We start from the raw sequence: 57,671 nt of genomic DNA on the forward strand, positions 1-57,671 counted from the left end.
CAGACATCGTGCTTCCTTTGTCGGTAATGTTAAGGAATATTTCGCCAACAGCATCCTAAAATAAACATATTTTTATGAATTGTCTTAGTATGTTTAGCTACCGTTAGTCCCCGTAAAGACTAGTTCGAATTGCTGCCACCTAGCCTCCATCACATTAGGCTCATTGCTGATAGGCTGGTGTAAAAAGGCGATGTCTATCCATGTTTTTGCTCTGCTGAAAGAGCGAAAAAGTCCTTCGCCCATGCCAACGATTTCTCCATACAAATACACTACAGGAATTTTACTTCCCGTCTGCGATCTACCAACAGTCTGATGTAGCTAGTACAAACAGGTTTAAGGGGTGTAAATATGACCAAAATAGCCAGGGCAACTCTAGCAATACAAATTGTTTTCCCAAACAGCGTCCAGAAAGGGCGCTCGCTCATACCGATCGATAAAGTCCAAGATATGAATAGCACTAAGAAAAGATACAGCCCTTGCTCTGACTGGTTCCCTGCCTAGAGCCAGGGAACCCATTCTGGGAGGGCTGCCGCCTCCAGTAGCTTGACAAGAGGCAGAAGCCCACTTTAAATACATTCCCAGCCTCCAGGCTGGGAACAAGACGACACAAGCCTTTGGGCTTTTCTTAGCGCCATTCGTCCAAGCAAGATATAAAGTGTATTTGTATCTTTACACAAAATGTTACAAAAAATAATATTATATTTAAATCGCTCAGTATTTAAGCCAAAGCCTTTTATTTAGCGAGCAAAGCCAATAAAACTAATGTAGCTTTATCGCTTAAATTTTTAGAAAGTACATATTCATACGGAAAAGTGCAAAATATAACTATAATTATCAAAATAAAATCTTTACAACTGTCTATTATTAAATTGCTTGAAATCATTTATACATCTTTTCTCGATTTCAGTATCTAGCTTTTGAATAAGGTGACAGGCAAGGTAAACCAGAATGTAGTACCCTCACCGACAGTACTTTCCACGTTGATAGTGCCTTTGTGAGCTTCCACAATTTGAAGGCATAAGTAGAGACCTAACTTATCTATGTGATTCCGTCCACGTCCTTGAATAAAGCTGTTAAAAAGGTTTTTATTGTCTAAAGGTGTAATTCCCAAGCCATTGTATCGCACTGATATTTTTACTTTCTCAACTCCAAATAATGCTACCTCAAGGGTAATTTCTTGGTCTGGATTATTGACTTTTACAGCATTATCAAGTAATGTCTGCACAACTTGTTGAATCTCAAGAGCATCACCATACACAATCGGCAGAAAAGAAGCAATTTTATATCTAATTGGATATTTTTGTTTCCGAGTCGCATTGCTGCGGATAATGGTTTCGGTAAAAATGTTTTTCCAGTTAATAATTTCGGACTTCGAGCTTTTAGAAACTTCGGTTTTGTAGCGAGATACATTTAACAGAGCTTCGACAAACTTCAACAGGTCTTCGTTAGCTTGGCGGCAATCTTCTAGCACATCTCTCCAAGTGTCGCTCACAGAACCAAAAGCTCCACCTAGCATCGCATACAGAGTGCCACGAGTAGCTAGTAAAGGAGTACGTAGATCGTGGGAAAGGGCAGAAATTAGGTATTCAATCTTTTTGTTTTCATTACTAGTTATACGTTCTAGTTTATATAAATTACGCTTTAACTCCATTTGAGTCATGACTTGGCGACTCAACGCTTGCAATGCTTCCAGTTGTTCTGAGTTCATCTGTCGTGGTACATGGTCTATCACACAGAGTGTTCCTAAAGCATATCCTTCCGGTGTTATTAGCGGCGCACCAGCATAAAACCGAATATAAGGGTCGGAAGTTACTAATGGGTTGGTAGCAAAACGCTGATCGAGTAGTGTATCTGAAATAATCAAGGTGTCATGGGGCTGCAAAATCGCGTGGGCACAGAATGCCAGATCGCGGGAGGTTGATTCACTGTCTAATCCGACTTTCGATTTGAACCACTGACGGGACTCATCAATTAAGCTGATTAAAGCTATGGGAGTACGACAAATTTGTGCCGCTAAACGGGTGAGATCATCGAAGGCAGTTTCACAAATAGTGTCTAAAATCTGATATTGGCGCAGGGCTTGGAGCCTGAGGGTTTCATTCTCAGTTAATATAATTTCATTCATTAGAAGAGTCTGAAGCATGATCTGCGTATAGAATAAAGATAAATCCTAAGATTTACTTTTGTCATCTTTCTATCGCAATAAATCTACTATTCTTAGCATATTGCCAAGGATTTATGCTGTAGGAAGTAAATATTAGAAATCACATACAACTAGGTGGATAGCTGAGTGGATAATTTTATTTCACCCTAGAGGATGCTGTTTGCATTGATGCAATCTTAAGCACTGTTTGTGATAAACCCTCAGCACTCAGGTTTAATAGGGTTTTATCTTGTTCACGAGTCAGAAATATCCTTAAATGAGTGTCCATATCTCAGTTAGCTCGGTAGATGCATTCTCCCTATTTATTTATCTTTGCATGGTTTGGTTTTTTGGTGCTGACTTACTTAGTATAAAACTGAGAGTGTACTTGGGCGATCGCAAAAGCCTACCTAGACTTTGTAATTCTGCAACTAGTTCCCAACTTTAGAGGATTTTTAATGGCCAATTATATAGAAATCTCTGGATACTTTGGCAAATCAGTAGGAAAGCGACAAGCCTTGACAACTTTACTCATTTCTAGCTCTAGCTACTAATCTAGCTTTCTGGGTCTTAGCCTTAACAGTTCTTCAGTTATTAATTTACCAGGAGCGGCGTCAAACGCCAATGTTAAGCTTAATGCCACAAGTTGTATTAGCTCCAACTGATGATACTAAATATTTAACCTTAGTAAGCCAACCATTGTTATATAGGTAAGTTATAATACCCAAGCGGATAACTTGGTGGATAACTATATATTTGTCTAGGACAGTATCTATAGATAGTGTTGCTATTTGAGCTTTCAAGGGATGCTATAGGGGTAAAGATACTTAACTACTTAGTAAAACGCTCAGTATATTTTGGACGTAAAAATACAAGCTTAATTAGCCAAGATTTTTACATAGTATAAAGTTACAAAAACCGTGGGGAGATATACGGGGATTCATAGAAGTCATGCATAAACCTGTTTTGACTATTTTTTACCAGTTTAATCCTTGGCACTCTACCATTGGAGGAATACAGACACTCATAAATACATTTATTAAATACGCTCCGAGTGAATTTGAGGTGCGACTAGTAGGGACAGGAAGCGATCGCACTCAAACAATCGGTAAGTGGCAAGAAGCAGAATTAGCAGGTAGAGAAATTAGTTTTTTACCGCTATTTACCTTGGAAAATGATAACTTCAGAAGTTTGATACCAACAACCCTCAAATACACGGCTGCACTTGTTGGCCGTTCCTTTGAATCAGACTTTATGCACTTTTACAGGCTGGAGCCAACCTTAGCAACTATTCATTGGCAGGGCGAGAAAACACTGTTTATTCAAAACGATATCCAGAAGCAAATTGCCGCGAATGACGATAAAAATGCAATTCTTTGGCGAAGATTTCCAAAAGCATATTTTGCTTTAGAACGCTTGTTAGTAGGCCAATTTCACCAAGTTTTCTCGTGCAATACTAATTCATTAGAACTTTATCGACAGCGTTATCCCAGTTTGCAAGATCGTCTGTTGTACCTAAAAAATACTTTTGATGAGGAGGTTTTCTACCCATTGCCTTTGGCAGAACGTGAGCAGGGTAGACTTGAGCTAGCAACGCATCTGGGTTTGTCAGAGGACACACGTTTCGTCCTGTTTGCTGGACGTCTGCATCCCCAAAAAGATCCCTTACTACTAATACGTTCAATCGCAGCTTTGAACGAACCGAAAATTCACCTGCTAATAGCGGGTGATGGTGAGTTAGCAAATTTGGTACGTTCTGAAATTGGTCAACTTGGTCTATCTGGGCAAATAACTATGTTGGGTGCGCTCCAGCAATCGGAACTTGCCAATTTACACCGCATCTGTAACGCTTTAGTGCTGACTAGCGCTTTTGAAGGTTTACCTTTTGTCGTTTTGGAAGCGCTTGCCTGCGGAACACCAATAGTAACAACAAACTCTGGGGATACCCCACAACTGCTTTCTGTTGATAGTGGATTAGTTTGTGAACAACGTACACCAACTGCCATAGCAGATGGTTTACGCAAGGTAGTACTGCATCCAGAAAATTACCCAAGTACGTCCTGCGTGCGGGCAGCACAGCCTTATGCCGCTCGTACTGTTGTGAGGGATGTTTACAGCGATATGTTTACTCGCTGGGAGAAGCGAAATCTATCAGTTGTTAGCTAATTGGATGAAGTAGCAGTTAAATCCAACACAAAGACTGATTGAAGAAAAGCAGTGATACTGATTTGAACCCATAAAACGAGCGTCTGGATGTATTCAGTATCAGTTTTTATACCTTTTTTGAGCATAAATTTTAACTATGAAAATTGCTGTGATTGGTGCAAAAGGTCTACCTCCCAAGCAGGGCGGAATTGAGCATTATTGTGCAGAAGTTTATCCCCGTATGGTTGCACAGGGACACTCTGTAGATTTATTTGCCCGCTCTTCCTACACTCATAGTTCTTGGCTTGAAAGTTATGACTTTCAGGGCGTTCGAGTTATATCTGTGCCCAGTGTGGATTTTAGAGGGATAGATGCTTTGGTCACCTCTGCACTGGCAGCGATCGCTGCCAGTGGCAAAAGCTATGATATAGTTCATTTCCACGCTCTCGGTCCATCTCTATTTACTTGCTTACCAAGAATTAGCAATGCAAAAATTGTAGTTACCTGCCAGGGGCTAGACTGGCAACGTGCAAAGTGGGGCAATTTTTCTACTCGCTTAATTCACACCGGGGAGAAGGCCGCAGTACGTTTTGCCCACGGAATGATTGTGGTATCAGAAGCACTACAAAAGTACTTTTGGCAAACTTACGGTAAGGAGACAGTCTACATACCTAATGCTCCCGCCAGCTACGGTGAATCAGACCCAAACTTTACCTACGGTAAGCAACTAGGTCTTCAGCAGGGGCGCTATGTTGTGTTTTTGGGCAGACTGGTACCGGAAAAGCGTCCCGATTTGCTCGTTGATGCTTTCTCAGCTTTGAAAGCAACTGGATGGAAACTTGTTCTGGCTGGAGGTGTGAGTGATACTAAATCTTTCACATCCAACCTATTAGAAAAGGTTGCAAATAATCGAGATATCGTATTCGCTGGTGAACTCCGAGGAACTCGTCTTTGGGAGATCGTTCGAGGAGCAGGGTTATTTGTCCTTCCTTCTGATTTAGAAGGGCTACCCCTCGCCATGTTAGAAGCGATGCAAGAAGGTATACCGGTTCTAGCAAGCGACATTCCACCCCACCAGCAATTGATTAATGGGGGACGGGGAATGCTTTTTGAATGTGGAAATTTAGACTCTTGTATTAATTCCTTAGACTGGGCGATTCATCACCCCCAACAATTAGCAGCAATGGCTAAAAATGCACAAAAGTATGTACAGATAAATTACAATTGGGATCGGATTACTGCTGACAACTTGAGACTGTATGGAGAAATTTCTGGCTTACCTTGTGAATTCACTAAAACTCCAAAAGAAGAGTTCTCAGTGAGACAAAGCTAAAAGGTAAAGCACTTTATTAATGGCTACAAGCCATAGCTAAATCACACGAAGGGAATAAACCGAGTATTATGGCAGTAAGTAAACAGCAGTTTAGTGTTTTTCATAGCAATTTATAGAGGAATTCCTGAACAGACGATTTAGCAAAAACCAAAATTCCAAAAAATGATGATTTTGTAGTTGTCTTTAAATAATGGGAATCCCTTAATGTCTGATTTTACAGTAATCCATAATTCTCGTTCCCATTCAACCTGGATGCAAAAAAGCTGGAAACTCTATTTACCAATATGGCTACTAGCTAATGTGATTATATGGAGTGGCGCTTTACTTTATCTCAAAAAAACACTTCCTATTTACTCTAGTGAGTGGAAGATTATTCTCCCTGGAACTAAGTCATCTACAAACATCACTTTACCGGGAATCGGGGAAGCATCTTCTTCCAGCGATTCTCCTTATAGCAGCCAGTCTTCAGACCCCAGACAAAACTATAAATATTTAGCTGAAACTAATGAAGTCTTACAAGCTGCGGCTAATTATCTCAATATGTCTGTAGAAAAGTTCGGTAAACCTCAGATCAAAATCCTCGATAATACCAACCTGATGCAGATCGAGATCAAAGGAGATACACCGGAACAATCTCACAAAAAAGCGTTAGCCCTTAACAGAGCTTTGGAAGAAAAATTAGATCAACTCAGAAAGGAAGAAATTACTCAACAAAACCGTCGGTTACAAACTGTCGTCAGTGGGGCTGAACAAAAATTGCAAGTAGCGCAAAAACGCCTCTCAAACTACAAAGCTCAATCAGGCTTGAATGCAACTGAGCAACTGCGTGATGTATCAGTCAACCTTGAAGGTTTGCGGCGGCAACGATCTGAGACTTTAGCGCAACTAGAACAAGTAAGTGCTCGATTCAGGCAATTGTCAGCTAGTTTAGCCTTATCTTCTCAAGAAGCTGTAGATGCTTTAGTGCTGCAATCAAATCCCTCATGTCAACAGTATTTAGCTCAGTACAGCAAAGCTAGTACAGAGTTAGCGAGTCTAAGCGCTAAATATTTGCCAACCCATCCGGCAGTAATTACCAAGCAGATGGAAAAGGATGCAACTAGTACAGCACTAATTCAAAAAGCTCAGTCGCTGTTGGGTCGGCCCGTCTCTCAAGCAACCATAGAACAATTAACTCTCAGTGGGGGTAACTCATCTAGCTCATCCTCAGAGCGAGCAGCTCTCTTCCAAGAATTAATATCACTCCAAGGACAACAGAAAGGGTTTCAAGCTCAAGCACATGAGTTAGGGAAACAGACTACTGAACTAGAATCAAGGCTCGCAAACCTATCCCAGAAAGAATCACAACTGGACAGCCTACAACGAAATGTCCGCATAGGAGAAGCTGTTTTTTCATCAACTTTAACTAGGCTTGATCTAAGCAATTCCAATATCTCTGCTTCCTATCCGCCAATGTCCGTATTCTCTAACCCTAGCCTGCCAGAAGAACCCAGTTCACCTAAGAGAAAATTTGTATTGCTTGGTACATTTCTTGGTTCTTTTTTCTTAACAACAGGAATAGGATCGCTATGGTTTGTCAGCAGTAAAAGTCGGAAAGTTAAATCAGAAGTCTGAAATCATCTGTACCCTTTATTTTAGCCGCTATTTCTTAAATCACCCGTGAGCAGAATTTCCATCAAGCCACAAAACCTTCCAGAATCTCTAGTTTGGTATTCCATTATTGGCACTTATCCAATTTATTTGTTAGGCGCACAGTATGTTTGTGCAACTTTCTTAGCATCTTTCTTAACATTTTATCTCATTAGAAAGTGGTGGAATCAATCTGAAAAGACACCTCTAGCCGAAAAAATTACTATCTCTCCATCAGCTTGGGTATGGATTATTGCCATGCTGGTTATAGAAGTAGCTTTAATTGTCGGGCACTTAAATTTTGATTTAGAAATAAGTCAAATCCTAAAATCATCATTTATGTGGTATAGAAATTGGGGACTTTTAGCATTATTTCCTCTAATAGGTCACATCAATATACGTTCCAAAATAATTTATCGATCCGTCTGTATCTTCTGCTTCCAAAGCTTAATTATAGTGATTATCTGTACCATAGCTGAGTTATTAAGAATTCCGATTTTTTCTTATGTTTCGCCTCTCAAAGCCTTTGGGGGAGTAATTGATAGTTATAGAGTCTATTTATTCTATGTTTTTGATGAGAATGAACCACGCTTGCAATTATTTGCCCCCTGGCCTCCTGCTTTAGGCTTTGTAGCTAATATTTACTTCTGTCTTGTTCAGCAGGAACTTAACAAAAAGTGGCGATGGTTGGGAATGGTTGGCGCTGTTGCTATGGTTTTTGGCTCAGTATCTAGGTCAGCTATGGTGTGTCTACCATCGGTTATAGTATTGACGTGGATATTAACAAATTTTGCCCGACCTTGGGTACATATATTGGCAGGGTTTGTTAGTACTTTAATAGGAATATTTTCATCAACGTTGATTAGTTATCTAGATAGTTTCAACGATCAGTTTAATAAAGCTCGCTCTGGTTCTTCGGAAATACGGGCTAGATTACGGCGTATGGCACAAGACGCTTGGTGGAATGAGGCTCCAATATGGGGGCATGGACGCATGGAGGCAAGGGGATCGGCATTCTTGGCATACAAACCCATTGGTTCTCACCACGCATGGTTTGGAATTTTGTATGCTCAAGGATTAGTTGGCTGTATCGCTTTAGCAGTAGCTTTCTTATGGAGTTTTATTGATTTGTTGATTAAAGCTCAAACTAACGAACAGGCGAAAGTCGGATTAAGTATCCTTTTAATTATGTTCTTCTTCACTTTTGCCGAAAATATAGAGACTTTAGCTTATATCTGTTGGCCTGGTTTATTGATATTGGGAATCGCATTTAAAAAAGAGTTTATACTACAACAAGATAAATCAGATTCTAGAAAATACGAACCATGTTAACTAATACCTCAAAAATTAAACTCTATCTATTTCACATTTTGTACAATAAATTGTTTTAAATATTACTAAGTTCTTTTTTAGGAGTTAAAAATGCCAAAAGTTTCTGTGCTTATTCCAGCCTATAATGCTATGAATTATCTTCCTGAAACTCTGGAAAATGTTCTTAGCCAGACCTTTAGTGATTTTGAAGTGATAGTTGTTAATGATGGTAGTTCGGATGAAACTGAGCAATGGATTTCTCAGATAAAAGACCCACGAGTTAAACTGATTTCTCAGAAAAATCAAGGTTTAGCAGGAGCGCGCAATACCGGAATCATTAATGCTCAAGGGGAGTATATAGCATTTTTAGATGCTGATGACCTGTGGGAGCCAACCAAGCTAGAAAAACAATTGCGTGTTCTTGAAGAAAATCCAGAAGTTGCCCTGGTATACACCTGGGTTGCATTCATTGATGAGACAGGTAAACCTACCGGCAGGATATTTAAAAATCAGGCTGAGGGTGATGTTTGGAAAAAGCTGAGTGAACACAACATTGTTGAGTCTGGTAGTGTAGGAATGGTTCGTCGCTCCTGCTTTGAGACTGTCGGGCTGTTTGATTGCAACTTAGGCTCATATCTTGAAGATTGGGATATGTGGCTACGTATGGCATCTCGCTATCCTTTCAAGGTGGTGAAGGAACCTTTGGTTTACTATCGGCAATCCTCAAGTAGTGCATCCAGAAATTGGGAAGCAATGGCACGAAGTTTTGAGATCGTGATCGAAAAAGCTTTCTCTGCTGCACCATCGGAGTTGCAGTATTTGAAAAACCGAAGCTATGGTTCTGCTAATCTCTGTTTAGCTTGGAAAGCTTTACAAAGCCGCGCTCAAGATTGGGAAAGTGCAGCTAGTTTTCGTGCAAAAGCTTTGGCTTACTACCCTTGGCTTTGCTTTTCACAAGAATTTGTGCGGTTGAGTATTGCAATTACTCTATTGCGGCAATTTGGGCCTGATGGTTACCAAATATTTTTATCCTATGTTTATACTCTGCGTCAGCGCATAGTTGCGATCGCACGTTGAACCATCATCTCAGCAGTAATTATTGATAGTGAGAATATGCCCAAAATTTCTGTGATTATTCCTGCTTATAATGCCGAAAGAACTATAGCAGAAACAATCCAATCTGTTCAGAAACAAAGTTTCCTTGATTTTGAATTAATTGTAATTAATGACGGCTCAAAAGACAGGACTGTAGAAATAGTTCAAAGTATCAAAGATGAGCGATTGCAGATTTTTTCCTATGAAAATGGCGGGCTTCCAGTAGCTCGTAATCGCGGTATCTCTCATGCCACAGGTGAATTTATTGCCTTTCTTGATGCTGATGATTTGTGGACAGCCGATAAGCTGGAACGACAATTGATGGCCTTGGAACAGAATCCAGAAGCAGGAGTTGCTTATAGCTGGACTTGTTTTATGGATGTGGATGAACAAGGAAAACCTTTATCGTTTCTGCCATCACCTCGATATGCTTTTGCAGGTAATGTTTATGAAAAGTTGTTAGTTAGCGATTTTATTCATAATGGCTCAAATACTCTGATACGTAGGCAAACGCTGGAATCGACTGGAGGTTTTGATCCTGCTTGCCCTGGTTGTGCAGACTGGGACTACTGGCTGCGGCTATCAACCCGTTGGTATTTTGTTGTGATACCTAAGCACCAAATACTTTATCGTCGAACACCTGGAGCAATGTCATCTAACATTGAAAAGATGAAGGAAGATGCCCTCATCGCAATGAAAAAGGCATATCAAGCAGCTCCTCCAGAACTTCAATACCTCAAAAAGTATACAATAGTGAATTTCCATATATATTTTGCTGGTCTGTATTTGCAACATCGTAGTCATAGCAGTGGCGTTAGGCAAGCTCAGCAACACATATGGTCAGCAATTCGCCTCAACCCTAAAGTTTTACTAGATAAAACAACTCAAAAATTAGTCATCAAGCTGCTTTTGAAACTAATTCTCCCAACTAAAGTTGCTAATTACTTGTTGCAGTTGATGAAAAAGCCTCTGACTCTAAGCGATCCGAGGTTAGAAGCATGAACAAGTACTCTGGTTTACAGCTGACTGTGCAACACGATAGGGAATCATTTTCTTTGAGTCAATCCTCTGAGCCAACGATCGCCTTACTGCACTGTTATGATTTAATCGATGATTTTTTAGATAGTATCAACATTTCTTTCGAGACTTTCTGTAAGGAGTTTGTCGGTAGCTGGATGTTTGGCTACATCAATGCTCTCAAACAAGTTGGTGTCCGGACGGTACTATTTTGCATTTCTGCTCGTGTCGAGCAACCATCGCGTTTTACTCATGTGCCGACTGGTGCTTCGATTTGCGTGCTGCCTCCTTCTGGAATTTATCATACCTATCGTGCTGTACGACGTAATTCACTGAATGTTTATGGAGCTAGAGAGGCACAATCTTTTAAAGACATTCAGGATAACAGTACAATCCGCCGTTCCCTGCTTACACCCGTTAAGGATTTGGCCAAGAGTCTGGGAACCTATCTATCTACACCTCTAGGTTTGTTAGCTCGTGAACTGCGGCGTGAGAACTGTCAGGCAATTTTATGTCAAGAGTATGAGTATGCCCGCTTCGACAGTTGCGTGCTACTGGGAAAAATGATGCGTCTACCAGTATTTGCGACTTTCCAGGGAAGCGATCGCACCCAAAGCTTTCTGGAAGCTCTTCCTCGACAGTTGGCGTTTCGTGCTTGCACAGGTGCGATCGTGGCAACGCAAACTGAGATTGGGCGAATTCAATCTCGTTATGAGATAAAGTCTAGTAAAATAGCCCGTATTTTCAACCCTGTAGACATAGTAGCTTGGCAAGCGAGCGATCGCACTGAGGCACGAGCAGCACTCGGAATTCCCGGCAACGCCAAAGTGGTTGTATGGCATGGACGAATTGAGATAGAGCGCAAAGGATTAGATATTTTGTTGGAGGCTTGGCAGCAAATCTGTGGTGAACGTCCCGATCAAGACTTGCGTCTGCTACTAGTGGGAACGGGCAGTGATGCCGAGCAATTTCGCCAGCGCATTGCCACCATGCAGTTAAAGGGCGTGTCATGGCTCAACGAATTTGTGAGCGATCGCAATGTTATTCAGCAATACCTATCAGCAGCTAACGTTTATACTTTACCTTCCAGACAAGAAGGCTTTCCCGTAGCACCAATTGAAGCAATGGCCTGTGAACTGCCTGTCGTAGCTGCTGATGCTCCTGGTGTATCCGACATTCTTGACGGGGGCGAAGTTTCCGGTGGAATAGTTGTGCCACGGGAAGATTCGACAGCACTGGCGCTAGCCCTTGGTCGGATTTTGGATGATGAAGCTTGGGGGCGTGAGTTGGGCAAGCGTGCTAGATGTCGAGTAGAGAGTTGCTTTTCGCCTGAGACTGTTGGTAAGCAACTGCGTGATGTTCTGCTGACTCAGAGCTTGCAGAACAAAGATGTAATTGTAATTTAGCCGTATTCTGATGCTAATAAATAAGCTCAAACAGATATCATCCGATCACTTTATTCGCAATGTTGGCTGGCTGGCAGGAGCAGAGTTAGTAAATCGTATCTTCCGCTTAGGAACAACAGTTACTCTAGCTCGTATATTCAGCCCCCAAGACTACGGGCTGATGGCAATCATTTATACCATTTTTGACTTTGCAACCGTTCTCACCCTCAGAGGTGGAATTGGAGCAAAGATTGTTCAAGCTGATGAACAAGATGTCAAGACTCTATGCAATACATCCTATTGGTTGAACTGGATACTTTGTGGGTCAATTTTTATTATTCAGTGTATTGCTGCCTTTCCAATTGCTCAATTTTACGGAAATAATCAGTTAATTCTTCCTATCTGTACCCAGGCTTTAGTCTACTTAATGTTTCCGATTTTTATGGTTCATTTGGCAATGATTGAACGAGAAAATCGGTTAAAAACAATAGCATTATGCAATGCTACACAGTCAATACTCAGCAATATCATTATTGTAATTCTAGTAATTTTAGGTTTGAGGGTATGGGCAATAGTTTGGTCTATGGTTCTGACAACTCCAGTCTGGATTGTCATCAGCTGGATAAATCATTCTTGGCGACCTCCAAAATCCTTTAAGTTAGAGCGATGGCAGGAGATTCTCAATTTTGGCAAAAATCTACTCGGTGCTGAGTTTTTGGGTAAACTAAGGGGAAACTTAGATTACTTAATTATCGGCAGATTTCTGGGTGTCGACGCATTAGGAATATACTATTTTGCCTTCAATGCTGGATTAGGAATAACTATGAATGTTATCAATACATTTATGGTGGCTTTATTTCCCCATATTTGTGCTTTTCGTGCAGATTACATCCAGTTAAAAAAGAGCTATTTTAGCAGTCTGAAAAAAGTTTCATTAGTTGTAATACCTTTGATTCTTTTACAATCTCTTTTGGCTCCAGTTTATGTTCCAATCATATTTGGTCAAAAGTGGATAACAGCAGTCCCAATTTTAATCATGGTCTGTCTTTCGGTTTTACCTCGAACCTATAACTGGGCTTCTTCTATATTACTAAATGCTGTAGATAAAACTCATATTACGCTTTATCTAGACTTAATATTTACCACAATATTTGCAGTTTCCATACTCATAGCAGTTAATTGGGGAATATTTTGGGTAGCCGCAGCAGTTTTGATTTCTCATTTACTAATATTACCTGCTTTTACGATTTGGACTTACCGATATGTATTTAATAAATACGGAACTTCTGCTACTTTTATGGAGAATTAATAGTTAAATACCAATTTAATAGACTGCGTAATCGGAAATTATGAGAGCCATATCCAAGTCTTTTTATTAACTTTCTCTTGTCTAATTCATGCAACAAAGCTATGGCGAACAATATTTTGGTTACTGGCACAGCGGGTTTTATCGGTCGCTATGTTGTGCGGCATTTTTCAGAATTAGGTTGGTCGGTGATTGGTATTGATAGTTCTCAGTCTGAGAACGCACCCCTGGCGAGTTTGGCAGCTTACTATACAGTAAAATTGCCCGATCCACTGTTGAGTGAGATTATGCAAAAGCACCGCCCTGATGTGTGTATTCACTGTGCGGGTCGTGCTGCACCAAGCTTATCCATGTCGGAGCCAACGCCTGATTTCTATGCTAATACTGTTGTCACTTATGAAGTTTTGAATGCTCTCCGTTTAGCCGTACCGGGTTGTCGGTTCATTTACCTTTCCAGTGCAGCAGTTTATGGGAATCCGGGGTTACTTCCAATCAGCGAAACTCAAATTCCAGCGCCGCTTTCTCCCTATGGCTTTCACAAGTTACAAGGTGAGATGCTATGCAAGGAATTTTCACAGATATATGGGTTGCCAACTGCTAGTGTGAGAATATTTTCAGCTTATGGCCCAGGGCTGCGTCGTCAGGTTTTATGGGATATTTGCCAGAAAATAATAAGTGCAAGAACATTGGTTCTTCAGGGTACAGGATATGAAAGCCGTGACTTTGTTCATGCTCTAGACATTGCTAAGGCCTTTAGAGTGATTGCTTGTGATGCGCCGATGCAAGGTGAGGTTTATAACCTAGCTAGCGGGCAAGAGGTAACAATTAGAGAACTTGTCACCTTAATTTCAAACTCTCTAGAGTCTAATTGCATACCTCAGTTTGATGGCGTAGTTCCCTCTGGAACACCGTTGAATTGGAAGGCAGATATCTCAAAGCTAGAAGAATTGGGATTTACCACTTCTGTTGCATTGGAACGTGGTGTTAAAACGTTTGCAAATTGGTGTCTTGCAGAGTTAGTGGGTGTATGACAGAGATTGCTTATTTCCCCATAACTACAAATACATAGATATAGCAGTTGACAGGGCAGTTAGGACATTGAGGATTCATGTAAGTCTTAATAATTAAGCATCCTCTCTCTGAATTCTGACTTCGGCTATAGATTATTTCTGAACTAGGAACCTAAATTTTATGAACCAGGCAAGAAAGAAAATACTATTTCATCTACCAGTACCACTTACGCCTTTACATTATGGTTCTCAGCGCAGGGTGTTAGGTATACTGAAATATTTTAATAATCGAAAAGATTCTATAAGTGTAGATGTTGTTGCAGCCAATCAGTTTAGAGACACATGGGTTAATCCAAGATGGGGCGCAGAACAAACACAAGAAGCTTTAAAATTTGTAGATAATGTATTCGTATACGAAGGCAGATACAATTTGTACGATCAGTTATCGAGTCGCAGCAAGTCTTTGTACTATAACAAATTACTACGTGAAGAAATACCTGTTGATTCAGATTACTATGCTCCTCCAGGCTATGTAAAATTTGTTAATAATTTAGTTACTCAGAACGCATATGATTTTATATGGATCAATACCTTAAATTTTGCTCATTTGGCAGCAGATATTAAATCACCTTCAACTACTCACACCATAATTGATACTCATGATATTTGCTGTAGACTACATGCGATGATGAAAGACCGTAATCCTTTTGATGGTTTGAAGTTTGATTATGAATCGAATTTTCTGAAAGAAGTAATTTTGCTGAACAAATTTCATACTATTATCTCTGATTCTAATTATGAATTCTCTGTTCTTGCGGCACACTTGCCATCCCACAAACTGCAATCAATTCCCCATCCAGTTGATAGCCTGATATATAATTCAGAACAGGTTTCATATCAAGATAGAACTTTCAAATATGACTTATTATTTGTTGGTCATCATAATCCACCTAATGAAGATGGAATTAAATTCTTTCTAGATTCTATTTTTCCACATGTTGTACACGCTAGACCAAACACTCAGCTAGCAATAGCAGGTAAAATTTGTGAGTATATTCAAGTTGATGCACACTACAATAAAAATATTAAACTATTAGGATATGTTCCAGATCTTTCGGAACTTCATTTGCAGTCCAAGTTATTCATTTGCCCTCTAATAACTGGATCTGGAACAAAAGTCAAGCTTATAGAAGCAATGTCTTACTCATTACCTATTGTAACTACCCAGGTCTGTGCTTCTGCTCTATTTTTGCAGGATGGTATTAATGCTTTAATTAATGACAATCCAGTCCAATTTGCAAATCATATTCTAAGTTTACTAACAGATTTTCACTTCGCTACTAAACTTTCGCAGGAAGTAAAAAATACCTTTGAGCAGGAATACTCAACGCCAGCGATTTATTTAAAGCTTGATGAAATGTTTGGCATTAAAAATTTTTTGTAGTTTAAAAGCAAGACATCATTTAAGGATTTTAAGCAGGGAAAAATTCTGAACAGAATGGAATTCGCTGAATTCATTTTTTCAGATTAACGCCTATCTCTCAAATTTCAATTTTACTCTTAAGTCTATGCCTCAAATACTCAAACATAATGAAATAGTTAGTCAGGAGTTGTCACTTACGGACGCTAAACCGCAGCCAACAATTGCCTTACTGCCCTGTTGTGACCTATTCGAGGACTTTTTCGACACGATCGGAATGTCGCTTGAGACATATTGCAATGAGTTGACTGGCGGCTGGCAGTTTAACTACATCGAGTCTCTTCAACTAGTTGGTGTGCGAACAGTTATCTTCTTCTTCTCAGCCCGTGTTTCTGAAACAACGCGCTTCTTGCACGTACCAACTGGCGCTACGATTTGTGTATTGCCTCCTTCGAGGATTTATAGAGCCTACCGTACTGTTCGACGACAAGCAGGCAACATCTGGAAGAGACTGAAAGGAAAGCCAACTGAGGTCAACGCTGCTGGGAGTATTCAGGTCAACAGCCTTCAAACTACCCGCCCTTCCCTGCTTGGAGCCTTAAAGAATGGAGTCATGAGCTTCGGCTCTTACTTATCTACACCGCTGGGGTTGCTCATTCACGAATTACGGAGCGAAAACTGCGATGCTATTTTGTGTCAGGATTACGAGTACGCCCGCTTCGATGTTTGCGTGCTTTTGGGAAAATTCATGCGCCTGCCAGTGTTCGCTACTTTCCAAGGAGGTGACAAGCTACCCAGTCTATTTGAGTACCCTTTCCGTTGGTTGTCGTTGCGAGCTAGTTCGGGCTTAATTATTGCTTCGCAAATTGAAAGGCAGCGGGTACTAGCCTTTTATAGAGTTCCACCGACTAAACTAGTACCTATTTTCAACCCGATGGACGTGACGACATGGCGTGCTAGGGATCGCGACGAAGCACGAGCAGAACTAGGTATTCCAAGCGATGCTCAGGTAGTGGCGTATCATGGGCGCATCCAAATATGGCAGAAGGGACTGGATATCCTCCTACAGGCTTGGGATCAGATATGCCGCGAACGTCCTGGTAAAGACTTGCGATTGCTACTGGTGGGGACGGGTAGCGATGCGGATGAATTGCATCGGCGCATTGCCGCTATGCAGCTCAAGGGTGTGGTATGGATAGATGAATATGTACGCGATCGCAGCGCTATTCAGCGATACCTTTCATCTGCCGATGTTTATACTTTGCCGTCCCGAAAAGAAGGCTTTCCAGTAGCACCCATCGAGGCAATGGCTTGTAATCTGCCTGTAGTGGCAGCAGATGTTGCAGGTATATCTGACATTCTCCAAAACGGTGAGGCATCAGGTGGGCTAATCGTACCTCGTGAGAACGCAAAAGCCCTGGCATTAGCGCTTGGGTGTGTTTTAGACGATGAAGCTTGGGGGCGCGAGTTGGGCAAACGTGCTCGGCTTCGAGCAGAAGAGTGCTTTTCATTTGAGGTTATTGGCAAGCAACTCCGTGACACGCTCTTAAACTAGAAGACGCTGAACCGGGAATATTCTGGATGGGTATAGTGGTTCTTAATTTCTCATCAGGTAGTTAGTGATAACCAATTTTACAGTTTGTGTGCAATTTATTGAAAAGCCAATTTATGCCAACTATATCTGTTATTATTCCTGCATATAATGCTGAACATACAATTTTTGAAACTATCAAATCCGTTCAAGAACAAACATTTGCGGATTTTGAAATAGTTATCATAAATGATGGCTCGACAGACAATACTCTTGCCCTAGTTCAGAGTGTTCAAGATCAGCGTCTCAAAGTTTTTTCTTATGAAAATGGTGGACTTTCAGTCGCTCGTAATCGCGGTTTCTCTCATGCTATTGGAAAATTTATTGCATTTCTTGATGCTGATGATTTGTGGACTCCAGATAAGTTAGAGCTACAGCTAGCAGCCCTGAAACACCATCCAGATGCAGGAGTTGCTTATAGCTGGACTTATTTTATGGATGAGCAAGGAAAATCTTCAATTCCTGGTGTTTCCATATTCTTTGAGGGTGATGTCCAGCCTAATTTATTAGTTAATAACTTTCTGGCTAGCGGTTCCAACCCATTAATTCGCCGACAAGCAATTGAATCTGTGGGAGGCTTTGATCCTGTCTGTGCAGGTTGTGCCGACTGGGATTATTGGCTGCGGTTATCAGTTTCTTGGAATTTTGTTGTAGTCCCGAAACATCAAATTTTTTATCGTCAATCTTCAAATTCAATGTCATTTACCAAAGTCAAACACATGGAGGACGATGGTATTCTGGTCATAAAAAAAACATTTCAAACAGCTCCAGCAGAGCTTAAACATCTAAAAAAGCAAAGTTTAGCCTGGATCTATCAATATGTTACACAACAATATTTAAAGCAAAATAGTAATAGTATCGATACGGTCAATCAGGCTGGTCAAAAGCTATGGACAGCAATCCGCCTGCATCCGCAAATTTTATTACAAGATTACGCTCAAAGTCTTATTAGGTGGTTGATCAAGAAGTGGATAATAACAGTGCTACAACAGGTACGACTTGCAAAGAGTAAAATGCTACTGTTGAGTAGCAAGGAGTAGTGATATGTGTGTCAAAAAAATAGCCTTCTTGCTCTGGCTTTTTGCCATAGTACTTGGCTGCGCTTAAGCAAAGGGGTACAAGGAATTCGCTCATTTAAAATTGAAGACCCCACAGATAAATCTGGGGGCTTAAATCTTGAATAATGTTGGTTTGCATTTTTGATTCTCCATAAATAAATTAAGTCGCGGCTCAATCCTTTTCTTTTTGGTCATATTTTTCTCTTGCCAATGTAAAATAGCGATTGAGGAAAGCGCTCGTCGATGAATGGCTAGTTTGAAAGCGCTGAGTACCAAGCCTTTCAGCAGTACAAATGTACTATATGTTACGCAGATATCTCATTTGCGTAATTACTATTCTAAATTGCCATTTAAAAAATACAGTGTTATCAAAGTGACTGCAAGCTTACTAAATTTAGGGATTAAACCTTGAAAAAAACAGTGTTTATGCTTACGTATAGTGTTTTCAACTCTAAAACTTTACTTTTTTTATTATGTATATTTACTGCGATAATTACTAGCGGTTTTCCCTACAAAGTAGATTCACTGGCGCCCAAACCAATTAACTCTATTGAAACCATCGTTTATGATATGCAACCACCTCATGAGGGCATACCCCGTGGGATTCCTTTGCACTGGAGTTGGGCTACCAAGCCACGTTTAGGTAATACTGATCCAGGTACTTTTACAGCCATGACAGCATGGGGACAATTATATGAAGCGTCTGAAGGTAATCCTGCAACTAACACCCGTGTGCAAATAAAAAATATTAAGGCTTACTATCTCAGTAAGAAAGATAAAAAGTGGCATATTCTCCAAAGTTCTGTGAGAGTTGAAGGTTCTGCCTATAGGGAAAATTTCGTAGGGGACATCAATAAACCAGCCAATATTAGATATGAGCCTGACGGAAGTATCTCTGTCAAAGCAGGTAATGGTTACAACTTCCACTTTTGGCCACCTGGTCGGGCATCTATTAATCCCATTGATGTAATGGGGATGTTTACCACAGTTGAAGCTCGACTTGTGGTAGATGATTTTAACAAACCTGACGATCGCTCTAAAGCTCGCTATGTTCTTAGTGAAGGGGGAGATTACTGGTTTAATTTAAATACACGGTGGAAAAACTGGGCTACTAATAAAGACTTTGGTATTGGTAAATTTAAGTACGTTACAACCAAATGGCAAGCTTTCAATGTGATTACTCTGCCAAAAGACCAAATTCGTCGCAACCCACCACCAATCTGAATTTTCACGGGATATTTTTCTCTAATCCCAAAACGACATTTTCTAAGTTGACTCAACTTGGGTTTAGCAAAAAATATCATTGAAACAGCTTGGCATTTTATTCCCCATCGGGATACTCTTCTAAAAGATAGTAGCAAACGTTATCAATGGACATTGAGTTTAAGGCTATATAAAGTAATAACAATCACAGATGGCTACAAGCTCAATGAGCTTTAACGCGGCTTTTGGATCGAATCACTCACTTGAGTCCCTGTATAATTTGGAATCCAACCTTCTGCGTTGGCGCAGCCCGCCGCAGACATCGCAAAATAGCGTATCCCTTTGAATTTCAACGATGCAGTTGGGCTGCACCAATGCTCAACGCCGGCGGGGATATAAAGATAGTCTTGTGCCTGAACTAAAAGCTGTACTTGGCTGCCATCATGTCTCACGAAGCCATAAATCATTTCTCCTGCCAACACATAGAGGGGTTCAGCCGCAGGATGAGTATGGTAACGGCCGTAGGTTGCGATCAGGTGGTGAAGATTGAACGAACCTGGATGCACATTTAGTAAATCACACCAGAGAGCGCCATTTTCTTGCTGAAGAAATTCAAAGACGCTGTTATGGAGTTCTACACAATAACGTTTCTCGGACTCAGTTAAAACGTCCTGGTCTAGCAGATTAGGGAAGAGTAGCGATGTTCCTGGGTCGTAGTGTTTGAGTTGAATGCCAAGAGGCGCAAGTTCACGAGCTATTTCGCCTAAATCGCTCTCAATTGTACCGTCGTCAAGTAGTAGGTTAGCCATGACAAAAAGACTAATTAACTGTTAAGAAGAGTATACTCAATTTTGAGATGAAAAGCCACTATTCCCGATTGATAAACCGGGGAATGGGGAATAGGGAATGGGGCATAGGGCATGGGGAATGGCGAGAATTATTGAACAAATTCCTTCCTTGTCTCTTCCCAATGCCCCTCAGGAGTGCTGAGTGCTGAGTTGTGAATCTCACTTATTACTCGAAACTAAGAACGGGCTAAACGCCCTGCTATCCATGTACGGAACTCGGAACTGTTTCGCCCAATGCCCATCAAAAGAATAAATTTATCGCCAGAATGATGCTTATTGGTACCACTAGCATCTAAGCTAGTACGGGTGAACTATATCCAGCATGGAATGTCTGACTTAATTCTGTTTTGGCATCGGCGCGATTTACGCATTTCTGATAATACGGGACTGGCTGCGGCAAAACAGCGGAGTCCGAAAGTGGTGGGCGTGTTTTGCCTTGATCCGAATCTTCTAGAACGGGATGATGTTGCTTCTGTGAAAGTAACTTATATGATTGGCTGTTTGCAGAAACTCCAAGAACGATATGCTCAAGTTGGTAGCCAGTTGTTAATACTCCACGCCGATCCTGTACAAGCGATACCAGCTTTAGCAGAGGCAATAAATGCCAAAGCTGTTTTTTGGAATTGGGATGTAGAGCCTTATTCACAAGAACGCGATCGCACTATTATAAATGCCCTCAAAGAAAAAGGTATTGAGTTTCTTAACCAAAACTGGGATCAAATCCTCAACTCCCCAGAGGAGTTACGCACGGGTAGTAACAGTCCTTACACGGTTTACACCCCCTTCTGGAAAAATTGGATTACTAAACCGAAGGCTCAACCAGTAGAAACACTGCAAAATGTTGAGGGATTAACGGAAGCCGAACAGGAAATTGCCAAACTTGCAGGAGCCTTGGCACTACCTTCAGCTAAAGATTTAGGATTCATCTGGGATGAACAATTAATTATTTCACCAGGAGAAGCGGCGGCACAAGAACGGCTAGAGGAATTTACTGCTAAAGCTATTACTGAATATCAAGAACAGCGTAATTTCCCCGCAGTTGACGGTACATCACAACTGAGTGCAGCTTTAAAATTTGGCGTAATTGGCATTCGCACCGTTTGGCAAGCCACGATAGAAGCAATGGAAAACAGCCGCAGTGAAGAAACAGCTGTTAATATCCGCACATGGCAACAGGAATTAGCTTGGCGGGAGTTTTATCAACACGCAATGTATAACTTCCCCGAATTAGCTGATGGTGCTTTCCGCGACAGCTTTAAGAACTTTCCTTGGGAAACTAACGAAGAACACTTTCAAGCTTGGTGTGAGGGGAGAACAGGCTACCCCATTGTGGATGCAGCAATGCGCCAGATGAATCAAAGTGGCTGGATGCATAACCGCTGTCGGATGATTGTTGCCAGTTTCCTCACTAAAGACTTGCTAATTAATCCCCAATTGGGAGAAAAATACTTTATGCAGAAGTTGATTGATGGTGATTTATCTGCCAATAATGGCGGTTGGCAATGGAGTGCTTCTAGCGGCATGGACCCCAAACCTGTGCGGATTTTCAACCCAGCCAGTCAAACACAAAAATTCGATCCAGATGGGGAATATATTCGGCAATGGGTGTCAGAATTGCGGTCTGTAGATACAGAATATTTAGTTACTGGTAAAATTCCACCTTTAGAACGTCATGCTGTTGGTTATCCCGATCCAATTGTGGATCATAAAATACAACAACAGCAGTTTAAATTGCGTTATCAACAGCAAAAAATCCTTAGTAGTGGTCAGTAAAATTGCTAATTTTTTAATGTTTATTTATACTATGTTTGGTTAATCAAGGTTCCTTCAAAAGTGTTTGTAGTCAGGACTTAAATCCTGATTTTGTTTGTATAGTGCTTCGGACAAAGGACTAAAGTCTTTACTACAAACGTATAGGCATTTTGACAAACATCATATTACGTCTTTACAGGTAAATGAGAAATTGTCCATAAGATGAGCAGGAAGATTAAGTAAATTGCGCCAACTAATCCAAACTCAATCAGAGGAATATAGGTTACTTCGTAAATTCTGCCCAAGCCGCGTTCAGTCAATCCATAAACGGCAAGTACACTCACTAAAAAGGCTCCGTAGATAGTGCGTTTAGTCAAGATACCCACAGGTAAACCGTGGAGTTGAGTAAGCACCAGAATGCCAAGAAAACCAAAGAGAAATGTGGGCCACTTGCTTTGTCCTAGCATCAATGAAACAATAACACTATGTAAAAAAACTGAAATTTCTAAAGTGAATGTCCACCAACGGTTTATATGGGTGCGGTTAAAAATCAACGAAGATTGGAGCAGAAGCAAGAACATATAAAGAAAACCGATTAAGTGCCCCAAAGTTGCTTCCATTGGATGGTACCAAAAGGTGTAGATAGCGGCGAAAGAGAAAAAATAGCCGTGGTACAGTTTGATAATTTGCAAAAACTGTTGATGAAATGGAACAGAATTGCCAAAAAACAAACCGCGTCGAGGTGTTTCTAAAATCAGTACAAACACTAGGAGAAGTACAACTGCACCTTGAGAAGCCCAAATTGAAGTATCTTGAGCTAGAGCATCATACCAAATATATGTTTGCAGAAAGTGTAAAGCAATGAATACACCATTAATGGCAAGCATGAGGTAATTTATCGGATGCAACGCTGATTTGTATTTCAACTGCGATCGCTGCGCCCACAAGATACACGCCCAGATGCTAAACTGATGCCCAAGATACATTCCCCAAGCCGTCGCTCGACTCCAAAATGTTGGTTGGGGAAGCTTCCAGTAGTACCAGTTTAATCCTTGGTCAGGAAGTTTGATGATGCTTGCAGGAATGCTCCCACCGATCCAAATTGCATAGGTGAGGAGGATGCTTACAAAGATGCCTAAAAATAATACTCGGCGACCTGTCATAATAATTCGTAATACTCGCCAAAGGCGAGAAGCAAGCTACGTAATTCGTAATTCGTAATTTTTAATTTAGACCTAGATTTTTAGGCTACACGTTCTGTTTTTGATTCAGATGCCCTTTTAGTTACTCGCAAACTAAGAGTCAAAGCTACTACCATTACTAAAGTTCCACTCAAAAAAGGTGCAGAACTCCCAAATTTCATAAAACTAACCCCTGCCCACGTTGGCCCAGCGATGCGTGCTAATGCAGAGCAAGAACTGGCAATTCCTAATATTTGTCCTTGTTCTTCTGGGGGTGTCATCTGGGAAATCAAGCTGTTCAATATTGGTTGGCTGACACTAATTCCCCATGCCATAAGTGTGGCGGCGACTAATAATAAAATTAAGCTTTGTGAGAATCCAATTAACAGTAATCCTAAACCTAGTCCTAATATTCCTAAGATAAGTAACTTGATTTCACCTAATTGTTTTTTGAGAAATCCGATTAATCCTCCTTGAATGATTGTGCTGACAATCCCCATGAAAGCAAAAAGATAACTAGCTTGCTGAGGGCCCCAATTTAATTGCTGCTTAGACCATAAAGCCAACGTAGAGTCCATAGCTGCAACAGCAAAGGTGACTAAAAAGTAGATGCCAACAAGCACACAAAACTGTGGACGCTGTGACAGCTGTAGCAAGTTTAGCCAACGCTGACGGTGGCGATAAACTTGGATTTTGGCTTTAGTCTCAGAATTTAGAGATTCTGGAAGTAATATCAAAGCACAAAGAAATGCTAATAAAGATAATCCGGCTGCAAACAACGACGGTAGATGAAAGTTAGCGTTGTTCGGATCTGACCCGATTAGAAGACCTCCAATCGCTGGGCCGAGAATGAAGCCAAGACCAAAAGCTGCTCCGATTACACCCATGCCACGAGCTCGATTACTTGGCGTGGTAATATCTGCTATGTACGCCTGAGCAGTGGCAATATTCCCTGACATAATCCCGGCAAGACTACGAGCAATAAACAAAATCCATAGGGAGTTGGCAAAACCTAAGCCTGCGTATGCAATTACCGAACCGAATAAAGTGAGTAATAAAATCGGACGGCGACCGTAGCGATCGCTAAATCTGCCCCATAATGGTGCAAATAAGAACTGCATTAAAGAATAAATAGCTACAAGTAAAGTCGCTTCATTAGGTTTTGCACCAAATTGTTCAGCATACAAAGGTAGTATCGGCAGAATAATTCCGAAGCCGAGCAAGTCTATAAATACAGTCAAAAATAAGACGAATATAGCCCTGTTATTATTTTTACTCTCCATCTGTACAATTCCATTTTATAAAAAAGATGTCTAACTTGGATTAGTTTTAAGGACATCAGGGAACGCTTGATTGTCAAGAGCTATTGATTATAAACAGTCATCAGTACAAACAAAATGTTTGAATTTCAGTGTGGTTAAGCAAAATAGCATGGAACAAACCCATGATAAAAATCAAGCCAATAATACTACTAATGAAAGCAACTATAATTTCGTGCTTCCGTATGGCTTTTTGTATCTTAGCGTCTATGATGTTTTCTAATTCTTTGTATAACATTGACTTAAATTTGGTTAAAGACAAGAATTATCTGGAACTTACGTTACGTACTTACATAAGTTTGAGTATGTCCGAAATCTCTAACTTATTAAATGAAAACTATTTCGATGCTGTGGGAGTATCAAGTATGTTTACGTCGTTTCAAAACAGCACTTGAAACTCCAAAAGCTAATATCGCTAAGGTATAAGTTGGTTCGGGAACTGCAAGAATGCTTACCTGATTAATAGCCAAGCCATATTGTGGAGCAGAACTGCTAAAAACAAGTCGTGAGATGTTTGGAGTATCACTACGAATCCCCAAGAATACTGCCGAATTATCTAATGCTAAAGACGAAAAATTTGGAACGGAGAAAGTACCCAATAGGTTATTGGCGTTATCAAAAGCGGCGATCGAATTTTCAATTTTCAATTTACCAGTGTCTACAGCTATCTGAGTTCCAGCGCCAAAAACTGGCTGGGCAAAACTAATCGAAAAAGGCTCGCCGTTCCCCTTAGTTCCAGGATCGGGAGTACCAGGAGGAAGAGGGATAAAACCTGTTGGATCTATACCTCCGAAGAGAATAAAATCACCTAGACCGAAGTTACTCCGAATGCCAGGTGAAGGTAAAGTTTGAAAAACAAATGGTGGAGTAATTTGAGGCTTATTAGTTGGAGTTATATTTATATCCAAGCCTAAACCACGTTGCGATGTCGCTGAAAAAGAGTTAGGTAGAAAAGCAGAAAAATCAGGAGCAGAGGGATTAAAGACTTTACCTAAACTTTCCCAATTAACTTGATCATTGCCTCCTAAAGCAGCGCGCTCAGTTACTAAAAATGTAGCGGCTTTAACTGGTAATGGGAGAACCGTTATTATGGCTGTGATTGCTGAAAAATATTTTACAGATAACTTAAATAATTGATTGATCGCAATTCCCACAAGGTTTTCTCCTTAATTTTTTAAAATAGTATCATCAAAATGCAACAATTAAATATTCACAATGTAAACAATGCCTTGCTCAACTCGAAAGAGTTAAAGCAACTGCTGCGAGCGCACCAACTCACCTGAGATTTTTCATTACGGTCATTATCAGCCTGTCTTCTCCACCATCAATTAGGTTATTCCAGACTGGCGGAGATATTGTTATTGCCTCCACAAGCACAAATCCGGTCGTCATTACTAGTACCCAGCAATAAGTTGTTGTTAGGAGTACCAACAATAATAGATGTAAAATATTTCTTGATAGTTTTATATGTCAAATGTAGTTAACATTCGTAATACTGGCATAATACAAATATCAAAATTATAAATTTCTGATGAAATCTACCTCAAAACAGTTAATTCTATTTTATATCTCTGATGGAATAAAAATGCGATTATTTATTTTTTGAAATTATTTAATTTCTTCAAGGTTATCAAAAATGGGGGCGCTATCGTGTTGAAAATATAGGCAAGCAATAAAATATAGGACTCATACAGCAGATTTCAACTTCTCTAGGAACGCGAACAGTATGTCGGAGACAGAGGCTACATCAACGTCAGGTAAAGAAATATCTCACCCACGCGATCGCGCACACCCAAACTCAACTCTTAGCGCACTGATTAGGCAGGCAATGCCCGACGTGTTCGCTTCCCACGATGAAAGCAAGGGTGGTGAGGGTTGAGTTCGGGTATACTTCCAACAAATAGATTATGCAATATTGTGGGGTATTTTTTTTATTTGTCAGTCCCCTATGGCAATTTATAGCTACCAACACGTAGATTTAACTGACCTTGGCGCGGGTTATGGCTGAATATAAATGCGCCTTCTTCGCTTTCCCCACTAGATAAAAAGTCGATCTGTTGCTCTCCTGTTTCTGTAACTTTGCCGTTAATCAGTAACTCAGCCATAATCTGAACTGACTCAGCTGTATCTCCTCCACTATTCACAACTTCAAAAGGAACATAAAACTGGCCATTAATTTCTCGAATTGTTTGTTTTTTAGTAACAGAAAGGATCGGAGGTTGATTTTTTTCGTTCAGCCAAGTGTAGCCTACTAGACTCACAATGATTGCTAGGATGAATGAGGCGATGCTGAATGTTATCCACTCAGCTCTTGAGCGCTTTGGTTGTTGTTCTGTTTCAGTCATATTGCTAACCTTCCGGCTGCACCACCAATAGTTGCAGGTAAACCCAGTATCAATGTGTGATCTAACCACATTGTCCAAGGGTCGCTAAGAGTTAGTTTTTGAAAGAACCACAGCATGAAAGCGCCTGCTAGCAATGATACTAAGTAGGACATAATGGTTTCGCTTGATGGTCGTTGAAAAATTCCCTTTTGCTCTTTACGTTTTTGCTGGTTAGAAAAACCTGCCTGAAATACAATGCCATAAGAAATCAGCAAAGATGCGGCGATCATTGCCAACTCCCAAGGTGGAGAGGTTGCGGCTGCAAGCATAGGAATTTCATCTGTGGGAGCAATGTTAAATGCAATTATGGTTGCGCCAATTAGGGTTCCACCTACATCAGCAAAGGTAGCGTGTAACTCATCCCCTTTGTTCTTGGTTGTGCTATTTTCCCGATCGCTTGCTTGTCCTTTTCCATTACTGTTTTCAGTATCTCCTAACAACTGATTCGCTAATGCTACACCAAGAGCAAAGGGCACACTTTCAAAGATGATTTTACCTAAAGATTCCTTTAGAGAGGTTTCTGGTGTCAATTCTCGCAATAGTAACAGCACAAAGGTAGAACAAGCTAGTCCGATCGCGATCGCTTCGACGGTATCCATTGCGGCTTGATAAGAGAGCCAGCTATATCTGCGTTTCCGAAAGCCTTCTATCTGATTGAGTAAGTAAACCACAATAAACATTAATGCGATCGCCGTCATTATCAGTTGTGCTTTTGCCAGCGAGCCAATCCACCAAACCTCCATTGTGTACAGTAAAGGTATGCCAAATAAAAAACCTCCACAAGCACCTCGAATGATGTCATTAATCTCATTCTTCCAGACATTTTTTTGACTTTTTGTTGGCACTCCTTTATTTTCCTTTTGTTGAAAATTTGCTTTAACTTATACTAATTTTCTATGAAGGTGCATATAGCAGCCCTAAATTCTTCGTGAAAAGTTAGATCCCCGGCTTTTCAGATCCCCGGCTTTTTGAGAAGCCGGGGATCTGGACACCGCGAATTTATAATCTTTTCAGATTTTTGAAGGAGCGTGTTCTGTCGCACCCCGTATCTATCTTAAGATACATAATCTAAAAAATTCTTCTCTCGGTTGATGGAAGTCCAAAATAATACACTATTGTTAGTTTATGTAATAGGTCAATCAACTACAAGCTGGAAATAAAAACCATGAGTGCCGAAAAAAGAGTAGAAGCTACTGCAAAAAATATTGAAGGGAAAATTCAAGAGGTTGTGGGTGAAATAACCGGTAATCCACAAGATAAAGCTGAAGGACAAGCGAAGCAAGCTGAAGCACAAGTTAGTCACACTGTAGAAAATATTAAAGACGAACTTAAGAAAGCTTTAGATTAATTTACGTTTTTGGACTAGAAATAAAAATACTAGATTAGCGATGATTCGTTAACCATAGTTTAACATTAATTACTCCACTTACTTTGAGAAAGTGGAGTTTTTGTATTGTTAGTGTAATATTTGAAAGGGTAAATTACTAAAAAATTGGTTTTAGATTGGAAGTCTTGGCTACACGGGTACATACGCGCTAGCGGCTTCCTTTAAAATACGTTTAAGATGGAAAAATATCAATAATCATTGGGAGGAATCAATCGTCATGACTGTTATTGTTGCTAAGTGGACGATTGACGAATATCACCGCATGATTGATGCTGGCATTTTGAGCGATCGCAAAGTAGAACTACTTAAGGGAGAAATTGTTGAAATGTCGCCGGAAGGGGAACCCCATGCTTATTGTAGTCATGAATCGGCAGAGTATCTAGCGGATTTGTTAGGTAAACGTGCTGCAATCCGACAAGCCAAGCCTATCACCTTACCCAACGACTCGGAACCAGAACCAGATATTGCCATTGTCCAGCGTTTAGGACGCGAGTATCGAGAGCATCATCCCTATCCAGAAAATATTTTCTGGTTGATTGAGTATGCTAACTCCAGTTTAGAAAAAGATTTAGAGAGAAAAAGTAAAATCTATGCAGAAGCAGGTATTTTAGAGTATTGGGTTGTAAATCTCAAAAAGCTTCATTTAGTGGTGTTTCGAGAAATCTTAGATGGAGAGTACGCCACAAAATTGACATTGACTGCGGGAACAATTCAACCTCTGGCATTTCCAGATATTTCTATTGCGGTGGAACAGATTATTAACAGTTAAGGTAATTACAATATCTTTTGATGAAACCATATTCAATTGCTCTTCGCAAAAAAATAATATAGCGATCGCAGAGGCTTTAGAGACAGTAGGGACAATTCTGCCAGAGTTGTCCAGGAACTATGATGATGAAGATTATGGTACTGATGATTATGATGATAAAATTCGTAAAAACTGTAAAGTAGTAGGAGAAATAGCTCAAAAGTATGGTTCACCAAGGGGAATAATTCTTACTAATTAAGCATTTGATACTAAACAATAATGACTACTTAATCTTCTGGCAGTTCGCCAAATTGCTGACGATAACGCTCAAGTTGTTTTTGCGCTAATTCAAGCTGTTCTTCTGGAGTTTGATAGCGCTTTCCTTGTTGGTCATACCAATACAAAACCTGACGCTGGATATTACCAGATACGTATTGCCCTCTACCAATTCCTAAACCAATTTCTGGCATCCAAAAGGGTTCACCAATTTGCAATTGATAGCTACCATCTACTAAGCGATAAACTTCAAAAGGTTGGTGGCGATCGCGTTGCCAATACTCTGCATTATAAATAATGTAGTACAGTACCCCTAGCTTGGCATAGGTGTCTAATTTTTTGTCGTATTCTCCACCCGGAGTTAAGGAGACAATTTCTAAAGCCAGGATAGGTACAATGTTATTTTCTTCCCAAACAACATAGCTTTTACGAGATTTACCTTCCTTGCGGCGTTCTACACCTAAGCTCAAAAATCCGTCTGGTACAATCGGCACAAGTGGACTAACCCCTGTGGTATGGTAAACGCCCATATCCACGCTGAAAAACCAGTCATTACGGTTTGCCCAAATATATTGCAGCAAGAAGAGAAGCAGGTTGGGAATAAAGTTCTGATCTTCGTTATCCACAGGGGTATCGTCTGAACAAGGAAGTTCAGCACTACTAGGCAATTGATGGGGGTCTGATTTCACCATAAGTAATGATGGTGCTGGAGTGACCTAATGAGTTTTATTTTATCAAGAAAGGCAGAGGGCAGAATGCGATCGCCGAGGATTAAATTTATCTCAAAGAGTTTAGGCGTTGGTTGATCAAATATCGCCATTAATATAACGCTGATATATTTCCTCGCATATTCTTGAAACTGCTGCTCCTTTTTGGGTAATTGAATTTGCGAGATAATCTTTTGCCATATACTTGACATCAAGCAGACAGTTCATTTCTTCATTTATAATATCCCAAGCATTTTCTTTCTCCACAAAGTAAGCTGCTTCATACCAATCTGCTCCATGCAAAATTAGGTTAGTCAAATTGTCGTAACGCAGTGAATAGTCATTACATTCTGAGTCGTATATGCGTATAATGTTATTTCTCTGTGCATTAGGCACAACTGTATACAAAACTCCGCCGTTACACCAAAGCTGGAAAATAGGGAAACTATGTTCAAACCAGTATGCTTCTTCACGCTCGTGATAGCGAATTTCACCCATTTGCTCATGGTAAGCACTTACAGCTGCATTCAAAGACATGAATTCATAATTTTCAAATAGGAAATTATATCCTGATGAACCATTACGCCATTGATACAGTTCGTAAACCTCTTCAGGTAATTTAAATGGCAGAAATCTAGTACTTTGTTCAATATCTTCACGCGAAAGTCCTGGAGCTAGACAAGAAATTTGCTCAGGTCTATTTTTGGTAAACCATGTATGAATTCGTTTCAGTCCTTCAGTTAGTTCTGACATTTTACGCTCAAACTTTCCCAAACTAAAGAATCTAGTTTATATGCAGAACAATTTGGTAGGTTTTTCAACACCAATTGTGCAATTTATTTCCCATTTTGGCACGGTGACACTTAGAATAGTTTCGCTAGAGGCTTCCAGCCAATGTTGGAAAAGTCGGGAAAAAAGTCGGATTTACAGAATCTTATCCGAAAACTCCAGCAATATAACTGTAGAGTAATTTATAGTTGTCCCTAAAATCTGAACTACCCTTGTCGTTACACAATGGACGCTGAAGCAGCATTAGCATGGTTAGATGCCATAATTCCCCCGCAGACCGGGGAACGGTTGAGCGATTTGCAAAAAGTGATTCTTGTGCAAGTTTGGTTGGGTAGAAAATACTTGGATATCGCTCATTCTTACGGTTGTACGGAAGGACACGCTAAGGATGCTGGTTCGCAGTTATGGAAGTTGCTTTCTAAAGTATTGCGAGAAAAGATTACCAAAAGTAATTGTCGTGCTACTTTGGAACGGGTTTTGAGAAAAACGACTGCAATATCATCCAGTCTGATTGATTACTCGCGATCGCCACATCCCACCCCAAAATTAGAGGATACCAATTTTATTGGACGAACAGAAGCGATCGCTCACCTGAATACTTTGGTAAATCAAGGATCAAAAGTCATTGTTATCCAAGGTGAGGGAGGCTTAGGCAAAACTACTTTAGCGCAGCAATATCTCCATCAAGAATTTGACTTGGTTTTGGAACTACTGATGGCGAAGGAAACGCAAAATATCACCCCCGCCGAACGAGTTGTAGAGGAATGGCTCAAACAAGATTTTGATCAAGAACCTGGGGTAGAATTTGGTGTTACATTGGGACGACTCAAGCGCCAACTCCACAATCGGCGGATTGGGGTGTTAATTGACAATCTGGAACCTGCATTAGATCAACAAGGTAGGTTGATTGCTTCTCACCGCAACTATGTAGAACTATTGCGGGTGTTGGCTGATGCCAGGGTGCAATCTGTTACCTTGATTACTAGTCGCGATCGCCTTTGTGAACCGGGGCTAAATGTGAATCACTATCGGCTTCCTGGTTTGGATCAAAGCGCATGGCTACAGTTTTTTAGCAACCAAGGATTAGCCATCGACTCGCCAACCTTGCAAATCATGCATCGCACTTATGGTGGTAATGCTAAAGCAATGGGAATTCTCTGCGGTTCGATTCAGGAGGATTTTGGCGGTGACATGCTTCTTTATTGGCAAGAAAATCATGCCGATCCTTTAGCAGCAACAGACTTAAAAAATTTAGCGGTTAGTCAAATTAATCGTCTGCAAGCCCTCGATCCCCAAGCATATCGCTTACTTTGCCGTTTGGGATGTTATCGTTACCAAGATATACCCAGAATTTCATCACAAGGGTTGTTTTGTTTGCTGTGGGATGTCCCACCTACTGAACATCGGCAAATCATCGCCTCCTTGAGAAATCGGTCTTTGGTGGAGTGCGAAAAAGGCGAATATTGGTTGCATCCGGTGATTCGTAAAGAAGCGATCGCACGTTTACGCCCCAGCGATGAATGGGAAACTGCCAATCACAAAGCCGCAGAGTTTTGGACAACTAGTGTTAAACAAATTGAAACCTTTAAAGATGCTTTGCAAGCTCTGGAAGCATATTATCATTATATAGAAATTAATGAGTTTGAGTTAGCCGGTAAGGTAATTTTAAAAAGCAGAAATAATCAATGGCAGCAATTTTTGCCTCTTGGGAGTACGTTGTATCGGATGGGTTTAATTCAACCGATACTGGCGGCAATTAATCAAGTTGTTAACAATCTGGAAAATAACCAAAATATCAGCGAACTCTATAATATATTGGGCGATCTGTATTGGATAACAGGTAAAATTAGTCAAGCGATCGCTTGTCAAGAAAAGACTATTACACTGGCAACCCAATCGCTCAAATCACTTGTAACTCAGCCAGAAAATAAACATACAGTTTACTATCTGAGAATGCTAGAAGTAGATTCTTTATTAAGTATTGGTCTTTACAAAATAGATTTGTGGGAACTAGAGGCAGCCGCAAAGTTATTTCAACAAGTAATTTATCTGGCTCAAAATACCGAACATCATCGCTGGGCAGAGAAAGCTTCAGTCTGTTTAGCTTTGGTATATTCTTATTTAGGTTTGCGTGATGCCTCATTTGCATTAGCAGATGTAGCTTATCAAAATATTACGAACGAAAAACTAGTAGAACAAACTGGAAGATTTGTCTATTTCATGCAAATTTTAGGTCAAACCTACGTCAATTTAGGCGAATTTTCCCAGGCAAATCAGATATTCCAGCAAGCTTTGACTTTTGCTGAAGAAAGTCACTATATGCAGGTAAAAGCAAAAACACTCAATGGTTTAGCAGAAATCCATCGACAACAAACAGATTTTGCATTAGCCTTTGCTAATCATACAGAAGCAATCGAACTTCTTGACAAAATAGGTGCAAAGTGTGACCTAGCTGAAGCTTATTTTCAATTGGGTTTAACTAATCAAAAGATGGCAAAGCCTGATGAAAACCAAATGAATTTCACTCAGGCGATTCAGCTATTTACTGAAATCAAAGCACCCAAACAAGTTGAAAAAGTTTTAAACTGCGCTGCTCAAATCTGTGTCACCAGTCGGAGATTGGAAACGATGTAAAAATATTTGATTTAGTAGACGGCTCTGCAAACAAATCAAAGTAAATAATTAAAAGTTGACTCATGGACTTGGTGCAGTCCATTGAGAAGCGGTTTGATCGTACTTCCCTCGTATGGTTGCAGCGCGAGGACGAGCTGCTGCTAAAGCCGCTAGTTCATCGTCTTCCGAGGTATAGTCTCCAAAATCTACACCTAATAAACCACCATTACCTAAAATCCCGATACTCTTCAAATGATCCTCAATATTATCTAAATCAAGAATGTCAGAGTCATCATTACTTAAAGTTCCCATCCACATAATCCAAATATCTTTTTCTATTTGATCGACTCCAGGTTTAGTAGGGTCATAAGCCAAAATAGAATTACCAAACGCACTCATCGCAGTTGATTTTTGTCTCAATTCGCTAAAGACACTTGCCATTCCATTAATGCGATCGTTCATGGTATTAGTTGCTGTTAGTATATCTGCTGGCGAATATGACGATGCACCACCAGCAATTTGTACCCTGATTTCTGCAATTAATCGCTCAAGAATAACGGTATTTTTATGTAAATTTGCTAATACTTTATTGGTTTGCAATGCACCACGATACATTGATGCAACGTGTTGCCAAATATTACTTCGCAGCATATCAGGTGAAAGACCACCAGGTTGTAAATCACTGCCTCGCGTTGTGATGGCATCTGATAAAGCAAGAGCTATTGTGGAAGATGCAGCTGCTTGTAAAAATGAAGAACCAGCTGCTGTACCTGCATCCGCTAGAGTGAGAGCAAACCATGCACCTGCGGTAGAAGGAGCAATATAGGCGGCAGCAAGACCTGCTAAAACACCCGTTCCTATTCCTAAAAATATTCCTCTCCAAAGAGTTTGATTTTGTGCTTCTGCTCTTCCTTGACCAATTACTCTTGAGTAATTGCTGTAAGCCATATCGTAATTTATGGAGAAAATTCTTAATTTTGTACTGATTAAATCAGTATTTACTACAGATAAATCCACATAAATACTACCTAAATTATGACAAGCATCAATTAATCTTGCATTAGCTTCCGTCAGTGGTAGTTTTGTGGAAAGTTCTGTAACTACTGGGTTTTTTGGCGCTCTCTGCAACACATCTCTCTGCAATACTCCACCTTTCTGTTGTCCTACATGAGTCAACTCATTATTTCCTAGCGATTTCCTTTGCCCAAAGTAAACATCGAGAGGCTTCGTTTGCACTTCTTCCTCTTGAGTCTGTTCTTCTTGTTTCATCTGCGGTTGCATCGCAGTATTAGGCATTGACATGACTCGATTAGCCACTCTATCGGCTTCCTGCTCATACTCGTCTCCTGGTTCTCCAACCGTCAGTTTTGCTTGTGGACGACGCAACGCTATGCTACTAATGTCGTGAACTGGCTTTTTTTTGATAGCTTGTGGTTCTAAGGATTGTTCGCCAGCAGATTGTGCAGCTTGCAGGTCGGTTGATACCTCAGAGGATGCTTGGATTGGAGCTTTATTTGCGGTGTCAAAGCCGCGCACTGGATTCGCCAGCGTTGGAGTTGTTGCTGAGATCAGCGACGGATTTGAAGTGGATGTACCTACTTTCTTAGACCCAAATATGCGTAGGCGTAGCCCGTCGTAGACATTGCTCATCTCACATCCTCAATGCATATTTTTGAATCAGATTATACAATTTCTTTAGTGGCGATCGCTATCGACTTAAGTATAAATTATTCTTTGCCGGCTGTGGCTCTGTGTGAGCGAGACTTGTAATTCTTAGAAAGCTGGGATGAAAAGCTGGGGCGATCGCTTTTGCAGGTGAATGAATCTGGGTTAAGTTAGATTTATCTTGTCAAACTAGAAATTATTATGTCTTCTGCTCAAGATTTAGGAATAATTTTAGAAGACACACTAGAAGATGTTATATTTCCTCCTGGTGATTTATACAGTGATGAACCACCTTTGGAAACAGAACTTCACTTGCGGCAAATACTGCTGTTGATTCAGTGTTTGGAATGGTTGTGGCAGGAACGTCAAGATTTTTACGCTTGCGGTAACATGACGATTTATTACAGTCCGCGTCAGCGTAAGTCTGAGCAATTTAGAGGTCCCGACTTCTTTGTAGTTTTAAATACCCAACGCAAAATACGCAAAAGCTGGGTAGTTTGGGAAGAAGATGGCAAATACCCAAATGTGATTGTAGAGATTCTTTCTGACAAAACAGCTGCTACTGATAGAGGGCTGAAAAAGGAAATCTATCAAGATATTTGGCGGACTCCTGATTATTTTTGGTTTGACCCGGTAAGTTTAGAATTTAAAGGATTTCATTTATTAGATGGCCGTTATCAAGAACTGCAAGCAAATGAGGCTGGTTTGTTATGGAGTCAGCAATTGCAGTTATATTTGGGAGTTTATCAATCGAAGTTGCGCTTTTTCACTCCCGATGGACAACTGACACCCACACCAGAAGAAGTAGCACACCAAGAACAGCAACAGCGTCAACAAGCCGAACAGCAACTTGCCCAAATGGAGTCCATGCTTGCTCGCTATCGGGAAAGATTTGGTGAATTACCAGAGTAATTTTGTTTGCTATGGTAGTTGGCGTAAATACAGCCTGTCCTAGAAATCGTTCACAAATTTTACAACCTATCAAGCTATAGGAATCCGGTTTGATTCCTGAATTTACTTGCGTGGGCAGGGAACAGGAAAGAAGGCATAGATCCGTACTGAGTCTTGTTCAAAAATCAAATAGGAGTCCTATACAAGCATTTGCTATTAAGGCATCATGTAAAATCACATCCAGCCGCCAACTTCCGCATCAGTCAAGGGTTTCTCCAACTTACTATATTCTGTTTGAGCCGCCCGTAATACGTGTTTCATCTGCACTGCTTCCCCGGCATCGGCAGCCAGGAAAGCTGCATTTAAAGCAATGTTACGGATATTACCCCCAGCGACATTGAGCCGTGCTAGTTGCAGAGCATCTAAATCTGCGGTTGGGGTTTCGGCTGGAAAGACACGCCGCCAAATTTCGGCTCGTTGGGTTGTATCGGGGAAGGGGAACTGCACTACAAAGCGAATCCGCCGCAGAAATGCTGTATCAATTGCACTCTTCAAGTTCGTAGTCAAGACTGCTAGACCTGGGTAGTTTTCCATACGTTGCAATAGATAGCTAACTTCTATATTGGCATAGCGATCGCGCGCATCTTTAACTTCACTCCGTTTGCCAAATAAAGCGTCGGCTTCATCAAATAACAAAATCACTCCGCCTTGTTCCGCGGCATCAAATACCCGGCGCAAATTCTTCTCTGTCTCGCCAATATATTTGCTGACTACCGATGATAGGTCAATCCGATAGAGGTCGAGGCGCAATTTATGGGCCAGTACTTCTGCCCCCAAGGTTTTACCAGTGCCGCTACTACCTGCAAATAGAGCGCTGATTCCCAATCCCCTAGCACTCTTGCCCCCAAAACCCCAATTGTTATATACAGTACTACGTTGCCGTACATGAGCCGCAATTTCCCGGAGAACTTGTTTCTGTGCTTCTGGCAATACTAAATCATCCCAATCACCAGATGGCTCAATCCGTTGGGCGAGTTCATCTAAGCGCGGACGTGCTTGCACGCGGCAGGCATCCCATAAAATGCTAGTGATATCGCTTTCTGGTGTTTGTGCTAACTGTCCTGCGGCTTCTGCACAAGCAGCGCGAATGGTTGCGGCACTGAGGTTAAACTGATCCACTAGGGTTTTGACTTGCCCATTCATTTGCGATGCACTCGCCCCTAATGCATCTTGCCAAACTGCACCTTGTTCTTTGCTAGTTGGTTGATGTACATCAAAATTAACTACTAGGCGTTGTGATAAGCCGATGCGTTCCCGACTTGTGACTATTAAAAAGCCGTTTATGCGTTCGATGAAACGAGCGATCGCATTCAGCCGTGCTGTATCATTAGTATCCAGTTCGTTGCAGTCTATAAGTAAGGCACTCTTACTTAAAATCGTCTCGCGAGTCCACAGGCGGATGAGATTATCCAACTCGCCAGGTGCTAAAGGAATGACTTGTGCAGGCATTACCCACAAGCTTAAACCCTGAAGTTGACAAATTGTGGCGGCAATGTCACGTTTACTGGCAGTTTCACCACTAGATAACTGGACGATAGGCAAGCTATTAACCTTGTAAGCTTGTGACCAAACTGCTGCGATTCGCTCTGCTAAATCTTGATGCGAGGGTACTAAATCGCTAACCTCTTGTAATGGCTCAATAATACCAGCTAGCCGTTCGTCAAGATATTGAATACCCGTGAGATAATGTAAAATTCGCTCGTCAATTCTCAAGGGACTAAGAGTCAGGGAATGACCATCACCAATTTGAATTAACCGCCAATAACGTAAGGGAGCATTTGGAGCGATCGCATCCCAGTGGACGTTAGGTAAAGCTGCTAAAGCTAAACCCAAAGTTGGGTAAGCTCGTTGTGAATCGTCGTGAACTATAGCACACAATTTGGCAAAATATCCATTTAATTCCATACCCGCACACAACAGCAACAAATCACGTTCAAAGGATGAGAGGTTAAACATTTTGCAGACTCTCTCCAATGCCGATGGTGCAGGCATAGCAGCAGCGGCTTCCTGTAATGCCTGTTGTAAAGGCTCTTGGTTGTTCTCTTCAGGTTGATTTTGCTCTTTTGCCGTGTGATTTTCTAAAATACCACGCACCACGGCTAGGGCTGCTGATAAGTAATGGTAGTTTGCCTCATCCCAATTGTGATTAATTGTCGTAGCATTCATAAAATTGTCACCTGTGGCGAATCATATTCCCCAAACTGATTCTTTTGCAGTGGACTTTCGGCGCCATCTACCCGCGCCCGGACAATATAAGTTCCTGGCTTGACATTTTTGACTGGAATCGTGATTGCATCTGTGTCTTGAGTCGGTGGTATAACCAAGAAAGAATAACCTACCGGACTATCACCTGATACCTCATTGAGTAGCAAAACTACCCGCTGTGCCTTACCTACTTTGGGCTGGAATTTAACGGTAATTTCTGCTGCACGTAAATTGTCGCCGCTATTTTCCACTTGAGCGACGAATGCTGTAATTGTTGGATGTAAGACAAAAGCCGCAACGTTTGATTCAACTAGATGATTCGTTTGCCCTGCATTGCCCATTGTTAGATGTACAACTTGGACACCCTGTACCCTTGCGTATAAATCTGGTGGGACTAACAAGCTGATTTGCGTTTCTTTTACTTCTTGAGGTACTAGTAATGTCTCCGTATTGCCGAAACGAACTCGTGTGATTTCACCGCGTAACCGTTTACCACGAATTACTAGTGTTGTACCTGTAACAATCATTTGTTCAGTCTTGGCCGGAGCTATAACTTGCTCTATATTCGGTTGAGACAAGGGCATCATGTAAAAATTTTCAGACTTGTCATTGGCACTTTCAATCAATACCATTGACGCCAAATAGGTAGCTGAAGGTCGATAGTGTGTTTGTAAAGCAGACCATAACTTAGAAGTTTCTTCCATGTTAAAAAACTCTGGAGTCAATTTGATCTGCCCAATTTGTTCAGCTAAATCAGATACAGACACACTTGCTACAGCTTGCGAAAAAGCACTTGAAGTATTGGTTGTAGATGCATTTATCAAAGTATTTTCAATAATATCAGATGTGATCGCTGGTGTTTTGTGTAATAAATGCATTGCATAGCCAAGTAAAAGCTCTGCCTGAAAATCCTTGGCTCCATAGGCTGTTAGTAAGTAGTGGAGGTCAAGAGCCAGCGGCGGAGTCCGAGAGCGCGAGTTTCCATTAATAGGTGAGTGCCTGCTGCGAAATTCTTGAGATACCCAATCGACATTCCGATTTTGCGTTACTTGATAGAGAAAGAGATTGATTTGAGCGCGCTCGTCAGCTTCAACTGAAATTCGATCGGGCGGTAGGGCAGTTACAATCACATCACCAACACTAGCAGCGATCGGATCGCTGACTAAGGCATTTTCCAGCAAGACTTTTAGTACTGCTGTCACTGCGGCTATAGAGAGCACATTACTCATCCTCATTCCTCATGGCAATAGCACATATTAATCATGTACGCCATAGCACATTGACAGAATATATTTTGCAAAACTTTAAATATTCTGTGACGCGGATTGTCGTCGAATTTGCGTTAACTTAACATTAGAAACAAATTTCAACTGCCATAAGTCTTAATTTTAAACATTTCATCAAATTTCTAGTATTACTTTTATGTTAAGCTGAGTATAATTAGAGAATTGCTTAGTAGCATATATTACTAATAATTATCTAAGTTACTAAGCAACCACTTATATTTATTTGTAATACTAGTACTATCTCGGACTAAAGTTAACATTTTAAAGTAACTAGGATGGGTTCCCCCAGATGAAATCCCCACCTTCTTCAAATTCTTGGAATGGTCGCTTTGTAGGTGATAACCAGCGATACCGTTTAGACAGACGGTTAGGCGGGGGTGGCATGGGAGAAGTCTTCCTAGCAACAGATACCCGTGTTGGTCAGCAGGTAGCGTTGAAGTTGCTCAAAGATACGCTAGTGGCATCGCTCGAAATGAGAAAGCGTTTTGAGCGGGAGGTGGCAGTTTGTGCTGCTTTGCAAAGCGACCACATTGTTAAGATTAGTGATTGTGGTGTAACCCCGGAAGGTTTTCCATTTTATGTAATGGAATATTTACGGGGGCAAACTCTCAGGCAATTACTGCTGCGCGAAAAGCGGCTGTCTGTTGAGCGGACGGTGAAGATTATGGCGCAAGTTTGTAAAGGTCTACAGCTTGCCCATCAAGGAGTTACTCTCCAACGAGATGGTGGCAAAACCACTGAACATATTCAGGTAGTTCACCGCGACCTGAAGCCAGATAATATATTTTTGATCCCGACAGATTTGGGAGAGTGGGTGAAGGTTTTGGATTTTGGTGTTGCCAAAATTCGTAGTGAATCTTCTGAAAATTCCAATATTACAAATATAACTAGTACATTTATCGGTACATTTCGTTACGCACCTCCTGAACAAATCCAAAGCGATCAAAACCTGGATGCTAGAGGTGATATTTACAGCTTAGGGATTATCCTTTATGAAATGCTGAGTGCCGCCGACCCATTTGGAATCAGCATTAAGGGTAGTCATGTTAGTGAGGCTTCTTGGGTATTAGCTCATGCTTATGAGCCACCAAAACCACTGCGATCGCAACCAGGGTGCGAGAATTTACCCGTACAATTAGAAGCCGTGGTAATGAAATGCCTCCAGAAGAACCCAGCCAACCGATTTGCAACGGTAGAAGAACTAAATCAGGCTTTGCAAGCTGCTGCCAAATTTGCCACAGAATCTAGTGTACCCGGACAAATTACTGGGCGATCGCAACCTTCTTCCAATCAAGGTTCAAATCACGAAACTATTCCCAGACAATCGAACGACGACACGATTCTGCGTCCTCCATCTCCATCCAATCAAGGCTCAAATCACGAAACTGTTCCCAGACAATCAAACGACGACACGATTCTGCGTCCTCCATCTCCATCCAATCAAGGCTCAAATCACGAAACTGTTCCCAGACAATCAAACGACGACACGATTCTGCGTCCTCCATCTCCATCCAATCAAGGCTCAAATCACGAAACTGTTCCCAGGCAATCAAACGACGACACGATTCTGCGTCCTCTATCTCCATCCAATCAAGGTTCAAATCACGAAACTGTTCCCAGACCATTTAACCCGATCGATAGAAATCAACAGAGTCCTGTGAATAATACCAACGCCAGCAAACCTGATGTGACGTTATATCAACCACGACCAGCATCTACTCAAGGTGGGCAACAAGTACCACCAGATAAGACATTGTTTCAACCACGACCAGCATCTAATCAAGGTGGACAACAAGTACCACCAGATAAGACGTTGTTTCAACCGCGACCAGCAGCTAATCAAAATAGACCACCAGTGTCACCAGATAAGACGTTGTTTCAGCCGCGACCAGGATCTAATCAAGGCGGGCAACAAGTGCCACCAGATGTGACGTTATATCAGCCACGACGTGCGTCTAATCAAAGCAGACCACAAGCACGAACGGATGACACTATTTACCAACCAAGGCTAAGTGAGCAGCTAACTACGAGAATTACTCCCAATTTCTTGCGAATTGTAGGGGTGGTGTTGGCTATTGGGGTGACTTTAGCAGTAGTAACCTATATATATACTCAATTCCAATCTGGTAAACAGCCAAGCAATCAGCAAAATTTACCTAATAGCGATCACATTCAGAACTAATCACCTAAAGGGACTTTTCCGATTTTTGCACAGATGCGGTAATCATAATTTTATAGCGGTTCTCAATCAATACGGTTCGGTTAAGGTTCTTTGATGAAAATTCTAGACCGCAAAGACGCGATTTATCGCGTCTTTTGCCTTAACCGAAGTGTTCCCCTATAATTCATCCCAAACCACGGGAAAGGAATAATCTGAAAACGCCGAGAAATCACGGTTGTCGCTACGGGTTTCTTCATCCAGAACTTTGACAACTTTGTTATAAATATCTTGTGCTTGTTGCGGAGAATCACCGATGCTGGTTAATCCCACCTTGCCAAACTGCGAAAGGCAACCCATAAGATGAAACACTGTACCCGTTTCTGTACCACTGTCAAACTGCAATCTGTGGTGAGCGATGATATCCATCAAATCATTAGGCAATAATCCCTGATAGCGCTCTTTTTGGAGATTATCAGTGGCAACGTAGTATTTTGGACGACCTTGTTGACTATAAAATAAACCCGTGGAAAGGTCATAGCGACCGTTTGTTAATAATTTCAGGGTCATGAATGGATGAGTTGTACCACCTTTACGTAGGTTAATTTCGATCGCCTGAATATCCCACTCTCCGTTACCCTTGTCAACAGCGATAAAATCTACCCCAAACCGCTCTAAAGTACCTTTGTCTGCTAGTTTTCTGCCAACTTGAAGTCCCAATTGCTGTAATTGCAATCGATATCTTTCATCAGCAGGAAAGCTACAACCAAGATAAATCTGACCGTCTGGTCCTCCGAGAATTTGGTCGTGAGTTGAAAGGATTTCCACTTCGCCTTGGGGTGTGATCCGTCCTTGGACGCTGGGCGATCGCTTAATTTCCCCTTCCACAAATGCTTCCGTAATTGCCCCTAATTCCGGGATTCTTCCCGAAAAATTATCCCACGTCTCAAGTTTTGCTTGAAAGCGCATCGTTGCCAAACGATCGCTAATTGCAGCTACCCTTTCGGCATGAGTACCAATGTTTGGTGCTAAATTCTCAATCGGTCTGAGATCCAACAATGCATTCCCCTCGCCAGAAATGCCCTCGTTGAGTTTTACTACTACCCGTTTTAATGTTGGTTGGCGTTCCCACAAATCAACGGTAGCTTCTGCCAAATCTGTGGGGTTCCAAATTTTTTCGCTGCCATCTGGATGCGGTACTCCGCTTTCCTTGAAAATTTGCCGACTGCCACTTTTTGTTCCCCAAATCTGTAAATCTGGTGCAGCAGCATACAGTGGTACACCTAATTGTAAAGACAATTCGCCTTCCCAGTGCGAAGAGTTATAGCAGATCATAAATGATTTGTCTAGCCTCAAAGATTGCTGAATCCGCTCTAGCAACCGGGGGCGTTCTAAAATCTTTTGGCTCAGAGGCTTAAGGGAGGAATCGTAAGTAGAAAGTAACAGCAAGCGATTGCGAGCATGAGAAAAAGGAATACCCGGCAAGAGCTGCAAATAATAATCAATGATACTTGGATGCAGCGGTACTGATGTTACATAAATCAGCCGAGTTTGGGGATTCCGCAACCGAATTAAGGAAAATAGTAATCTTTCTTCATAATGTTCGCAGCCTTCAATCTTTTGGAGTTCGCGCTGGTCGAGACTCAAGGAGGGAATAATTAAAATATCCGCTTCGCTATTGTCAAATAGTTCGCTCGTTTTCCAGCGATCGCGCAGGGTTAATTGTAAGTGGCGAAACTTTTCAACCTGTTCTAACTCGGAAATATTTAATGTTGCCATAGCCCCTGCCCTCTAATGATCTCAATGTAGCGCACCACGCACCCTTTTGGACGATGTATAGTCACCGTGTCAAGATTCAGGTAGTTTTGTAAAAATTTTCTGGAAGTCAGCAAGGATCAATCAAACTATAGCAACCTGCAAATCGCCGACTTCTTTAATTCTCTTCCCTCTTAAGGTTGACCTAATTGCTGCTTACTTTACCTCTAGGGGGCGATAAAGTACAGCAATATAATAGTTAACTTGAAAGCAGATGAAAAAGATAAATTCTTCATCACATTAGAGTTGTGTATTTATTTCCATGGTCAGGCGTAAGGATAAATAATGTAAGTTGCGTAGAGTTGCTGGAATAAGTAAGTTTGGCAAACATCGAGGATATAAATGCCTAAAATTGCAAATGGCTAGTGAGAGTCAAAGCAAAAAATAAACCTTGGGTTGAATTTTCGATCCAAGGTTTAGTTATGAAATAGGGAATAGGAGAAAGATGGAGTATAACTAGTGCCCAATTCCCCTTTTCCAATACCCATTCAATATTCAATTACCAAGGTAAAACAGATGGCTAAATCAAAAGAGAAAAAAGAGCAAAAATTACAACCGCCACAGCAACAAGAAACACCAGGTGTTGAATCAGAAATGACACCAAAACCCAAAGCAGATGATGCTCAGTATCGGGGTAGTGGTAAGTTACAAGATAAAGTAGCATTAATTACGGGTGCAGATAGTGGGATTGGTCGTGCTGTTGCGATCGCATTTGCAAAAGAAGGTGCAGATGTGGCAATTCTTTACCTTAATGAACACGATGATGCCAAAGAAACAAAACATTTGGTAGAAAAACAAGGGCGTCGTGCAGTAACTATTGCAGGTGATATTGGCAATGAAAGTTTTTGTCAGCAAGCCATACAACAAACAGTTGGTGAGTTTGGCAAACTCGATATTCTGATCAACAACGCCGCCGAACAACATCCGAAAGAAAGTATTGAAGAAATCACCGAAGAACAACTAGAGCGAACTTTCCGCACTAATATCTTCTCGATGTTTTTCATGACTAAGGCTGCACTCAAGCATCTACAAGCGGGCAGTTCTATCATCAATACCACATCAGTAACAGCTTATAAAGGTAATGCACAACTACTAGATTACTCCTCTACAAAAGGTGCGATCGTTGCTTTTACTCGTTCATTATCAAAAAATTTGGTATCAAAAGGAATTCGGGTTAATGCTGTCGCGCCAGGGCCAATTTGGACACCTTTAATTCCCTCAACTTTTCCCGAAGAGAAAGTTGAAACTTTTGGTAAACAAGTACCAATGGAACGAGCCGGACAACCAGAAGAAGTTGCTCCTAGCTACGTATATTTAGCTTCTGATGATAGTTCTTATGTCTCTGGACAAGTGTTACATGTCAATGGTGGAGATGTTGTAAACGGGTAATTAAAATAGTTAGGAGTTATGAGTGAGGAGTTAGGAATTAAGAGTTATAAACGATATATTTTAAACTTACAAATTTTAATTTTTAACTCCTAATTCTAAACTTATAACTCTACCCTCATGGTCATCCATTGGAGGGATGATTTCATGTAGAAATATTGATAATCTGGCTAACAGCGTACATTTAAAGAATAATAACAAGGTTTATGGCATCTCTTACACCACTGCATGGCACAGAATTAGTAGATTGTGCTAGAGCAAATGCCAAGCAAGGGATTGAAACCGCTGCTTATCAATGTGGCTATGGTCAAGACCTCAATAAATTTGCCCAAGAACTCAGACAAGCTTGTGAAGAAATGAATTTACAAGTGAAGGAACTCAGCGGCTTGATTACTGAGCAGGACTTGATACTGCAATTAGGTACTGGCGAAATTGTTGCTCCAGATACGGAATCAGAATTATAAAAGTTAAGTTAGTCATTTGTCCTTTGTCATTTGTAGTGTGTTATTCACTAATGACTAATGACTAATGACTTTTTTCATAACTTTAAAATTACCCGCGCCAAATTGAAATAAATCAAAACACCTACAACATCAACTGCTGTGGTAATGAATGGTGCAGACATTAATGCCGGATCTAAACGAAGATAGCGAAATAGAAATGGCAGTGCTGAACCGGAGATCGAAGCCAAAATAGAAATAGCTACCAAACTAGTGCCTACAGCGATCGCTACTTCTAATCGTCCTTGCAGAAAATAAGCCCAGACAGTAGCGATCGTACCTAACATTCCTCCCAATAGTGCCCCAGCGATCGCTTCCCGGCCGATTACCTGCAATGCACCAAGCGATCGGATTTCATCGGTATTCATCCCACGAATCACCACTGTGGAAGATTGAGCGCCTACATTACCCCCAGTACCAGTCAACAAGGGGATAAAGGCTGTTAGTGCCACCACTTTTGCTAAAAGATCCTCTTGCGACTTAATAATCGTGCCTGTGACGGTATTGGTTACAAGTAAGACCAATAACCAGACTACCCGCTTCCGAGCGATTTCCAGCAAATTCATTTGAAAATAATTGTCGCCCCCCGACTGCACACCACCACCCAAGGCATAAATATCCTCGGTGGTTTCTTGTTGCAGAATATCAATCACATCATCCACCGTAACAATACCTACTAGAAGCTGTTCTCGATCTACCACGGGCACAGCCAAAAAATCATATCTTTGGATTAATCTTGCAACTTCTTCCTGGTCTGTATCAGTGTAAACAAACACCACATCACGGGTCATAATTTCGCCAATAATTTGCTCAGGCTGAGACGTTACTAATTCCCGCAACGATACAATCCCCGTTAAGCGCCTTGCCGCATCCATGACATAAAGATAATAAATCATCTCACTGGCATTAGCTAAGTTGCGAATTCGCTCTAGAGCTTGAGATACTGTAAAGTTTTCTTTCAGCGAGATTAACTCTAGCGTCATAATTCGTCCAGCTGTATCAGCTTCATAACCCAATAGTTGGGCTGTAGCTTGACGTTCTGCTGGACTCAGTTGTTCTAGCAGGTGATTGACGACTTTTGCCGGTAATTCATCAAATAACCTAGCTCGGTCATCCGGCGACATTTGATCGACAATATCGCGGACTTCCTGGCTTTTAAGTTCTTCAATTAACCGTTCTTGAACACTGTAGTCGAGATATTCATAAACTTCTATAGCTTCATCCTTAGAAAGCAAGCGAAAAGCCAAAGCGTGCATCGCTTCTGGCAAACCCTCAATCGCCTCGGCGATATCCGCAGGCTGCACGGGTACGAGAATAGCTTTTGCTCCCTGCAAGTCTCCTGCTTCTAGGAGCATTTGCAGCTGAGTCCGCACTAAATCTCGCAATTCCCTGCGTGAGAGATTCTGGATGGTAGAGTTTAAATTGTTTGTCTCAGTCAAAGTCCACTTTCCTCAGCCAGTTTGAACAAGGTTGCTGCCCCTAGTCTAGGGGAAAGTGGGATGTGCAAGGTCAAACTGATTATTTTTTAATTCCAGTAAATTGTGTTCTCTAGCTTAAATGCATGACTGGTGAGGCTTTTGCAAAGTTTTTTTCCACTGATTTTAGGTTATTACTATATTTCTGCTGGTTCTGGTAACAAAGAGATAAAGTAATATTCAAATGAAATATAGATAAATATTAGTTTTTTAAATCTTTAAATATTAAAATTTTTCTTTATCAAATTTTTATATAGTTAATAAATCTGTAGATAAAATACATTAAATTATCCGGTACTTTGGCAATTTTTACTTAAACATTATCAAAACTTTTATATTCCTTTAAAAAAGAATATGCCAATGTGAATATTTAAACAAAGTTCCATAAACAAGATAGACATAACACCGCTATCTATTGTCAAATATGTAGAAGTAAAAGGATACTTAAGTAATCTATGTAAAGTTATTACATTTGACTAATTACGCATGTATTTGCTTTCTTGAGCATTGCTTGCCTTACTGAATATGCATCTGCACATCAGTGAAATTTAGAAGGTCTCAAAAACTCAGTAATTTTTTGAAAGCAAACAAAGACTAATATGTTCTTCAAGTAATTATTCATAATTAGTAATTAATAAAGATATATTTATAAGCCAATCAATGATTAGCCGATCAATATATTTATATCAAGCTTTATGATGCATTCTTGGTTGAAATATTCATCAATGCAAAACTAATCCTGCAACATTAATTATGGCATCAAATCAAAACTTATCAACATCTGTAAGCCCAGTAATTACAACTAAATCATCTCTAGAAAGCATTGACCAAGGGCAAACCAGCATTTCTGCTCGCTCTAGCCTACTCTCTCAAGGAGATGGACTCAAGGCAGAGTATTACGACAACATCGACTTCACTAACCTGAAGGTAACTCGCACAGATTCGACGGTGAACTTTAACTGGGGTGCTGGTTCCCCCAATGCATCGATTGATGCAGATAGCTTCTCAGCGCGGTGGACAGGTCAGGTAGAAGCCAAGTACAGCGAAACTTACAAGTTCTACACCACTGCTGATGATGGTGTGCGACTGTGGGTGAATGGTCAACAAATCATCAATCAGTTTATCGATCAACCTGCCACCGAATCCAGTGGCTCGATCGCATTGGTTGCAGGTCAGAAGTACGATATTAAACTTGAGTACTACGAAAATAAAAACAATGCCGTTTCTCAACTGCGTTGGTCAAGCACCTCTCAGGCGAAGGAAATCATTCCTCAGTCGCAACTGTATAGTAATGTCAGCACATCTAGTAATGTTAGTAATGTCAGTAATGCTAGTAATGGCAACGGACTAAAAGCAGAGTATTACGACAACATTGACTTCACCAACCTGAAGGTAACTCGCACAGATTCGACGGTGAACTTTAACTGGGGCGCTGGTTCCCCCAATGCGTCGATTGATGCAGATAGCTTCTCAGCGCGGTGGACAGGTCAGGTAGAAGCCAAGTACAGCGAAACTTACAAGTTCTACACCACTGCTGATGATGGTGTGCGACTGTGGGTGAATGGTCAACAAATCATCAATCAGTTTATCGATCAACCTGCCACCGAATCCAGTGGCTCGATCGCATTGGTTGCAGGTCAGAAGTACGATATTAAACTTGAGTACTACGAAAATAAAAACAATGCCGTTTCTCAACTGCGTTGGTCAAGCACCTCTCAGGCGAAGGAAATCATTCCTCAGTCCCAACTGTATAGTAATGTCAGCACACCTAGTAGTGGTGGTAGTGGCAATGGACTCAAAGGAGAGTACTACGACAACATCGACTTCACTAACCTGAAAGTAACTACTACAAATCCGACGGTGAACTTTAATTGGGGCGCTGATTCTCCCGCTCCGTCGATTGATGCAGATAGCTTCTCAGCGCGGTGGACAGGTCAGGTAGCAGCCAAGTACAGCGAAACTTACAAGTTCTACACCACTGCTGATGATGGTGTGCGGCTGTGGGTGAATGGTCAACAAATCATCAATCAGTTTATCAATCAATCTGCCACCGAATCCAGTGGCTCGATCGCATTGGTTGCAGGTCAGAAATACGATATTAAACTTGAGTACTACGAAAATAAAGGCAATGCTGTTTCTCAACTGCGTTGGTCAAGCGCCTCTCAGGCGAAGGAAATCATTCCTCAGTCTCAACTTTATTCACCATTTCTTCAGACCACTATCACATTAGGATCGTCTTCGACGACTGTGAACGAAGGCAGTGATAGTGTTACCGTTAAAATACTTAGAACTGGAGATTTAAGTGGTACATCTTCAATCAAATATGCGACTATAGGTAATACTGCTACAAAAGGAGTTGACTATGGGAGTGAAGGTATTGAAAGTGCTGGAACACTGACTTTTGCGGCGGGACAAAGCAGTGCGCAGGTATCCATTCCGATCAATGATGATTCCTCGATAGAAGCAGATGAAACCTTTAATTTTGTCATCGATCAGGCAGAGGGAGCAACACTCGGAGTCCAAAGAACTCTCGCAATTACGATTCAAGACAACGATCGCTCCGGCCTCGATTTCAGTCAGCCAGTAGTTAGTGAGGGTGACGGTACTGCTAAGGTGACAGTTACACGGGGCAATGCTTCGGCGGCTGCTAGCGTCAACTACATAACCCAAGATGGGACTGCTAAAGCTGGATCTGATTACCAGGCTGTATCTGGAAGCTTGAGTTTTGCAGTCGGACAAACCAGCAACACAATTGTTATCCCCATTCTTAATGACAACGTTGGGGAATCAAATGAAACATTTGCTTTGAAGTTCAGTAACCCAGTTGGAGTGCAGTTAACTAATCAACAGACAAGTATCACTATTATTGATAATGATTCTGGTAACTTTGCTTTAGATACGGTAGCTTCTGGTTTGAATCAACCTACAGCTTTTGAATGGGCACCTGATGGTAACAGTATGTTCATTGCCCAGAAAAATGGGGTAGTGCGAGTCATGAAAAACGGTACCTTATTATCAACACCATTTACTGATATTCGCGGAGAGGTAAATGATACGCGCGATCGCGGTCTGTTAGGCATTGCTGTACATCCAGATTTTGGCAAAAGTCCAAACGGCAACAACTATGTTTACCTGTTGTATACCTACGATCCACCAGAAACTAATACAAGCAATTCTAAGAACAATCCCAATAGTACATTGGACGATCCCGATCAGAATGGGAATCGTACTGCACGGCTAAGTCGCTTTACAGCCGACCCCAAGACTAATTACACTACTGCGATCGCTGGCAGCGAAGTTGTACTACTCGGCACAAATGGCACTTGGGCGAATATTGTCAAGCCTGATGGAAATAGTACAAATGTCACACTTGGCTATGCACCATCAGGAATTCTCAACAAAGATACTGGTAAGCCGTTTACCAGCTTGCAGGATTATCTCAATAATCTCGATAAAGTCCAAAATGTCCAGAATTTTATAGCCAATGATAGTGAATCTCACTCAGTTGGTTCTGTACATTTTGGTACTGATGGTTCTCTGTTTGTTAGCTTAGGAGATGGTACTTCCTACAATGGAGTAGACCCCAGAGCAATTCGCGTCCAGGATAAGAATAATCTATCCGGCAAGATTCTGCGGATTGACCCGATTACTGGTAAAGGCTTATCAAGCAATCCTTTCTACAACGGTGACGCCAATAGCAATATTTCCAAAGTTTATGACTTAGGTCTGCGTAATCCCTTCCGTTTCACAATTGATAAAAAGACCAATACCCCCGTAATTGGTGATGTTGGCTTAGGTACTTACGAAGAGGTCAATATCGGAAAACCAGGAGCTAACTTTGGCTGGCCATTCTATGAAGGTGGCCTTGATGCAAATGGTAATGTCGTCAGTCTGAAACAACCAGCCTACGCTAATTTAGATGCAGCAAAAGCCTTCTATAATAGTGGCTCATCTGTAACAGAACCACTGTACACTTACAAGCATTCTGGTTCTAATTCGATTCTCGTGGGTGATTTTTACACAGGTAATACTTTCCCTTCAATCTATCAAGGTGCCTTATTCATTGGTGATTTCAGTCAAGGAACTATCGATGCTTTGATATTAAATAGTCAAGGTAAAGTTACCTCAGTTAAGCGGTTTGCTTCCCAAACAGACAGGCCTAATCTAGGACTGCCTACACAAATCACCACTGGCCCTGATGGTAATTTGTATTACGCAAACTTGACCGGAGGTGAGATCGATCGCTTCCGACCTGTTTAGAGATAAATACAGTTTAGAATGAGCAACAAAACCCTGATGTAGAGACGCGATTTATCGCGTCTTGAAAGACCAATAATTATCTACGCCAATAACCCTTAACCCAAGCGTATTGGTTTAGAGATGACATAAAAGTTATCAGTTATCAGTGAACAGTTATCCGACTGTTCACTGATTTTGGTTAAGATAACTTTGTCAGGAATCCCAACAGTTTTTTGGTATTTGATGTTAAGAGTGTTCGGCGATAAGCATCAGCTGCTTTTTTAATCGCTTCGGCTTGAGTGGGATAAGGATGAATTACACTGCTTAACTTGCTCAAACCGATTTTATTCACCATTGCCGTAGTCACTTCTGAAATCATCTCACCCGCGTGACTGGCGACAATAGTTGCACCGATAATTTCATCAGACCCCTTTTTATGGTGGATTTTGAGAAATCCTAACTCTTCACCATCTGCGATCGCTCGGTCTACACTATTAAAAGGTATGTTGATTGTCGTCACCTCAATACCCAATTTCTGCGCCTCGTGTTCGGATAACCCTACGTGAGCAATTTCTGGGTCAGTATAAGTTACCCAAGGCATTACCAGACTACTGAGTTTCGAGCGTCCTATGCCAAAGGGAGAAAATAGGGTATTTTTAATTACAATTCGCGCCGCGGCATCAGCAGCATGGGTAAACTTCCAGTTCATGCAGATATCGCCAGCTGCATAGATTTTGGGATTGGTCGTCTGGAGATAATCATTTACCTTCACGCCTTGGTGCTTGTCGTATTCTACACCCACAGCTTCTAAATTTAGATTTTCTACATTTGGCGATCGCCCCGCACCAACTAAAATTTCATCGACTGTCACTGAATCTCGATGACCATTAGAGGAAAAGTAAAGCCGTTTCCCTTCGGTGACAGTTACTACTTCTTCTAACTTGGAATTTAGTACCAGGCGAATTCCTTCTTTAATCAAAACCTTTCGGAGAATTTCAGCACCCTCAGCATCTTCTTTATTAAGGATGTGAGAACCGCTATGGAAAAGTACCACCTCACAACCCAACCGCCGGAAAGCTTGCGCCAATTCGCAACCAATAGGGCCGCCACCAATCACCGCCAAACGTTCCGGTCGTTGAATTAGAGAAAAAACCGTTTCATTGGTTAGATAACCTGCCTTTTCAATTCCCGGAATCGACAGTTGTGCAGCTCTTGCGCCAGTCGCAATTACAGCTTTTTTAAATCGGAGGGTTTTATCGCCAACTTCCACCGTATTTTTACTTGCAAATCGACCGCTACCCAAAAAGACATCGACACCCAACTTTTGAAACCGTTCCGCCGAGTCGTTAGGGCTGATATCAGCTCTTATCCGCCGCATCCTGGCCATAACTTTGGGAAAATCAACATCAATATTATGTTGGGGAATATTAACTCCCAAGTCTTTAGCATCCCAGATTTCGCCAACGACGCGGGCAGAACGAATAATAGTTTTAGATGGTACACAACCAACATTTAAGCAATCTCCACCCATGAGATGCTTTTCAATTAACGCCACCTTTAAACCCAAATCTAGACCCGCAGCACCCGCAGCCACTACTAATCCCGCCGTACCAGCCCCAATTACTACCAAGTCGTAAACATCGGCGGGTTGAGGATTAACCCAATTTGGCGGATGGACGTAAGATACCAACTTTTGGTTATACTCGTCTATTGGGCGAACTGTGACTCTCTCTAAATCTGAATTGGTCATTGGCAAAACCTCTTTTAAAATTAAGAATCCCGATTAATTTAGGCAGATCAGTCTTTTATTTTTTATGCTTGTTTATAGCGTCGATTGAGTTAGCTACAAGAACACCAACCCCGCCAAAGCTACGCTTTGTCTCTCCTGCCCTTAGCAACTATGGCGTACACACAAGTCTGAAGTAGTTTACGAATTTGGTTTTTACCCCACCCTAACCCTCCCCTTATAAAGGGGAGGGAATTAGATTTCTTGTTTCCCCCCTTTATAAGGGGGGATTAAGGGGGGTAATTTGACTTGTATATACACCGTAGCCCCTCTTAGCAAGGGGATTAAGGGGGGTGCAATGACTATGGGAATCATAACTAATTATGCGGACATGATATTACAGCAATTAGCAGTTGACATAGATTTGTACAGTGGTGCTACCCTACAATTCCTCTTCTAAAGCTTTCCGCGCAATCCGGGTTACATAAACTGTAACGGCAACTGTCGCAATCAAACCCAAGATGCGAATTGCCCATTGTAAAGTCGGGTTGGTAGGTTGAGTCTCAGTCCCAATCATGGCCAGATTACCTGCAAGGGAACCAATATAAACATACATGATGGTTCCGGGAATCATGCCTAGAGAGCCGATGAAGTAATCTTGAAGTGAAACTCCCGTGATGCCAAAGGCATAGTTAAGTAAATTGAAAGGGAATATGGGGGATAGTCGCGTTAACAGGACAATTTTTAATCCTTCTTTACCCACTGCTTGGTCAATGGCGGCAAATTTTTTGTTATCTGCGATTTTACCAGCAACCCAACCCCTTGCTAAATAACGTCCGACGAGAAAAGCAGCAGTAGCCCCAAGGGTTGCACCGATAAACACGTAGAGAGAACCCCAAACTGCACCAAAAATCACACCAGCTCCCAAGGTGAGAATAGAACCTGGGAAAAAAGCAACGGTAGCGATAATATAAAGGGCAATAAAAGCTATGGCTCCTAACGCACCCAGGCTATCAATCCACTGCAAGGCTTCGCGTAAAATTGCTTGGGGATTGAAAGAATTTGAATTTGTCAATTCTTGTGCCAAAGCCAAGTCTGTGTTTAATGAGAAACTACTTGCCAATATTAGTAATATTAATACACTGAGGCTAAAAAGCTTCTGCAAGTTTCTGGCATCAATACTTTTAAATATCTGAATGATTGTTAGTTTTTTCATGGGTTGTGATTTCTTCTATTGCCACACTTTGAGCTAATGCTTTCTGAGCAATTTTTGTGATATACACAGTCACAGCAACGGTAGCAATCAACCCAATTACTTGCATTACCCATTGCCAGACTTGAGTTTCTGGAGTAATTGGTTGATGAGAGGTGTTAATCATGGCAAGATTACCAGCTAAAGAACCAATATAAACGTACATCACAGTACCGGGAATAATGCCGAAGGAACCTAATATATAGTCTTTGAGAGAAACCTGTGTTACTCCAAAAGCATAATTTAATAAATTGAAGGGAAAAATAGGTGAAAGACGAGTTAGCAAAACAATTTTCCATCCCTCTTTAGCAACTGCTAAATCAATTGCTTTAAATTTAGGATGTTTTTCTATTTGTCGAGAAACCCAATCCCGCGACAGGTAGCGTCCAATGAGAAAAGCCAAGGTTGCTCCGATTGTTGCAGCAATTAGCACATATATTGATCCCCAAAATACACCAAACAGACAACCACCTTTAAGGGTTAGAAGAGAACCCGGTATAAATAGTAATGTTGCTAAGTTGAAAATAACTATGTAGGCAATAGGCCCTAAAGTACCAAGACTGTGAACCCAAATGACTAAGGTCTGTAAAAGTCCCTGAAAATTTAACTGTTTAGCAGCAATTATTAGAGTGATAATCAGGCAACTTAGAAGTAGTAGTTTGAGTTTGGAATTGAATAAACGCTTGTTCATTTTTATAAGTTTCACCCTCAGAGGCTCAATGTTGACCTTTTGAAGCTCAATGTTGACCTTTTGAGGCTCGACGTTGACCTTCTGAGGCTCGACGTTGACCTTCTGAGGCTCAACTTTGACCTTTTGAGGCTCAATGTTGACCTTCTGAGGCTCGACGTTGACCTTTTGAGGCTCAATGTTGACCTTCTGAGGCTCAACTTTGACCTTTTGAAGCTCAATGTTGACCTTCTGAGGCTCAACTTTAAAATTTACACCTCAAATCCAATTCCCCTAAGATATACTACCCACATGAGAAACAGCTTAAAGCCTCTTAAATTTTTCTCGGCGATACCAGCTACAAATTCGCTCAGGTGAAACGCCGAGCAAATAAGCAATAATTACTATTTGATTAAGTAGCGTAGTTTTCAATACTCCCTTTTGCAACCATCTACGGGCTGAGGTGACAACTGGTGTGGGAATAATTACAACGCGTCCGATGCGTTTTAAACGACGCATGAGTTCAAAGTCTTCCATGATAGGCAATTCGGGAAAACTGCCTATTTGCTGAAATACTTCCTTTGTTAAAAAAATTGCTTGGTCGCCATAAGGCATTTGGTAAAAATGCGATCGCACATTTACTCCCCACTCTACCCATCGTAAACTTAAACGTGACGCATCAATCCGCAACTTAAAAGCACCAGCTACAGTCCCAGGTTGTTGTAGTGCTGTGCAAATCATCTCATCAAACCCAGTTGGCAAACGGGTATCTGCGTGGAGAAATAACAGAATCTCACCGCTAGCCGCTACAGCACCCGCGTTCATTTGCACAGCACGACCGGGAGATGATGAGATAACTTTGACATTTAAAAACTGAGCGATCGCTACAGTATCATCACTAGAGCCACCATCGACTACAATGACTTCTATATTTAGATTGGCTTGAGTAGTAGCAATGGCTTTTTTAATATTCCCCGCTTCATTAATAGCCGGAATAATAATTGAAATTTTGGCAGCGCTAATACTTTGACTCATGATTGCTGAGTTTTCTTTTCCGGTTGGTCAGGAAATGAACACTCTACAGTTACCTTCAGATTGCTTTCAGCCGTGCCTTTAGTCACGTAAGGTATACCTGCTTCACCGCCAACTTTGATGCCAAATTCAAGAGTGAGAGTGACTTTATCAATATTAGCAACAGGGATTTTCTTAAAAGCATTGAGTGAATAAACAGTGTAAGCCCGAATTGTACCTTCAATTGCTTGGAAATTTTGCACTATCTGTTTTTGTGCAGCATCAGCATCCCATCCCTTATCAATTAGCGCTTCTTCTTCTCCCTCTGGAGAAACTTCGATGCTGACTGGCGGAGCATCTACATTATTTGTAGCCTCAATGTAAATAATAGTGCCATCTTTTAATTGAATAGGTGTGAGTTGAGTCATGGATAATCTCGCCTAAAAGAATTGCGTCTAGGGTAGCCCAGCTTTAATTTCTACTTTTTATCTAGAAATTTTAGTTTCTGTTATGAAATAAAACCTCAAACCTCGATTAAATCAAAGTCTCAGAATTTGCCTAAGATTATTGTTTTCCGAGAGTGACAAAAAAGGGCTATTTAGGCTAAAAATAGGTGGTCGCAGAGATACCTGCACAAAAGCCACGTTGTAAATAAATATTGCAAACAATGTCCCAACTTCCTCCCAACAACGTAACCCTATCACAATCCTTTGAGAATCTGAGCAAAGATTCTCGACTAAAGAGATTATTCAGCCCAAACGATGCTGATACCTGCGCCCTTTATCTATGGCTGCTCGAAATCAAAATGGGCAAGAATAACAGAGAATACCGTTTATTGTATGGGTGGGTAATTCCTCGTTCTTCAGAGATACCAAGCCAGTGGAGGTCATTCAACTCCCTTACTGAATGGAAAGTAACGCCACACCAATTTCGTATTCATAGACTAAATTTTTATCACAACGGCAATGTAATCTTTAATTTAACTAAGCATTTATGCGAAGGAATGACTTTAGGTCAGGCGTGTGAACAAATTGGTATTCCTCAACCAAATGAACAGTTTAAACAGTTCCGTTTGGCAATATCAGTACAGAAAATTTATCAATCTTTTACAATTCGTCCAGTAATTTTTTTGGAAACATCTTTCAGTACTTTGCCTATCATTGCTCAACTCAAACCTCCAACAAGTTCAATTGATGGGGTTTCTGCCTTTGTAGGTTCTTTATTCCGACTTGATAAACTAGAGCTATTTTGCCAATCCAACGGCGAGAAATTACCCAAGGTAGACGAACTAGCTACGACTTGTCTAACTCATCTTAAAGAGGAAACCGGACTAGACTTTTGTAATGCAGATAGTCAACGATTGGGCAATTTAGAATGGCTATGCTTTCCGGCGGCAAATCAAGAAGAACAATCACAAGTTTACATCAAAACTAATTCTGCACCTAATCAAGTAGAATTGGAAATTTCGCCAAATGTTCTGCCAACGGGGATGAGTATTTTGATTCGATGCCGTGCCAAAAACGGTGGAGTTATTGTTTTAGATGAATGTCAAGTAAGTCAAATTTCTGACCAAGCCAGTACTTCAGTCTCATTTCAGGCACAAGAACAGATTAACTCAGTTATCGTCACGATATGGATTCAAAAATTCGACTCTGCTAACTGGGAAATCTGGTATGAACATTCAA

Annotated in this window: 45 protein-coding genes (1 of these 45 running past the window's edge); 26 read left to right on the forward strand and 19 right to left on the reverse strand. The window is 41.1% G+C overall.

Annotation, left to right across the window (positions count from 1 at the left end):
* Positions 1-910 precede the first annotated feature (910 nt).
* Positions 911-2,125 carry a GAF domain-containing sensor histidine kinase gene (locus HWQ42_RS20110; RefSeq protein WP_292815414.1) on the reverse strand — a complete coding sequence of 405 codons (1,215 nt, stop codon included), beginning with the start codon at positions 2,123-2,125 and terminating at the stop codon, positions 911-913.
* Positions 2,126-3,094: 969 nt separating this feature from the next.
* On the opposite strand from HWQ42_RS20110, the gene HWQ42_RS20115 reads away from it, so the two are divergent.
* The 13 genes from HWQ42_RS20115 (at position 3,095) to HWQ42_RS20175 (ending at position 19,667) form a co-directional block, all read left to right on the forward strand.
* A complete protein-coding gene (locus HWQ42_RS20115; protein ID WP_292815416.1) occupies positions 3,095-4,309 on the forward strand; it encodes a glycosyltransferase in 1,215 nt (404 codons plus the stop codon).
* Positions 4,310-4,445: 136 nt separating this feature from the next.
* Positions 4,446-5,621, forward strand: a complete 1,176-nt coding sequence (locus HWQ42_RS20120; protein ID WP_292815418.1) for a glycosyltransferase family 4 protein — start codon at positions 4,446-4,448, stop codon at positions 5,619-5,621.
* A gap of 204 nt (positions 5,622-5,825) precedes the next feature.
* A complete protein-coding gene (locus tag HWQ42_RS20125; RefSeq protein ID WP_292815421.1) occupies positions 5,826-7,235 on the forward strand; it encodes a hypothetical protein in 1,410 nt (469 codons plus the stop codon).
* Positions 7,236-7,280: 45 nt separating this feature from the next.
* A complete protein-coding gene (locus HWQ42_RS20130) occupies positions 7,281-8,582 on the forward strand; it encodes an O-antigen ligase (RefSeq protein ID WP_292815424.1) in 1,302 nt (433 codons plus the stop codon).
* A 90-nt stretch (positions 8,583-8,672) separates the two neighbouring features.
* Positions 8,673-9,638, forward strand: a complete 966-nt coding sequence (locus HWQ42_RS20135) for a glycosyltransferase family A protein (RefSeq protein ID WP_292815427.1) — start codon at positions 8,673-8,675, stop codon at positions 9,636-9,638.
* Between the two features lie 36 nt (positions 9,639-9,674).
* Entirely contained in the window at positions 9,675-10,658 is a 984-nt protein-coding gene (locus HWQ42_RS20140; protein WP_292815430.1) for a glycosyltransferase, read from the forward strand.
* Entirely contained in the window at positions 10,655-12,079 is a 1,425-nt protein-coding gene (locus HWQ42_RS20145) for a glycosyltransferase family 4 protein (protein WP_292815432.1), read from the forward strand. Before HWQ42_RS20140 ends, HWQ42_RS20145 begins: the two co-directional genes overlap by 4 nt.
* Positions 12,080-12,089: 10 nt before the next feature.
* Positions 12,090-13,367, forward strand: a complete 1,278-nt coding sequence (locus tag HWQ42_RS20150) for a lipopolysaccharide biosynthesis protein (protein ID WP_292815435.1) — start codon at positions 12,090-12,092, stop codon at positions 13,365-13,367.
* 101 nt (positions 13,368-13,468) lie between these two features.
* Positions 13,469-14,395: an NAD(P)-dependent oxidoreductase gene (locus HWQ42_RS20155; protein ID WP_292731288.1), complete on the forward strand. Its 927-nt coding sequence runs from the start codon at positions 13,469-13,471 to the stop codon at positions 14,393-14,395.
* A gap of 160 nt (positions 14,396-14,555) precedes the next feature.
* Positions 14,556-15,818 carry a glycosyltransferase gene (locus HWQ42_RS20160; protein WP_292815437.1) on the forward strand — a complete coding sequence of 421 codons (1,263 nt, stop codon included), beginning with the start codon at positions 14,556-14,558 and terminating at the stop codon, positions 15,816-15,818.
* A 124-nt stretch (positions 15,819-15,942) separates the two neighbouring features.
* A complete protein-coding gene (locus tag HWQ42_RS20165; protein WP_292815441.1) occupies positions 15,943-17,349 on the forward strand; it encodes a glycosyltransferase family 4 protein in 1,407 nt (468 codons plus the stop codon).
* A gap of 113 nt (positions 17,350-17,462) precedes the next feature.
* Positions 17,463-18,425, forward strand: a complete 963-nt coding sequence (locus HWQ42_RS20170) for a glycosyltransferase (RefSeq protein ID WP_292815642.1) — start codon at positions 17,463-17,465, stop codon at positions 18,423-18,425.
* Positions 18,426-18,869: 444 nt separating this feature from the next.
* Positions 18,870-19,667: a hypothetical protein gene (locus HWQ42_RS20175; RefSeq protein ID WP_292815444.1), complete on the forward strand. Its 798-nt coding sequence runs from the start codon at positions 18,870-18,872 to the stop codon at positions 19,665-19,667.
* 212 nt (positions 19,668-19,879) lie between these two features.
* Here HWQ42_RS20175 and HWQ42_RS20180 read toward each other — a convergent pair whose 3' ends face one another.
* Positions 19,880-20,455 carry a cupin domain-containing protein gene (locus tag HWQ42_RS20180; protein WP_292815448.1) on the reverse strand — a complete coding sequence of 192 codons (576 nt, stop codon included), beginning with the start codon at positions 20,453-20,455 and terminating at the stop codon, positions 19,880-19,882.
* Positions 20,456-20,821: 366 nt separating this feature from the next.
* Here HWQ42_RS20180 and HWQ42_RS20185 point away from each other — a divergent pair, with 366 nt between their 5' ends.
* Entirely contained in the window at positions 20,822-22,267 is a 1,446-nt protein-coding gene (locus HWQ42_RS20185; RefSeq protein WP_292815450.1) for a deoxyribodipyrimidine photo-lyase, 8-HDF type, read from the forward strand.
* A gap of 164 nt (positions 22,268-22,431) precedes the next feature.
* Here the strand turns inward: HWQ42_RS20185 and HWQ42_RS20190 are convergent, their stop codons facing one another.
* The 3 genes from HWQ42_RS20190 to HWQ42_RS20200 all read right to left on the reverse strand — a co-directional run bounded on the left by HWQ42_RS20190 (position 22,432) and on the right by HWQ42_RS20200 (position 25,900).
* On the reverse strand, positions 22,432-23,409 hold the full coding sequence (locus HWQ42_RS20190; protein ID WP_292815453.1) for a hypothetical protein: 978 nt from the start codon (positions 23,407-23,409) through the stop codon (positions 22,432-22,434).
* An 80-nt stretch (positions 23,410-23,489) separates the two neighbouring features.
* Positions 23,490-24,710 carry an MFS transporter gene (locus tag HWQ42_RS20195; protein WP_292815456.1) on the reverse strand — a complete coding sequence of 407 codons (1,221 nt, stop codon included), beginning with the start codon at positions 24,708-24,710 and terminating at the stop codon, positions 23,490-23,492.
* A 395-nt stretch (positions 24,711-25,105) separates the two neighbouring features.
* Positions 25,106-25,900: a hypothetical protein gene (locus HWQ42_RS20200; RefSeq protein WP_292731303.1), complete on the reverse strand. Its 795-nt coding sequence runs from the start codon at positions 25,898-25,900 to the stop codon at positions 25,106-25,108.
* 572 nt (positions 25,901-26,472) lie between these two features.
* Here HWQ42_RS20200 and HWQ42_RS20205 point away from each other — a divergent pair.
* On the forward strand, positions 26,473-26,625 hold the full coding sequence (locus HWQ42_RS20205; RefSeq protein WP_292815459.1) for a hypothetical protein: 153 nt from the start codon (positions 26,473-26,475) through the stop codon (positions 26,623-26,625).
* Positions 26,626-26,692: 67 nt separating this feature from the next.
* Here the strand turns inward: HWQ42_RS20205 and HWQ42_RS20210 are convergent, their stop codons facing one another.
* Both HWQ42_RS20210 and HWQ42_RS20215 read right to left on the reverse strand, forming a co-directional pair.
* Positions 26,693-27,091: a TIGR02588 family protein gene (locus tag HWQ42_RS20210; protein WP_292731307.1), complete on the reverse strand. Its 399-nt coding sequence runs from the start codon at positions 27,089-27,091 to the stop codon at positions 26,693-26,695.
* Positions 27,088-27,975: a TIGR02587 family membrane protein gene (locus HWQ42_RS20215; protein WP_292731308.1), complete on the reverse strand. Its 888-nt coding sequence runs from the start codon at positions 27,973-27,975 to the stop codon at positions 27,088-27,090. Before HWQ42_RS20215 ends, HWQ42_RS20210 begins: the two co-directional genes overlap by 4 nt.
* 320 nt (positions 27,976-28,295) lie before the next feature.
* Here HWQ42_RS20215 and HWQ42_RS20220 point away from each other — a divergent pair, with 320 nt between their 5' ends.
* From HWQ42_RS20220 to HWQ42_RS20230, 3 genes are all read left to right on the forward strand, one after another.
* The gene (locus tag HWQ42_RS20220; RefSeq protein WP_181930064.1) at positions 28,296-28,478 is read left to right on the forward strand and encodes a CsbD family protein; all 183 of its coding nucleotides are present in this window, start codon (positions 28,296-28,298) and stop codon (positions 28,476-28,478) included.
* 256 nt (positions 28,479-28,734) lie between these two features.
* A complete protein-coding gene (locus HWQ42_RS20225) occupies positions 28,735-29,286 on the forward strand; it encodes a Uma2 family endonuclease (RefSeq protein ID WP_292815463.1) in 552 nt (183 codons plus the stop codon).
* Complete coding sequence (locus HWQ42_RS20230) at positions 29,258-29,524, forward strand: hypothetical protein (RefSeq protein ID WP_292815466.1); 267 nt, start codon at positions 29,258-29,260, stop codon at positions 29,522-29,524. The genes HWQ42_RS20225 and HWQ42_RS20230 overlap by 29 nt, the downstream gene beginning before the upstream one ends.
* A 28-nt stretch (positions 29,525-29,552) precedes the next feature.
* On the opposite strand, the gene HWQ42_RS20235 is transcribed toward HWQ42_RS20230, so the two are convergent.
* Positions 29,553-30,233, reverse strand: coding sequence for a Uma2 family endonuclease (locus HWQ42_RS20235; RefSeq protein ID WP_292815469.1), 681 nt, complete (start codon positions 30,231-30,233; stop codon positions 29,553-29,555).
* A gap of 114 nt (positions 30,234-30,347) precedes the next feature.
* Positions 30,348-31,001 carry an SMI1/KNR4 family protein gene (locus HWQ42_RS20240; RefSeq protein WP_292815471.1) on the reverse strand — a complete coding sequence of 218 codons (654 nt, stop codon included), beginning with the start codon at positions 30,999-31,001 and terminating at the stop codon, positions 30,348-30,350.
* A gap of 261 nt (positions 31,002-31,262) precedes the next feature.
* On the opposite strand from HWQ42_RS20240, the gene HWQ42_RS20245 reads away from it, so the two are divergent.
* Positions 31,263-33,671, forward strand: a complete 2,409-nt coding sequence (locus HWQ42_RS20245; protein ID WP_292815474.1) for an NB-ARC domain-containing protein — start codon at positions 31,263-31,265, stop codon at positions 33,669-33,671.
* A 60-nt stretch (positions 33,672-33,731) separates the two neighbouring features.
* Here HWQ42_RS20245 and HWQ42_RS20250 read toward each other — a convergent pair whose 3' ends face one another.
* Complete coding sequence (locus tag HWQ42_RS20250; protein ID WP_292815476.1) at positions 33,732-35,300, reverse strand: hypothetical protein; 1,569 nt, start codon at positions 35,298-35,300, stop codon at positions 33,732-33,734.
* A 216-nt stretch (positions 35,301-35,516) separates the two neighbouring features.
* On the opposite strand from HWQ42_RS20250, the gene HWQ42_RS20255 reads away from it, so the two are divergent.
* Positions 35,517-36,227 (forward strand): Uma2 family endonuclease, encoded by a 711-nt coding sequence (locus tag HWQ42_RS20255; protein ID WP_292815479.1) that lies wholly within the window; start codon positions 35,517-35,519, stop codon positions 36,225-36,227.
* A gap of 213 nt (positions 36,228-36,440) precedes the next feature.
* Here HWQ42_RS20255 and HWQ42_RS20260 read toward each other — a convergent pair whose 3' ends face one another.
* Both HWQ42_RS20260 and HWQ42_RS20265 read right to left on the reverse strand, forming a co-directional pair.
* On the reverse strand, positions 36,441-38,432 hold the full coding sequence (locus HWQ42_RS20260; RefSeq protein ID WP_292815481.1) for an ATP-binding protein: 1,992 nt from the start codon (positions 38,430-38,432) through the stop codon (positions 36,441-36,443).
* Positions 38,429-39,700, reverse strand: coding sequence for a DUF4255 domain-containing protein (locus HWQ42_RS20265; RefSeq protein WP_292815484.1), 1,272 nt, complete (start codon positions 39,698-39,700; stop codon positions 38,429-38,431). The genes HWQ42_RS20260 and HWQ42_RS20265 overlap by 4 nt, the downstream gene beginning before the upstream one ends.
* A 346-nt stretch (positions 39,701-40,046) precedes the next feature.
* Between HWQ42_RS20265 and HWQ42_RS20270 the strand changes: the two genes are divergently transcribed.
* Positions 40,047-41,939, forward strand: a complete 1,893-nt coding sequence (locus HWQ42_RS20270; protein WP_292815487.1) for a protein kinase — start codon at positions 40,047-40,049, stop codon at positions 41,937-41,939.
* A gap of 156 nt (positions 41,940-42,095) precedes the next feature.
* Here the strand turns inward: HWQ42_RS20270 and HWQ42_RS20275 are convergent, their stop codons facing one another.
* The gene (locus tag HWQ42_RS20275; protein WP_292815490.1) at positions 42,096-43,694 is read right to left on the reverse strand and encodes a peptide ligase PGM1-related protein; all 1,599 of its coding nucleotides are present in this window, start codon (positions 43,692-43,694) and stop codon (positions 42,096-42,098) included.
* A gap of 552 nt (positions 43,695-44,246) precedes the next feature.
* Between HWQ42_RS20275 and HWQ42_RS20280 the strand changes: the two genes are divergently transcribed.
* Positions 44,247-45,119: an SDR family oxidoreductase gene (locus HWQ42_RS20280; protein ID WP_292815492.1), complete on the forward strand. Its 873-nt coding sequence runs from the start codon at positions 44,247-44,249 to the stop codon at positions 45,117-45,119.
* A 203-nt stretch (positions 45,120-45,322) separates the two neighbouring features.
* Positions 45,323-45,580: a hypothetical protein gene (locus tag HWQ42_RS20285; protein ID WP_292731336.1), complete on the forward strand. Its 258-nt coding sequence runs from the start codon at positions 45,323-45,325 to the stop codon at positions 45,578-45,580.
* A 74-nt stretch (positions 45,581-45,654) separates the two neighbouring features.
* Here HWQ42_RS20285 and mgtE read toward each other — a convergent pair whose 3' ends face one another.
* Entirely contained in the window at positions 45,655-47,055 is a 1,401-nt protein-coding gene (gene mgtE, locus HWQ42_RS20290) for a magnesium transporter (RefSeq protein ID WP_292731338.1), read from the reverse strand.
* A 789-nt stretch (positions 47,056-47,844) separates the two neighbouring features.
* On the opposite strand from mgtE, the gene HWQ42_RS20295 reads away from it, so the two are divergent.
* A complete protein-coding gene (locus tag HWQ42_RS20295) occupies positions 47,845-51,351 on the forward strand; it encodes a PA14 domain-containing protein (RefSeq protein WP_292815495.1) in 3,507 nt (1,168 codons plus the stop codon).
* Positions 51,352-51,529: 178 nt separating this feature from the next.
* On the opposite strand, the gene HWQ42_RS20300 is transcribed toward HWQ42_RS20295, so the two are convergent.
* The 3 genes from HWQ42_RS20300 to HWQ42_RS20310 form a co-directional block, all read right to left on the reverse strand.
* Positions 51,530-53,080 (reverse strand): mercuric reductase, encoded by a 1,551-nt coding sequence (locus HWQ42_RS20300; RefSeq protein WP_292815497.1) that lies wholly within the window; start codon positions 53,078-53,080, stop codon positions 51,530-51,532.
* 418 nt (positions 53,081-53,498) lie between these two features.
* Positions 53,499-54,272 carry a TVP38/TMEM64 family protein gene (locus tag HWQ42_RS20305; protein WP_292815500.1) on the reverse strand — a complete coding sequence of 258 codons (774 nt, stop codon included), beginning with the start codon at positions 54,270-54,272 and terminating at the stop codon, positions 53,499-53,501.
* The gene (locus HWQ42_RS20310) at positions 54,241-54,999 is read right to left on the reverse strand and encodes a TVP38/TMEM64 family protein (protein ID WP_292815503.1); all 759 of its coding nucleotides are present in this window, start codon (positions 54,997-54,999) and stop codon (positions 54,241-54,243) included. The genes HWQ42_RS20305 and HWQ42_RS20310 overlap by 32 nt, the downstream gene beginning before the upstream one ends.
* A gap of 39 nt (positions 55,000-55,038) precedes the next feature.
* Between HWQ42_RS20310 and HWQ42_RS20315 the strand changes: the two genes are divergently transcribed.
* Entirely contained in the window at positions 55,039-55,353 is a 315-nt protein-coding gene (locus HWQ42_RS20315) for a hypothetical protein (RefSeq protein WP_292815506.1), read from the forward strand.
* Here the strand turns inward: HWQ42_RS20315 and HWQ42_RS20320 are convergent.
* Complete coding sequence (locus tag HWQ42_RS20320) at positions 55,300-56,010, reverse strand: TIGR04283 family arsenosugar biosynthesis glycosyltransferase (protein ID WP_292815509.1); 711 nt, start codon at positions 56,008-56,010, stop codon at positions 55,300-55,302. The two genes, HWQ42_RS20315 and HWQ42_RS20320, sit on opposite strands and share 54 nt — an antisense overlap.
* Positions 56,007-56,414 carry a CU044_2847 family protein gene (locus HWQ42_RS20325; protein WP_292815512.1) on the reverse strand — a complete coding sequence of 136 codons (408 nt, stop codon included), beginning with the start codon at positions 56,412-56,414 and terminating at the stop codon, positions 56,007-56,009. Before HWQ42_RS20325 ends, HWQ42_RS20320 begins: the two co-directional genes overlap by 4 nt.
* 239 nt (positions 56,415-56,653) lie before the next feature.
* Between HWQ42_RS20325 and HWQ42_RS20330 the strand changes: the two genes are divergently transcribed.
* A protein-coding gene (locus HWQ42_RS20330; protein ID WP_292815514.1) for a VPA1262 family protein crosses the window boundary here: on the forward strand, positions 56,654-57,671 show its 5' portion. 431 nt of this gene lie beyond the right edge of the window; 1,018 of the gene's 1,449 nt are visible here — the first part of the coding sequence; its start codon is at positions 56,654-56,656; its stop codon lies off the right edge, out of view.

Origin of the sequence: Nostoc sp. JL23 (assembly GCF_017115065.1) — a bacterium.
Taxonomy (GTDB): Bacteria; Cyanobacteriota; Cyanobacteriia; order Cyanobacteriales; family Nostocaceae; genus Nostoc; species Nostoc punctiforme_A.

Excerpts from the sequence above, each read along its gene's own strand:
- HWQ42_RS20110 (WP_292815414.1), bottom strand. The coding sequence starts at position 2,125 with ATGAATGAAATTATATTAACTGAGAATGAAACCCTCAGGCTCCAAGCC.
- HWQ42_RS20115 (WP_292815416.1), top strand. The coding sequence starts at position 3,095 with ATGCATAAACCTGTTTTGACTATTTTTTACCAGTTTAATCCTTGGCAC.
- HWQ42_RS20120 (WP_292815418.1), top strand. The coding sequence starts at position 4,446 with ATGAAAATTGCTGTGATTGGTGCAAAAGGTCTACCTCCCAAGCAGGGC.
- HWQ42_RS20125 (WP_292815421.1), top strand. The coding sequence starts at position 5,826 with ATGTCTGATTTTACAGTAATCCATAATTCTCGTTCCCATTCAACCTGG.
- HWQ42_RS20135 (WP_292815427.1), top strand. The coding sequence starts at position 8,673 with ATGCCAAAAGTTTCTGTGCTTATTCCAGCCTATAATGCTATGAATTAT.
- HWQ42_RS20140 (WP_292815430.1), top strand. The coding sequence starts at position 9,675 with ATGCCCAAAATTTCTGTGATTATTCCTGCTTATAATGCCGAAAGAACT.
- HWQ42_RS20145 (WP_292815432.1), top strand. The coding sequence starts at position 10,655 with ATGAACAAGTACTCTGGTTTACAGCTGACTGTGCAACACGATAGGGAA.
- HWQ42_RS20150 (WP_292815435.1), top strand. The coding sequence starts at position 12,090 with ATGCTAATAAATAAGCTCAAACAGATATCATCCGATCACTTTATTCGC.
- HWQ42_RS20155 (WP_292731288.1), top strand. The coding sequence starts at position 13,469 with ATGGCGAACAATATTTTGGTTACTGGCACAGCGGGTTTTATCGGTCGC.
- HWQ42_RS20160 (WP_292815437.1), top strand. The coding sequence starts at position 14,556 with ATGAACCAGGCAAGAAAGAAAATACTATTTCATCTACCAGTACCACTT.
- HWQ42_RS20165 (WP_292815441.1), top strand. The coding sequence starts at position 15,943 with ATGCCTCAAATACTCAAACATAATGAAATAGTTAGTCAGGAGTTGTCA.
- HWQ42_RS20170 (WP_292815642.1), top strand. The coding sequence starts at position 17,463 with ATGCCAACTATATCTGTTATTATTCCTGCATATAATGCTGAACATACA.
- HWQ42_RS20175 (WP_292815444.1), top strand. The coding sequence starts at position 18,870 with ATGCTTACGTATAGTGTTTTCAACTCTAAAACTTTACTTTTTTTATTA.
- HWQ42_RS20180 (WP_292815448.1), bottom strand. The coding sequence starts at position 20,455 with ATGGCTAACCTACTACTTGACGACGGTACAATTGAGAGCGATTTAGGC.
- HWQ42_RS20185 (WP_292815450.1), top strand. The coding sequence starts at position 20,822 with ATGTCTGACTTAATTCTGTTTTGGCATCGGCGCGATTTACGCATTTCT.
- HWQ42_RS20190 (WP_292815453.1), bottom strand. The coding sequence starts at position 23,409 with ATGACAGGTCGCCGAGTATTATTTTTAGGCATCTTTGTAAGCATCCTC.
- HWQ42_RS20195 (WP_292815456.1), bottom strand. The coding sequence starts at position 24,710 with ATGGAGAGTAAAAATAATAACAGGGCTATATTCGTCTTATTTTTGACT.
- HWQ42_RS20205 (WP_292815459.1), top strand. The coding sequence starts at position 26,473 with ATGTCGGAGACAGAGGCTACATCAACGTCAGGTAAAGAAATATCTCAC.
- HWQ42_RS20210 (WP_292731307.1), bottom strand. The coding sequence starts at position 27,091 with ATGACTGAAACAGAACAACAACCAAAGCGCTCAAGAGCTGAGTGGATA.
- HWQ42_RS20220 (WP_181930064.1), top strand. The coding sequence starts at position 28,296 with ATGAGTGCCGAAAAAAGAGTAGAAGCTACTGCAAAAAATATTGAAGGG.
- HWQ42_RS20225 (WP_292815463.1), top strand. The coding sequence starts at position 28,735 with ATGACTGTTATTGTTGCTAAGTGGACGATTGACGAATATCACCGCATG.
- HWQ42_RS20235 (WP_292815469.1), bottom strand. The coding sequence starts at position 30,233 with ATGGTGAAATCAGACCCCCATCAATTGCCTAGTAGTGCTGAACTTCCT.
- HWQ42_RS20240 (WP_292815471.1), bottom strand. The coding sequence starts at position 31,001 with ATGTCAGAACTAACTGAAGGACTGAAACGAATTCATACATGGTTTACC.
- HWQ42_RS20245 (WP_292815474.1), top strand. The coding sequence starts at position 31,263 with ATGGACGCTGAAGCAGCATTAGCATGGTTAGATGCCATAATTCCCCCG.
- HWQ42_RS20250 (WP_292815476.1), bottom strand. The coding sequence starts at position 35,300 with ATGAGCAATGTCTACGACGGGCTACGCCTACGCATATTTGGGTCTAAG.
- HWQ42_RS20255 (WP_292815479.1), top strand. The coding sequence starts at position 35,517 with ATGTCTTCTGCTCAAGATTTAGGAATAATTTTAGAAGACACACTAGAA.
- HWQ42_RS20260 (WP_292815481.1), bottom strand. The coding sequence starts at position 38,432 with ATGAATGCTACGACAATTAATCACAATTGGGATGAGGCAAACTACCAT.
- HWQ42_RS20265 (WP_292815484.1), bottom strand. The coding sequence starts at position 39,700 with ATGAGTAATGTGCTCTCTATAGCCGCAGTGACAGCAGTACTAAAAGTC.
- HWQ42_RS20270 (WP_292815487.1), top strand. The coding sequence starts at position 40,047 with ATGAAATCCCCACCTTCTTCAAATTCTTGGAATGGTCGCTTTGTAGGT.
- HWQ42_RS20275 (WP_292815490.1), bottom strand. The coding sequence starts at position 43,694 with ATGGCAACATTAAATATTTCCGAGTTAGAACAGGTTGAAAAGTTTCGC.
- HWQ42_RS20280 (WP_292815492.1), top strand. The coding sequence starts at position 44,247 with ATGGCTAAATCAAAAGAGAAAAAAGAGCAAAAATTACAACCGCCACAG.
- HWQ42_RS20285 (WP_292731336.1), top strand. The coding sequence starts at position 45,323 with ATGGCATCTCTTACACCACTGCATGGCACAGAATTAGTAGATTGTGCT.
- HWQ42_RS20295 (WP_292815495.1), top strand. The coding sequence starts at position 47,845 with ATGGCATCAAATCAAAACTTATCAACATCTGTAAGCCCAGTAATTACA.
- HWQ42_RS20300 (WP_292815497.1), bottom strand. The coding sequence starts at position 53,080 with ATGACCAATTCAGATTTAGAGAGAGTCACAGTTCGCCCAATAGACGAG.
- HWQ42_RS20305 (WP_292815500.1), bottom strand. The coding sequence starts at position 54,272 with ATGAAAAAACTAACAATCATTCAGATATTTAAAAGTATTGATGCCAGA.
- HWQ42_RS20310 (WP_292815503.1), bottom strand. The coding sequence starts at position 54,999 with ATGAACAAGCGTTTATTCAATTCCAAACTCAAACTACTACTTCTAAGT.
- HWQ42_RS20320 (WP_292815509.1), bottom strand. The coding sequence starts at position 56,010 with ATGAGTCAAAGTATTAGCGCTGCCAAAATTTCAATTATTATTCCGGCT.
- HWQ42_RS20325 (WP_292815512.1), bottom strand. The coding sequence starts at position 56,414 with ATGACTCAACTCACACCTATTCAATTAAAAGATGGCACTATTATTTAC.